At 66.4% G+C, this 57,671-nt stretch carries 42 protein-coding genes and 4 pseudogenes (2 of these 46 cut by a window edge); 25 read left to right on the top strand and 21 right to left on the bottom strand.

The genetic code is table 11. From position 1 onward, the window contains the following. Positions 1-143, top strand: the end of a protein-coding gene (locus BN1701_RS35330) for a hypothetical protein (protein ID WP_054047177.1). Its footprint begins 1,990 nt before the window's first position; the window shows 143 of its 2,133 coding nt (coding positions 1,991-2,133); its start codon lies beyond the left edge, outside the window; it ends in the stop codon at positions 141-143. Positions 144-616: 473 nt separating this feature from the next. After that, on the top strand, positions 617-1,138 hold the full coding sequence (locus BN1701_RS08665) for a hypothetical protein (protein ID WP_231949542.1): 522 nt from the start codon (positions 617-619) through the stop codon (positions 1,136-1,138). Positions 1,139-1,401: 263 nt separating this feature from the next. On the opposite strand, the gene BN1701_RS08660 is transcribed toward BN1701_RS08665, so the two are convergent. The 4 genes from BN1701_RS08660 to BN1701_RS08650 all read right to left on the bottom strand — a co-directional run bounded on the left by BN1701_RS08660 (position 1,402) and on the right by BN1701_RS08650 (position 2,664). Continuing rightward, entirely contained in the window at positions 1,402-1,644 is a 243-nt protein-coding gene (locus BN1701_RS08660) for a hypothetical protein (RefSeq protein ID WP_054047175.1), read from the bottom strand. Positions 1,645-1,692: 48 nt separating this feature from the next. Then, positions 1,693-1,977, bottom strand: coding sequence for a hypothetical protein (locus tag BN1701_RS08655; protein WP_054047173.1), 285 nt, complete (start codon positions 1,975-1,977; stop codon positions 1,693-1,695). A gap of 238 nt (positions 1,978-2,215) precedes the next feature. Beyond that, a complete protein-coding gene (locus tag BN1701_RS35325) occupies positions 2,216-2,389 on the bottom strand; it encodes a hypothetical protein (protein WP_157367835.1) in 174 nt (57 codons plus the stop codon). A gap of 86 nt (positions 2,390-2,475) precedes the next feature. Further along, on the bottom strand, positions 2,476-2,664 hold the full coding sequence (locus BN1701_RS08650) for a hypothetical protein (protein WP_054047171.1): 189 nt from the start codon (positions 2,662-2,664) through the stop codon (positions 2,476-2,478). 382 nt (positions 2,665-3,046) lie between these two features. Between BN1701_RS08650 and BN1701_RS08645 the strand changes: the two genes are divergently transcribed. The 3 genes from BN1701_RS08645 (at position 3,047) to istB (ending at position 8,926) form a co-directional block, all read left to right on the top strand. After that, a complete protein-coding gene (locus BN1701_RS08645; protein WP_054047169.1) occupies positions 3,047-5,923 on the top strand; it encodes a tetratricopeptide repeat protein in 2,877 nt (958 codons plus the stop codon). An 814-nt stretch (positions 5,924-6,737) separates the two neighbouring features. Continuing rightward, complete coding sequence (gene istA / locus BN1701_RS08640; RefSeq protein WP_054047166.1) at positions 6,738-8,093, top strand: IS21 family transposase; 1,356 nt, start codon at positions 6,738-6,740, stop codon at positions 8,091-8,093. A 44-nt stretch (positions 8,094-8,137) separates the two neighbouring features. Continuing rightward, positions 8,138-8,926, top strand: coding sequence for an IS21-like element helper ATPase IstB (gene istB / locus BN1701_RS08635; protein ID WP_054047164.1), 789 nt, complete (start codon positions 8,138-8,140; stop codon positions 8,924-8,926). 420 nt (positions 8,927-9,346) lie between these two features. Here the strand turns inward: istB and BN1701_RS08630 are convergent, their stop codons facing one another. Next, positions 9,347-10,375 carry a toll/interleukin-1 receptor domain-containing protein gene (locus tag BN1701_RS08630; protein ID WP_172803214.1) on the bottom strand — a complete coding sequence of 343 codons (1,029 nt, stop codon included), beginning with the start codon at positions 10,373-10,375 and terminating at the stop codon, positions 9,347-9,349. Between the two features lie 230 nt (positions 10,376-10,605). Here BN1701_RS08630 and BN1701_RS08625 point away from each other — a divergent pair, with 230 nt between their 5' ends. Next, positions 10,606-11,853, top strand: a complete 1,248-nt coding sequence (locus tag BN1701_RS08625; protein WP_172803213.1) for a CHAT domain-containing protein — start codon at positions 10,606-10,608, stop codon at positions 11,851-11,853. A gap of 254 nt (positions 11,854-12,107) precedes the next feature. Here BN1701_RS08625 and BN1701_RS37180 read toward each other — a convergent pair. From BN1701_RS37180 to BN1701_RS35320, 3 genes and pseudogenes are all read right to left on the bottom strand, one after another. Then, positions 12,108-12,325: pseudogene (locus BN1701_RS37180) on the bottom strand (transposase family protein); the annotation flags it as partial. A gap of 288 nt (positions 12,326-12,613) precedes the next feature. Next, positions 12,614-13,072, bottom strand: a complete 459-nt coding sequence (locus BN1701_RS08615) for a hypothetical protein (RefSeq protein ID WP_157367833.1) — start codon at positions 13,070-13,072, stop codon at positions 12,614-12,616. Between the two features lie 11 nt (positions 13,073-13,083). Next, positions 13,084-13,782, bottom strand: a complete 699-nt coding sequence (locus tag BN1701_RS35320; RefSeq protein ID WP_157367832.1) for a hypothetical protein — start codon at positions 13,780-13,782, stop codon at positions 13,084-13,086. Between the two features lie 266 nt (positions 13,783-14,048). Here BN1701_RS35320 and BN1701_RS08600 point away from each other — a divergent pair, with 266 nt between their 5' ends. After that, on the top strand, positions 14,049-15,779 hold the full coding sequence (locus BN1701_RS08600; protein WP_054047150.1) for a hypothetical protein: 1,731 nt from the start codon (positions 14,049-14,051) through the stop codon (positions 15,777-15,779). 277 nt (positions 15,780-16,056) lie between these two features. Here the strand turns inward: BN1701_RS08600 and BN1701_RS08595 are convergent, their stop codons facing one another. The 4 genes from BN1701_RS08595 to BN1701_RS08580 form a co-directional block, all read right to left on the bottom strand. Beyond that, positions 16,057-16,272 (bottom strand): hypothetical protein, encoded by a 216-nt coding sequence (locus BN1701_RS08595; RefSeq protein ID WP_157367831.1) that lies wholly within the window; start codon positions 16,270-16,272, stop codon positions 16,057-16,059. A 314-nt stretch (positions 16,273-16,586) separates the two neighbouring features. After that, positions 16,587-16,904: a hypothetical protein gene (locus BN1701_RS08590; RefSeq protein ID WP_157367830.1), complete on the bottom strand. Its 318-nt coding sequence runs from the start codon at positions 16,902-16,904 to the stop codon at positions 16,587-16,589. Positions 16,905-16,921: 17 nt separating this feature from the next. Beyond that, on the bottom strand, positions 16,922-18,379 hold the full coding sequence (locus BN1701_RS08585; protein ID WP_172803211.1) for an NF041680 family putative transposase: 1,458 nt from the start codon (positions 18,377-18,379) through the stop codon (positions 16,922-16,924). 143 nt (positions 18,380-18,522) lie between these two features. Further along, positions 18,523-19,617, bottom strand: coding sequence for an IS630 family transposase (locus BN1701_RS08580; RefSeq protein ID WP_054047142.1), 1,095 nt, complete (start codon positions 19,615-19,617; stop codon positions 18,523-18,525). Between the two features lie 432 nt (positions 19,618-20,049). Here BN1701_RS08580 and BN1701_RS08575 point away from each other — a divergent pair, with 432 nt between their 5' ends. The 7 genes from BN1701_RS08575 to BN1701_RS08545 all read left to right on the top strand — a co-directional run bounded on the left by BN1701_RS08575 (position 20,050) and on the right by BN1701_RS08545 (position 31,877). Continuing rightward, entirely contained in the window at positions 20,050-20,946 is an 897-nt protein-coding gene (locus BN1701_RS08575) for a hypothetical protein (RefSeq protein ID WP_054047140.1), read from the top strand. Beyond that, the gene (locus BN1701_RS08570) at positions 20,943-23,246 is read left to right on the top strand and encodes a caspase family protein (RefSeq protein ID WP_054047138.1); all 2,304 of its coding nucleotides are present in this window, start codon (positions 20,943-20,945) and stop codon (positions 23,244-23,246) included. Before BN1701_RS08575 ends, BN1701_RS08570 begins: the two co-directional genes overlap by 4 nt. 1 nt (position 23,247) lies before the next feature. Beyond that, positions 23,248-26,586 carry a CHAT domain-containing protein gene (locus BN1701_RS08565; RefSeq protein ID WP_157367829.1) on the top strand — a complete coding sequence of 1,113 codons (3,339 nt, stop codon included), beginning with the start codon at positions 23,248-23,250 and terminating at the stop codon, positions 26,584-26,586. A 697-nt stretch (positions 26,587-27,283) separates the two neighbouring features. Continuing rightward, the gene (locus tag BN1701_RS08560; protein WP_231949541.1) at positions 27,284-28,258 is read left to right on the top strand and encodes a CHAT domain-containing protein; all 975 of its coding nucleotides are present in this window, start codon (positions 27,284-27,286) and stop codon (positions 28,256-28,258) included. A 9-nt stretch (positions 28,259-28,267) separates the two neighbouring features. Further along, positions 28,268-28,954 (top strand): hypothetical protein, encoded by a 687-nt coding sequence (locus tag BN1701_RS08555; RefSeq protein WP_054047134.1) that lies wholly within the window; start codon positions 28,268-28,270, stop codon positions 28,952-28,954. Next, entirely contained in the window at positions 28,951-29,550 is a 600-nt protein-coding gene (locus tag BN1701_RS08550; RefSeq protein ID WP_054047133.1) for a hypothetical protein, read from the top strand. Before BN1701_RS08555 ends, BN1701_RS08550 begins: the two co-directional genes overlap by 4 nt. Then, positions 29,550-31,877, top strand: coding sequence for a hypothetical protein (locus BN1701_RS08545; protein ID WP_054047131.1), 2,328 nt, complete (start codon positions 29,550-29,552; stop codon positions 31,875-31,877). Before BN1701_RS08550 ends, BN1701_RS08545 begins: the two co-directional genes overlap by 1 nt. A 152-nt stretch (positions 31,878-32,029) precedes the next feature. Here the strand turns inward: BN1701_RS08545 and BN1701_RS08540 are convergent, their stop codons facing one another. Then, positions 32,030-33,091, bottom strand: a complete 1,062-nt coding sequence (locus BN1701_RS08540) for a PIN domain-containing protein (RefSeq protein ID WP_054047129.1) — start codon at positions 33,089-33,091, stop codon at positions 32,030-32,032. Between the two features lie 612 nt (positions 33,092-33,703). On the opposite strand from BN1701_RS08540, the gene BN1701_RS08535 reads away from it, so the two are divergent. Further along, positions 33,704-35,794, top strand: a complete 2,091-nt coding sequence (locus BN1701_RS08535; RefSeq protein WP_054047127.1) for a DUF6185 family protein — start codon at positions 33,704-33,706, stop codon at positions 35,792-35,794. A 473-nt stretch (positions 35,795-36,267) separates the two neighbouring features. Here BN1701_RS08535 and BN1701_RS08530 read toward each other — a convergent pair whose 3' ends face one another. The 3 genes from BN1701_RS08530 to BN1701_RS35315 all read right to left on the bottom strand — a co-directional run bounded on the left by BN1701_RS08530 (position 36,268) and on the right by BN1701_RS35315 (position 39,489). After that, positions 36,268-36,996, bottom strand: coding sequence for a hypothetical protein (locus BN1701_RS08530; protein WP_054047125.1), 729 nt, complete (start codon positions 36,994-36,996; stop codon positions 36,268-36,270). Next, complete coding sequence (locus tag BN1701_RS08525; protein ID WP_054047122.1) at positions 36,993-38,744, bottom strand: Hsp70 family protein; 1,752 nt, start codon at positions 38,742-38,744, stop codon at positions 36,993-36,995. Before BN1701_RS08525 ends, BN1701_RS08530 begins: the two co-directional genes overlap by 4 nt. A gap of 325 nt (positions 38,745-39,069) precedes the next feature. Then, positions 39,070-39,489 carry a hypothetical protein gene (locus BN1701_RS35315; protein ID WP_157367828.1) on the bottom strand — a complete coding sequence of 140 codons (420 nt, stop codon included), beginning with the start codon at positions 39,487-39,489 and terminating at the stop codon, positions 39,070-39,072. Positions 39,490-40,681: 1,192 nt separating this feature from the next. Here BN1701_RS35315 and BN1701_RS08520 point away from each other — a divergent pair. Then, positions 40,682-43,072, top strand: coding sequence for an ATP-binding protein (locus BN1701_RS08520; RefSeq protein ID WP_054047121.1), 2,391 nt, complete (start codon positions 40,682-40,684; stop codon positions 43,070-43,072). A 548-nt stretch (positions 43,073-43,620) separates the two neighbouring features. Here BN1701_RS08520 and BN1701_RS38105 read toward each other — a convergent pair. Together BN1701_RS38105 and BN1701_RS34065 are read right to left on the bottom strand one after the other, a co-directional pair. Next, complete coding sequence (locus BN1701_RS38105; protein WP_082859731.1) at positions 43,621-43,962, bottom strand: DUF2332 family protein; 342 nt, start codon at positions 43,960-43,962, stop codon at positions 43,621-43,623. A gap of 1,637 nt (positions 43,963-45,599) precedes the next feature. Further along, a complete protein-coding gene (locus BN1701_RS34065; protein ID WP_172803209.1) occupies positions 45,600-46,925 on the bottom strand; it encodes a helix-turn-helix domain-containing protein in 1,326 nt (441 codons plus the stop codon). Between the two features lie 1,202 nt (positions 46,926-48,127). Between BN1701_RS34065 and BN1701_RS08515 the strand changes: the two genes are divergently transcribed. Then, entirely contained in the window at positions 48,128-48,616 is a 489-nt protein-coding gene (locus BN1701_RS08515) for a response regulator transcription factor (RefSeq protein ID WP_054047119.1), read from the top strand. On the opposite strand, the gene BN1701_RS08510 is transcribed toward BN1701_RS08515, so the two are convergent. Then, positions 48,553-49,716 carry a hypothetical protein gene (locus BN1701_RS08510; protein ID WP_054047117.1) on the bottom strand — a complete coding sequence of 388 codons (1,164 nt, stop codon included), beginning with the start codon at positions 49,714-49,716 and terminating at the stop codon, positions 48,553-48,555. The two genes, BN1701_RS08515 and BN1701_RS08510, sit on opposite strands and share 64 nt — an antisense overlap. A 283-nt stretch (positions 49,717-49,999) precedes the next feature. Between BN1701_RS08510 and BN1701_RS08505 the strand changes: the two genes are divergently transcribed. The 6 genes and pseudogenes from BN1701_RS08505 to BN1701_RS37800 form a co-directional block, all read left to right on the top strand. Next, complete coding sequence (locus BN1701_RS08505; protein ID WP_054047116.1) at positions 50,000-50,296, top strand: hypothetical protein; 297 nt, start codon at positions 50,000-50,002, stop codon at positions 50,294-50,296. 270 nt (positions 50,297-50,566) lie between these two features. Continuing rightward, the gene (locus BN1701_RS08500; protein WP_157367827.1) at positions 50,567-50,722 is read left to right on the top strand and encodes a hypothetical protein; all 156 of its coding nucleotides are present in this window, start codon (positions 50,567-50,569) and stop codon (positions 50,720-50,722) included. A 436-nt stretch (positions 50,723-51,158) separates the two neighbouring features. Further along, a complete protein-coding gene (locus BN1701_RS08495) occupies positions 51,159-52,094 on the top strand; it encodes a hypothetical protein (RefSeq protein ID WP_157367826.1) in 936 nt (311 codons plus the stop codon). 275 nt (positions 52,095-52,369) lie between these two features. Continuing rightward, positions 52,370-52,906, top strand: coding sequence for a hypothetical protein (locus BN1701_RS08490; protein WP_157367825.1), 537 nt, complete (start codon positions 52,370-52,372; stop codon positions 52,904-52,906). Further along, a pseudogene (locus tag BN1701_RS34060) lies at positions 52,902-53,658 on the top strand (HAD family hydrolase); the annotation flags it as partial. The gene BN1701_RS08490 and the pseudogene BN1701_RS34060, both read left to right, overlap by 5 nt. Positions 53,659-53,694: 36 nt before the next feature. Beyond that, positions 53,695-53,793, top strand: a pseudogene (locus BN1701_RS37800) (cation transporter); the annotation flags it as partial. Between the two features lie 132 nt (positions 53,794-53,925). On the opposite strand, the pseudogene BN1701_RS37970 reads toward BN1701_RS37800, so the two are convergent. Further along, positions 53,926-54,713 (bottom strand): annotated as a pseudogene (locus BN1701_RS37970) (GntR family transcriptional regulator). A 114-nt stretch (positions 54,714-54,827) separates the two neighbouring features. Here BN1701_RS37970 and BN1701_RS08475 point away from each other — a divergent pair. Continuing rightward, positions 54,828-56,312, top strand: coding sequence for a HEPN domain-containing protein (locus BN1701_RS08475; protein ID WP_054047106.1), 1,485 nt, complete (start codon positions 54,828-54,830; stop codon positions 56,310-56,312). Positions 56,313-56,534: 222 nt separating this feature from the next. On the opposite strand, the gene trxB is transcribed toward BN1701_RS08475, so the two are convergent. Further along, the gene (gene trxB / locus BN1701_RS08470) at positions 56,535-57,464 is read right to left on the bottom strand and encodes a thioredoxin-disulfide reductase (protein WP_054047104.1); all 930 of its coding nucleotides are present in this window, start codon (positions 57,462-57,464) and stop codon (positions 56,535-56,537) included. Positions 57,465-57,466: 2 nt separating this feature from the next. On the opposite strand from trxB, the gene BN1701_RS08465 reads away from it, so the two are divergent. Then, positions 57,467-57,671, top strand: the 5' portion of a protein-coding gene (locus BN1701_RS08465; protein WP_255364677.1) for a DUF6232 family protein. It continues 188 nt past the right edge of the window; only the first 205 of its 393 coding nucleotides appear in the window; the start codon lies at positions 57,467-57,469; the stop codon falls past the right edge of the window.

Here is a 57,671-nt window from a genome sequence, read left to right as displayed (position 1 = left end):
AAGCGCTCACGCTGCTGGAACACGGGCGCGCCGTACTCTGGGCGCAGCTCGCAGCGGCCCGGATCGACCTTTCCGAGCTCGCAGCAACCGAACCGGACCTAGCAGCTCGCATGGACTCCATCCGCGCCGAGCTTGACCAATGAGGTAAAGACAGGGGTCAATGTCGTAGTCGGTGTTTCGGCGGTTGTGCATCGCGATCCGGCTGATCTTGGCCAGCTTCCGGCCCTCGTCTATAGACATGGGCCGGACGAACACATCGGGTCCACGACCCACCAACACCACCTCCTGCGTCGGCATGCGGGACCAGCCTGACCGGCCACCAGCAAGATCAACAATCAGGTCGACCTACCGAGACGAGCCGATAGAGCGACAGCCCCTGATGGCGAGAAAGAGGGTTCTGGTGAGCGCCGTCGTCCCCGCGTCGTCATGGACGCAACCTGGCCGAACGTGACCGTGTTCGCCTGTCTTCCCGACCGGCGCGTGCTGTTTGGCCAGCGTAATCGCTTCTCTCTGTGCAGGCATGGGCCATTCCCAGATCCCCCTGGCCGCTGAGTCCTTCGCGTCATCCACCATGCGGTATGTGCGGATGTTGGGACTGCTAAGGCAAGCTGAGCAGGTGCCTGCAGCAGTCATCACCGCTAGTGCGAGCGTCATCGTCGCTGTACTCGCGTTCATCCTTAATCAACTCGCGCAAGCGAGGCAGGAGCGTCGCGAGGCGCGGCTGGTCAGGATCAACAGTCAACTGCGAGAGTTGTACGGGCCGTTGAACGCTCTCGTCGAGGTGAACGAGCGCATCTGGGAAGCGTTGCGTTCGTCGCGGTTGCCCGGCAAGGAACACAGAGGCCCCATAGGTAGTACGGACGACTGGCGACGTTGGCGGGACCGAGCGCTGAATCGGCTCAACCATCAGATGCGCGACATCATCGTTGAGCACGCCGACCTCTTGATCGAACTGGATCTACCCCAGCCCATGCGCGATTTCTGCGCCCACGTCGCCTCTCTCGAAATCGTTCTCGCCGCGGAAGCCGACCGCCTCTACGAGCGCACCCTCATCAGTCATCCTGGGGAACCATTCGTAAAATACGTCCGAGACTCTTTTCGTCGCCTCAAACAGGATCAACAGCGCCTCCTGCGGTAATCAGGTCCATCTGGATGTCGCATTACGCCCCCGTGTGCGATTCACTGAAGTGAAGGCTTCGACGGCAGCCCCGATTTCCCACATGCTGATGCGAGCTCCGCTAGCCCCGTGTGTCGCACGTGGTGATGAGTGAGATGGTCCCCGGCGCCGGGAATCTATTGATCATGGTGGTTTAGTGGGGTCGACGGCAAGAAGGTCGAGCCGTCTGGTCTGGATCGGGCCGGGCTGCGGATGGTCGAAGGTTGCCTGCTGGTGGCCGGGGATCAGCCGTACCGGCCAGGGCCTGGAAAGTGACCGCCGGTGGGCTTGGCTTTCTGGCTGGGATGCGGCGCGGTCGTGGTGGTTTCGGGGGCGAGGGCTCGGCGGACGGAACACTCGGTGAGGCAGAAGATCAGCAATGCCAGACAGATCACGGTGATCAGGGCTTCGATGCGCCGGTTGTTCTTGAGGAACATCGGCGTCACTGCCAGCGGGCCCTTGAACGCGCTGTAGCGGCGTTCAACCACTTCCTACCTTGTTCCGGACCAGCACGGTCACGGCGTCGGTGGTGGCGGTCAGTTGGTGGGCAGGGCGTACCAGCCGTCGGTGGCCCTTTTGCCTCTAGGGCGGTCTCGTCGAACCACCAGGTCAGGGTTGGTTTGCCGGTGGCCGGGGTCGGTGCCGGTCTTGCTGCGCCGATAGGTGTTCACTCGGCGGTCTCGGGCGGTGGCGGTGACCCGGTCGGTCATGGCCTGCTCGGTCGGGTAGTGCCGAGAGCCCAGGCCGCGAGCCAACCGTTGCAGGTCATCGCGGACGCGGTCGAGCTTTTGGCCCGCGCCGTGACGGCCGCCGTAGCTCATGCACTGCAGTGTACGAACACCCGCCGCAACCACAGTGCGGGTTCGGTCTTCTCCTTGCCCGGCACGGTCAGCGTGTCCTCATGCACCCGCCAGGCGCCAGTGTGATCGGCGGGCTTGCCGTGTCACGTTCCCCGGTGTAGTCCACGGTGGCGGGCCAGGTCGATGTCGAGCCCGGCCAGCTCAGCGGCGTCGACGTAGAGCTTGGACGCCGGGGCGATGAACCGCATCTCGGCTGTGATCATCGCGTGCGGATTGCCATAGGAACCCGTTCGGAGTCGCCGACGAGCAGGAAACGCCTCGACCCGGCCACGTACTTCAACGCGGTCATCGCGCCCACGACCTGGGCCACCTCGCCAGCGTTGCCGTCGTAGGTGCGGTGCCAGAGCGGGATCCCACCGTCCCCGGTCACCACCAGCCCAGCTTGAACCTGCTTCGGATCCGGGCGGCGGTCCTTCGGATGACCGAACTCCGGGTCGCGAACTGGTCATCAGCCTGCTCCTAGGCGCCGTAGAGGGAGATCGAGGTTGTATCCCACAGCAGCCGCGACACATCCACCCCGAACGCGGCGATCGCTTGCGCCCCAACAGATCCGACGATCCTATCGAGCTCCGGCGCGATCGCGTCCAAAGCGCGGGCAATCTGGTCGTCGCCCAACGCGGCCAGCTCGATCCCGAACGCTTCGGGCACCGCCCAGGCCAGCGCTCAGTCCTGGATCGGTACAACAGCGCGAGAATCCGCCGCCCATCGATTGTTCATGTCGGTGCCGTTGCCTCCGTAGCTGGACCGCAGTCGGCAAACCTCGTCCAGTAGTCGACGCCGAAACAACAGAGCCCGCAGAGGATCTCGGTCACGATGCGGTCGCCGCGCATGAGACGAGAGAGGCAAGCTGCTCGCATCGTACCGGTCGACGAGTTCGATCGTCTTGGGTGCATGAGTCAGGCCGGCGTTGGGGCGGTGTGCTGTTGGTCGAGTTGATCGACGTCGCGCAGGCGCACTTGCACACAGGCATCGACGTTATGGTGCACCACAACCGGTGCGGTTTCGGGACACGACCACGCTGAGGAGCGACATGAGCGAAGTCGACGATCTGCTCGGGCTCGTCGAAGCGCGGCTGGCGAAGGCGGCCGGCGGAAACCGAGAAGCGGTGGCCGACGCCGGGGCAGCTGTCATCATCAGCCGCCTAGTCGGACTGCTCGGCCACCAGGAGCCCACTGCCCACAGTGCGGCCGAAGCGGCCTACCTCGTAGGGATGCTGCTGTGGTCGCACGGCATCACCCTGACCGGCGCGGAACAGGAACCAGCCCTACGCGGCGCCAGGATGCTGCTGATCCGCGCCACGTCGCTACCGGGGAGACTGTCCCCCGAAGCAGTCGCCGATATCCGGGCAATCACCGACGGCAAGCCGGAAGACCAGCTCACCCACGGCGTGGAACTGCTCAGGTTGGCAGTGGCAATGAACCACGCCGCACTACTGGACCGTGCGATCGACATGCTGCGAGGGCTCGCGGCCGAGATAGAGCCGACAGGTTCCCGTTACGCGAACGTCGCTAGCAACCTCTCGACCGCGTTGCGGTTGCGATACCAAGCCACGACCCGCCCGGCCGACCTCGACGAGGCGGTCACGATGGCTGAGTCGGTCGTGCGCATCCGGCCGGACGAACCCAACCTGCTCTCGACTCTGGCAGCGTGCCTGGCGATGAGAGCCGACCGCTCCGGTTCGGCCGACGACCGAGACGCGGGAATCCGGCTGCTGCGGACCGCGCTCGCCACGACGAGACCTGATGATCCCGACCACGGAGTGCACCTAGCCAACCTGGCCACTGCGCTGCGAGTACGGGCGGACACGCGATCATCCCGCGCCGACCTGGAGGAAGCCGTTGAACTCGGCAAGCAGGCGCTCACCGCCTCCCGCGGGCCTGAGATGGCTGCCCGGTTGGCCACGTTGGGATCAGCGCTGGCCCTCAGGCACCGGTGGACCGGCCACCAGGCAGATATCGACGAGGCACTTGAGTTCCACCGGCAGTCGGTGCACCTCAGCCCTGCGGGCGGCGCAGAGCGGGCTGCCCGGCTCTCCGACCTCGGCCTCACCGCCCGCGAGCGGTTCCACTCCACCGGGCTGGCCGCCGACCTCGACGAAGCGGTGACCAGTCTTCTGGAGGCCTGTGAGCGAGGCCCCGTCCAGGACCCCCGATTCGCCTCCTGGGCGTCCAACCTGGGTGCTGTGCTGATGGACCGCTTTCAGTACCGCCGGAACGGCCCCGACCTCGAACTCGCCCTGACGACGTGCGCCGCCGCAGCCGACGCCACACCCGTCAACTCAGGAGACCGCGCACGCCGACTGTCTAACCTCGGCATGGCCTATCGCACGCGCTACGAGGAAGCCGGTGCCGAACAGGATCTAGACCTAGCCGTCGCGAGCCACCTGGAAGCGGTCGAGGCCCTGACGCCCAACAACCCCTCGGCCAGCGCAGTGCTCTCCAATGCGGCGAACGCCCTGAGGACGTCATTCGAGGGGCGCTCCCGCTTCGACCACCTCGACATGGCGATCTCACTCGCGCAACGAGCGGTCGCGGCCACCCCGACCGGCCACGCCTCCCTGTCCCTGTACAGGTCGAACCTGGGCTCCCTGCTCCGCGTACGCTTCACGGTCGCGGGCGCGCACACCGATCTAGACGCCTCGATCGACCACCACAGGTCCGCCGTCATTCAAAGCCGCGAGCACGACCCCAAGCGCAACCGGTACCTGTCGAACCTCAGCGGCGCGCTATCGACCCGGTTCGAGCAGACCGGGAGCATGACAGACCTAAACGAGGCGGTGACAACCGGACGCGAAGCGGCCCAAGCCCACAGTCATTCCCCACTCGACCGTCTGCGGTGTCTGTCGGTGCTCGGCGGCGCACTGGCCCTGCGCTTCGAGCGGACCGGCGCACTTGGCGACCTGGACGAGGCGATCCACTCCTCGCAGGCTGCGACGCGCGAGCTGCCCGAAGGCCACGTCGACCGCGGCAGGTACCTGGCGAACGTGGCGACCATGTTGGCCTCTCGGTTCGTCCGCACCGAGGCCGACACCGACCTGGACAACGCTGTGGCGACCGGCCGCGACGCGGTCGCCGCGACCCCAGCCGAGCACCCCGATCTGGCCGGGCGCCTGTCCAACCTCTGCATCGCGCTGCAGCTCCGGTTCCGCCGTCACCACTCGACGACCGACCTGGACGAGGCGGTGAACACCGGCCGCCGAGCGCTGGCCGCCACCGAACCGGGCAGTGTTGCCCGACCGGGTCGCCTCTCGAACCTGGGCCTCGCACTCCTCGACCGGCACAAGCGGTCACGATCCGAGGACGACCTCGATGAGGCACTGCAGCTGTGCCGGGAAGCCGTGGACACAGCCCCACCGGAGCACCCCGACCGCGCGAAGTCGTTGCTGAACCTCGGGAGTGCGGTTGCCGCACGCGGCAACACCCGTGCGACGGCTACAGATGTGCTCGAGGCCGAGCAGCTGTGGCGCGAGGCCGGGGACACCTCTGCGACAGCGAGCTCCGTGCGCGTCATCGCTCACGCGGCGCGAGGACAGTCAGCAGCCGAGCGCGAAGAGTGGACCTCCGCCGCAGCCGCTTACGGTGCCGCAGTCCGATTGTTGCCGGACCTGGTGTGGGCAGGAGCGCTGCGCACTGACAGCGAGGACGCTCTCACCGACTGGAGGGGCCTAGCCTTGGATGCTGGGGCTGCCGCCCTTGCCGCGAAGGACCCCGCAGGTGCGCTGCACGTCCTTGAAGCTGGCAGGGGCATGCTGTGGTCGCGAGTGCTCGAGACGCGCGCCGACTTGGACGCGCTCGACATCGTGGCTCCCGATCTGGTCGCCCGGATGAGAAGAGGTGCTTGGGCGGTTCGACGTTCCCCCGCAGGGCTGACTGGTGGCATCGACCCGTTCCCTGAACGAACCGTCTGAGCGGGAGCGGACGGCAGTACGTAGGGCTGGTGTGCACCCCGGCACGGCAGCTCGACGGTGAAGACCTGTGCGGCATTGCGACGCGAACCGCGGACTCGGCCCGTCAGGCTGGCCTGCCAACGGTGTTGGGCAGAGCGCAGGCGTGTCGCGACTGAGGTGTGAGTACGAGTGGAAGGCAGTGCCATCCCGCACTTCGATCACCGGTGGTTCTCAGCTCGGCTTCCGGTAGGAGCGAGGTGAGTGCGCACCGCGCGTGCCGAACGGGAACGGCCAACGCGGCGCCACCAGCGTTCTTCGAGCCAAGGTTGGACACCACCCAGGGCCGGAACCGGCTCGACAAGTCGCCATGATGGGGAGCTGACCCTCATGAGTTCCCATGATGGGCTCGACGAGCGTGACCAAGGCGGCGACACCATAAAGGCGAGCCCGACAGCATCCGCCCGACGAAGGCCATGCGCCGTCTTCACCCTGCGGTGGCACTGCGCTGCGACGGTGCGCATGCCGAGCGCGGCGAACGGCTGCCTTGCATGACATTTGTCGCAGTGGACGAATCGAACACGTTCGTCGTCAAGCTGCGGTCGTCCGAGTCAGACGCACCGTCACCCGTCTACCTCCTGACAGTCGTCAGAGCACCCCCACGTGCGCTCTGCTGGACAGATACCAGGCGATGATGGCGCTCTCTGAATAGGGCCGGTCCTGCTCTCTGAAATTCCCCAGTTGGTTGTCCGTTCCAGCGTGTCGTTTGCGCTGGTCAGTGGCCCTTCGGGTGACGGTTCGCGGTGTTGGTCGCCGTGGTCCGTGGCTGGAGGGTTGGATGCTCTCGCTGGAGGAAGACGTGGAAGCGCAGGCGCTGCGCGAGCAGGGCTGGTCGATCTCGGCGATCGCGCGACATCTGGGTCGTGATCGCAAGACGATCCGCAGGTATCTTGCCGGGGAGGCCGAGCCGGGTCGACGGCGTCCGGCGGCACCGGATCCGTTCGCGCCGTTCGTGGAGTACTGCCGGGCGCGGCTTGCCGACGACCCGCATCTGTGGGCGGCGACGCTGCTCGACGAGCTGATCGAGTTGGGCTATCGGGGCGGCTATTCGTCGTTCACCCGCGCGCTGCGCCGCCACCGGCTGCGTCCGCACTGCGAGCCCTGCCAGGCCGCCCGTGGCCGGGACGTCGCGATCATCACGCACCCGCCGGGTGAGGCAACGCAGTGGGACTGGTTGGAGTTGCCGGACCCGCCGCCCGGGTGGGGTGTCGGCCGCAGCGCGCACCTGCTGGTCGGTGCGCTGGCGCATTCGGGTCGGTGGCGGGCGGTGTTGGCCGACGCGGAGGACTTCGCGCACCTGGTCGAGGCGATGGACGCGGTGGTGCGCAGGTTGGGTGGGGTGACCCAGGTCTGGCGGTTCGACCGGATGGCCACGGTCTGCTTCCCGTCCTCGGGGCGGATCACCCCGGCGTTCGCGCAGGTCGCCAAGTACTACGGAGTCCGGTCGGTGACGTGTCCGCTGCGGCGAGGCAACCGCAAGGGCGTGGTGGAGAAGGCCAACCACTCCGCCGCGCAGCGCTGGTGGCGCACTCTGGGCGATGAGGTCACTATCGGCCAGGCGCAGGCCGGGATCGACCGGCTGGCCGCGAAGATGGACGACTCCCGCAGGGTCCGTGACGGCGAGCCCACCACCGTCGCCGCCCTGGCCGATGCCGAACATCTGCACCCGGCGCCGCTGGTCGCGTTCCCGGCCGAGTTCGACGTCGCCCGGACAGTGAGCCCGCAGGCGTTGGTGTCCTTCCGCGGCAACGCCTACTCGGTTCCGCCGGGGCTGGGCGGCGCCCAAGTCCAGGTTCGGCACCGGCTCGGCGCCGAGCAGCTGCGCATCGTCACCGCCCGCGGCGCCACCGTCGCAGTCCACCGCCGCGCACCCGACGGCGCCGGTCGCACGGTCCGCGACAACGGGCACGTCATCGCACTGGAGCAGGCCGCGCTCGGCGCGTTCACCACGGCACGCCCGTGCTCCCACAAGACCCGCCGACCGCCCTCGGCGGCGGCGTTGGCCGAAGCAGCCCGGCTGCGCGGCCTCCCGACGACAGGGCCCGCAGCCCACGTCGTGATCGACCTGTCCACCTACGCAGCCACCGCCGCACGGCTGGACAGGGCACCGACCTACGAGTCCGAGGACGACTGAAACCGTTGTCCACCAACCAATCCACCAACCGGTCAGGGCCACAGATGAGTGAAGCCCGCCGCTACCAACAACTCCGCGCGCACTTCTCCTACCTCAAGCTCGACAACGCCGCCGAAGCGCTGCCCCGGGTCCTGGACGCGGCAAGGTCGGAGAACCTGACGATGACCGCGGCCCTGGAACGGCTGCTGGAGATCGAGGTCAACGCCACCGAGGAACGTCGCCTGTCGTCGCGGTTGCGGTTCGCCTGTCTCCCGGATCCCGTGACTCTCAACGACTTCGACTTCGCCGCTCAGCCCGGCGTCGACGAGAAGTTGATCCGGGATCTGGCCACGCTGCGGTTCCTCGACGACGCGTCCAACGTCCTGCTCGTCGGCCCGCCGGGTGTCGGCGAGACCATGCTCGCCACCGCCCTGGCCCGAGGCGCGGCCGAGGCAGGCAACCGCGTCTACTTCACCACCGCGGCCGACCTCGCCGCCCGCTGCCACAAAGCCGCCGTCGAGGGACGCTGGTCCACCTGCATGCGGTTCTTCGCCGGACCGAAGCTGTTGGTGATCGATGAACTCGGCTACCTGCCGCTGCCCGGCGACGGCGCCTCCGCACTGTTCCAAGTGATCAATCAACGCTACCTGAAATCGTCCACGATCCTGACCACGAACGTCGGGATCGCTGACTGGGCAACAGCTTTCGGCGACGCGACCGTCGCCGCGGCCATGCTCGACAGGCTAGTGCACCGCGCCACCGTCGTCGGCATCGATGGACCCTCCTACCGGCTCCGCAACCACCAAACCACCTCCGACAAACTCCGCAGGGCGGTCAACGCGCATGTCTCCTAACCCGACCAGGGCCATCCCCATGACCTGCCCCATCTGCTGGGAACCGTTCACCGCCACCGGGCGCAACGCCAACAACCGCATCTACTGCTCACCCGAGTGCAAACGCACCGCCGCCGCCTGCCGCGAGGTCGACCGCGCAACACACAACCCACCCAACCGCACCCGCAGCCCTCGACATCGGCCCAGCAGTTCCCACAGACAGCAGCCCAGCGCGACTGCCCCCACTGCGGCGGACCCATCACCATCGTCGCCCTGCTCACCACACCCGAAGCAGCACGACCCACCATGCCCACCGCCGCGGCCGACCGAGTGATCCCACTCCGCCGCTAAGCTGCACACCTGGGGAGTTTCAGCGAGCAGCTCTGAGTCATTTCAGAGAGCGCCATCAGCGATGCGCGGCAGGGCACCGGCACGCCGACCTCACCCCGCTGCGCGCCCTCCACCCAGCACCGCGATGAGCGTCCGCGCGCCTTCCGCACTGTAGCTCGTGACAGTGTGATGGGTGACGATCCCGGGAAGGAAGCTCAACGGGATCTCGTCAGCGGACCGGCCCGGCAGGATGACTGGAAGGATCTTCTTGGTCCATGTCTCGCGCTCGCGGTGCAACAGGTCGGCGAGGCGGAGGTACTCGAACTCAGCCGCCTTGTGCTGTCCGGGCGGCAGTTCGTCCTGGCTTGCCGCCAGGTAGGCGGGAGAGGCGATCGGCAGGACGAAGTCGCTGCGCAGGATGCCGGTGACGATCCACTTGTCCCAGTTCCGCTGGGAGTCGAGGCCGTTCTGGTCGTAGTGCACGTCAGCCCCCCAATCGGTCAGGAAGTCGTGGAATTGCCGGACTGCGGCCTTGTGCTCGCGGTTGTCGTGGGCGTAGGAGATGAAGATCCGCGGCGCCCCCCTCTCCCTACGTTCTCGGACCACCGCGAGTGGCTGCTGCTGCGCGCGTGTCGCCGTCGGCAGCGCCACGGTGAACGAGTCGCGGCGCCCCACAGGGCGCAGCTTGAGCTCCGGCGGTGTCTCCAAGTGGTAGGTGCCTGATGCCACGACCGCGAGCGCCTCCACCCCGTGCGGCACGAGCAGGACAAGGCCCGCCGTGTGCGTTCCGCCAGTGAGTGCGCCGACGTGCCGCCACCGCACGAAGTCACCTCCGACGCCGGTACACTCGACCCGGGACAGAAAAACGGGCATGGGGATGGTGTCGGCCGCTGAGCCGGGTCGCCAACGACCTGGCCCGGCCTCGCGCCGCACGAAGTTCAGCTGGCTGGTCAGGGTGTACGCGGCGGCACTGGTGGTCTCCTCCACGCTTCGCGGCAACGCGTCGGCGACGAAGGTGCCCGGCGGGAATTCGAAGCGGACCTCCGCCCACTGGGGGGCGGGGATGTCGTCGGCCACCGCGAAGTCGTAGTTCACCCGTACGAGGTAGGCCGACCACTGCCCCGAGACGTCGTCGGGCACGGGGTCTAGCTTGTGCACCTGCCACCCGCGTAGCTCGACCGCCCCCAACCGGATCCCGTTGGGCGACATGTCCACAGACCGAGTCGACTCCGCGAGGTAGAGAGGGACATCGCCGACGAATTGATCGTGCTGACCCGTGCTCAACTCGACCTCCGATGATCGGCGAGAGCTTTGCGCGCAGTATAGGGTGATCAACAGCCGTTCCCGGACACGAGCAGGTGAGCGCACCGGTGACACCCGAATTGCGAAACCGCCACATCCCCGACGTCGACCGACGCATGGCCCTGGCCGGGGAATGGGACGGGCTGGTCGACGAAGTCCGTCGGCTGCCGGGGTTCGAGGACTTCCTCCAGGCGCCATCGGCCGAATCCCTGCTGAGCGCGGCGGCGCGGGGAACGGTCGTGGTGGTCAACGTGAGTAGTTTGCGGTGCGATGCGCTCATCGTGACTGCTGGGCGAGTTCGGAGTATCGAGCTGCCGAACCTCACTGCGGCCGAGGTCGTCGAGCGGACGGGCGAGTATCTCGAGGTGCTCCGCGACGGTACGGCAGGCAGCACGGACCTCTCCTTCGCAGCGTCGCTCGCCGCCCGCGGCAGGCAGCGCGCCGAACGTGAGCGTGTACTCGGCTCCACCACCGAGTGGCTCTGGGACGCGGTGGCCGAACCGGTACTCGACGCCTTGGGGCCCCTAGCGGACACCAGCGCCTCCGATCTGCCGCCACGTCTCTGGTGGTGCCCGACCGGACTGCTGACCCTGCTGCCCTTGCACGGCGCCGGGCACCACCGCGCGGGCGACGGACGGACGCTACTCGACCGGGCAGTGTCCTCCTACACGCCGACCTTGCGAGTCCTGACCAGGTCGTTGGCGCCGCGCTCGACGAGGGAGCGGGACGAGCGGCTGCTGTTCGTCGGCGCCCCCGAGGTTCCGGACCAGATCGGTCTCACCGACGACGTCGCTGTGGAGCGGGACTACCTCTCGAGCCACATCCCAGGGGGCGTCGTCACGATCGAGGGACCCGCCGCCACCGTCGAGCAGGTGCGCCAGGCGCTGAGCAGGCACGCCCGGGTCCACATCAGCTGCCACGGCAGACAGAACCTGGCGACCCCGTCGTCGGCCGGGTTCCTGCTCACCGACGGAACGCTGGACATCCTGCGGCTGAGCGCGGACCGCCATGACGGCGACTTCGCCTACCTGTCGGCCTGCCGCACCGCATCAGGCAGCACCACACTCCCCGACGAGGTCATCACCCTGGCCGCCGCGCTGAACTACTCCGGGTACCGTCACGTGATCGCCACGCTCTGGTCGGTCGACTCGGCGGTCGCGGCTGAGATGACCACTGCGGTGTACCCGTCGCTCGTCGTCGGCGGCGCGTTCCGCGCGGAACGGTCCGCAGTGGCTCTGCACACCGCGATCAAGGACATGCGGGATGCGGGGCGACCACTGGATGACTGGCTTCCCTTCACCCACACTGGCGCGTGATCACCCCAACTCCCGTGTGATCGCCGCGAAACAGACTGGCCAGTTCGCGCGGCGGAGCGGCCATCACCTCAGCCTCCCGTCCCTGTCGAGCAGCAAAGCCGTGAGTGGCCGAGTGCCCGCGCCAGACTTTCCGGGAGCAAGTGCCTGGCCTGGTCGAGCGCTACCAGCGCCGGACCGTGCGATTGGGTGAGCAGGTCCGGTGGGTCGTGCGTGAGCTGGCCGGCCGGGCCTCCGCTCGGCTGTTGCCTGCGATCAGGGCATCGCATCCGGCGGACCCGCAGCCTCACCAGCACCCGGCGACCATCGACCGGCACATCCGCCGGGACCCGCTCATGAAGGCGTGAACACGGCCGGTCGGCGTGCCGCAGGACGGACACGCCACCGCATCGCCCCTGGTCGATGCCCGCACCACGATCACATCACCAGCGTCCTTGACGCTCTCGATCGACAGCGCTGACAGACCCGAAAACACCACACCGACCAGCTTCGCCGTCTCAGCCACAAACGATCATGGCAAGATCAACATCCGCCCGGCTGGAGACCCCGCACCACCACCGAAAGTGCGCCAGAGCCGTTGATGGACAGTCCCGCCGCAGCTGCGGCGTAGGGCCAGCTTCGCCGCCGCGGCACTATCACGCTGGCGGCAACAGCCCTTGCGGCTGACTCGGCCCCTTGCAGTCGAAGTTACGACGCCCGCTGATCTCAACGGTGAGTTCGCAAGCCAATTGTTGTACCTACTACTAAGTCGCCCGCCGGGTGGTCACAAGTTCGGCGTCGGTTCCTCGGTGTCAAACAGCTCAGGTGCATCAGGAGGCAGGCGACCGAGCAGCTTGAGCTGGAGGTAGCGCGCGAGCATCTCGGCGCCCTCTTGTTCGAAGACCACGGTCTTCGAGGCGAACGGGCGAAAGGAAACGGGGAAAGTAAAGCCTAGGACTCCACTCTCACCTAGCTTGTAGGTGGTCACCCCTGGGAGAGCGTTGGTGGACAGGGGAACGGCCGCCCAAGGGTTGACGAACAAGTGGAGGCCCTCCTCGAAGGTCTCCTCGTCTTCGTCGGGCCGATCACCGACGACATAGGCGAAGAAATCGGGCTCCGTGGCGTCAGGGGCGAAGTTGTAACAGGTGCCGAAACGTGTGAGCGCGGTGCCCACCGCGGCGAGTCCCTGTTCGGTGCCGATGCGGTTGAACTTGGATGCGGTATGCGAGTTGCTGAACAGCACGCCCGCCAGGTTCACCGCTTCGGGCTGCCGGAAGAGGCCGCTTGGCATCGACTTGATGCCCCAGGTGTGTTGTTCGATGGCTTCGGCGGTAACCGTGAGTTCTCCTGCATCGCCGCGGTACGCCACGTTGCGGGTGCCGTAGAGTACGTCGCGAGCAGGCCGTCGGGATGGAGCTGGGCGTGCGGGCCGTGGAATGCCCCGACGGCGACTACGAACGGGACACCGGCAGTGTGTGGCTTCTCCCAGTAAGCGGCGCCCTGCGCGTCGCGATGCTCAAGCTTGCGGCGCAATGCCTTCCCAACCTGGAACACGAACTCCTGGTCAGCCAGATCGAGATCATCGGGTAGCAGCGGGTACGGCGGACCGGGATCGAGAGGTGTGCCTTGCACAGGGTTGGTCGTCGTGACTTCGATGGCTACCGGCGCGTCGCCCCGGACCACGAAGTCCGGCGCTGGATGCGTGCGATCGAGGTCGAGGTCCATTTCCTCGAGGTGGGCGAACAACGCGAGTTCGAACACCCGCGCGGAGAATCCGCCGGTCTGGAACTCCCTGACGAAGCTGCGATCCACGTCGCGTAGATTGGCGAAGATCGCGTTGGCGAGCGCCCTGGCTGCGGTGTGCCCGGCACCCTGTGCCATACGCTGGAACAGCGGGTTCAGCTTGTTCCCCGGGACGACCGGTTCAAACAGATCACGAGTTCTCGGGATCACGGGGCAACTCCCGGTGTAGATGCGTCATCGGGGCAAGGTTCGTCAGGCACCGCGTCGGACGAGTGTTACATAGGTCCGGATCGTTGAAGCAGGCGCCAACGAATAGGTCACCTCTCCTCGGCGGCGTGGACGTGAGCTGGAGACACCGAATCATGCGAGGACCTTGCCAACCGATGTGAACCACCACCTGGTGAGATCCGGCTGACCTGGCAGCAGCCCGGCGGTGCGGCGAGTCACGCGACGTCAGTGCCACTATCGTCCGGCCTATGTTCGATGCCTTCACCAAGAACGAGTTGCTGCTGTCGATACTGCCGATGTTGGCAGGCGAGGACGTCGACCTGGAATCAGTCGAGACGGCCTTCAAGGCAACGAGGGGCGACTTCAGAGCAAAGTTCACGGCCGCAGTGCAGGCACAGTTGGCGCAACTGGCTGCGCCAGAGGTGTTCATTGATATTCCTGAGCATCCGGAACAGCTTCTCAAAGTCAACCTCGAGAAGCTGGTGCGCCCAGTTGTCTCCGGTTTCCTCCGCTCCTCCCCCACCAAGGACGAGTTGCTGAGCGAACTGGGCAGGATTCGCCAGCGTCAGGAACGGCGTCCGGCATGGATACCGCGGACATGTCCGGCAGGCAGGCGGCTGGCTCCGCCCAGCTCTGGCTCTGCCGACAGCCAGGTGCCAGATCGTCCGGTCGCGGTCGCGGCGCTGCCTGAGCTCGGCGAGATAGTTGTCTTGCTTCCTGGCGCCGAAGATGAGCGGCCGGAACTGGGGATGATGTCGGGCGGCATCGGGGAATGGGAATCCGCCCTGTACTCGGTACTGGGGTTCGTCGGAGAGGACCAGGCGCCGCGGACCGTCACCCTTGACTCGGCGGCCAACGAAGCTCTTGTACCCGAGGAAGCACGTTGGTGGCCGACAGAGCCGTCGAACCCTGCCCTGGCCTCGACCGATCCGGGCGTGGCCAGCGAACTGCTGGCCACCAGCGCGACGCTGGGCGGGCTGCCGGTCGCCGACCACACCACTGAGGCCTACGAAGCCGTGATCGACGCTTTGACCTCCGCCGGTGACTGGCGTTATAGCCCGCAGTGGCTGCTCGAGAGCTGGATTCCCGGCGACGATACCAAGGCCCTGACGATCGCACGTGCCGCTGTCGCCGGGTGGGCGGACGAGCAGCGAAGCGGCGTCATCATGTATGTCTACGGAGGAGCCCTCCATAGCATCGACGGCGCAGTGGGCACTCCCGATCCCCTTCATAGTTACCTGCTGGTGTCGACCCGGTCGATGGACCGCGCCGACACGGTCAGCACCGTCCATCGTGTTGTCTGGTCATGCCCAGGTGAGAACTGGTGCCATCGAGGCGGCTGTCCCGATGTTGAGCACCTCGAACTGGCCGCCCTCTTCGCACCCATCACCAATGCCGGTCTCGTGGCGGACCAGGCACTCGAGAACGACGAGGAACACTGGGTTCTCACGTACCAGCAGAGCTACGGCGATGGCGAGGGATCCGACTACGGCGACCGTGTCCTCGACGTGGCGACCTCGATCCTGCGCAGGGCAGGCTGGGTCGACCTGGAGGAATCAACGTGGGAAGGGGGCCTGGAACAAGCGCTCCTGCGTAGAGACAGGCACTGTCTGCTCGTCACGTACGATCCGGTCACCCGACAGCTTCAGCTGACGGACGGCAAAGCCGAGCTCGAGCTGACACTGCAACTGCTGTCCGATGATGGCGTCCTCGTCGTCGACGACGGAGGGACCGAACGCATCGATGTCGATGCTGCTGACGCCGAACGATGGGCGAAAGACCTGGTGGCCGCAGCCGACGATTTCCTCCAGGACCGCATCGACAGCACACCCGACGTGGCCTCCCCCATCCAGATCACAATTCTCGGACTTCATCCACACGGCGACGGCACACTGCGCGCGCCACACGCGGTGCACCTCGCCGACCGGCAGCTCAACACGATTCTCGACACCAGCGGGTTGCTCACGATCGAACGGTGAGGGCTCCAGTGATCGCCTGTGCGGGCCTTGACCACAACGTCAAGGCCCGCACATCAAGGTGTGTCCGTTTCCTAGGGAGTCCGCCAGTTCCTGGGCCGCGAGGGCGGAGGTCAGACCCTCGATCTCGCAGTAACCCGCGGGCACCTCGTGCACGCGCACTCGAGACCCTTCATCCGCGCCGGGTTCGCCTGGCCATGTCGCACAGGTGGCCGACGACGATCAATCCAGTTTTGATGGCTATTGGCCTGCCACACAGGGCACGAAATTCCAGTTTGCGCTACGGGGAGACCGAACGAGAGATGATCACTCGCACTGCCGCGATGAGCTCCTCCGCCACCCGGTGCTCACCGAGTTCCCCGAGACATCGCGTGACCTCGGTCAGCTCGCTCAGGTACGTACCCTGACCGGCAAGCATGAGCCGTACATACAGGACTCCTGCCTCCCGCACCGCCGGGAGTGCGTCCACGCTGCAGGACTCGCTCTTGCGTTTCATGATCGTCAAGCCTGCGTTGTAGAGCGCGCGCCAGGTCCGGAAGAAAGCTGACGTCGGAGCTCGCCACCCGGCAGAGCTCCACCGCTTCCCACGCCGCCGTTTCGGCCTCGTCGTGCCGGGAAGTCGTCGAGCAGGACGCCAGCCTGGTTGCCGAGCGCGCCGATGAGATGCCGAAGCATTTCAGTCGAGCTCGCCTCGGCGTGCCGCCTGCGGAAGATCTGGGTCGCTTCCGCGCAGGCGGTCAGCCGTTCGTCGATCCGCAAGCCCGCCCGGTGTCGCTCGGCGAGCAGTCGCATGCCCGTGGCCGGGTCCGATCACCGGAGTTCGTCGATGGTCGTGCGGGTAATCTCGGTTCGACGCCGTTGGGCCGCTTTCGGGTCGTGCACGGACAGGCCAAGCATCACGCTGTAGTTGACCAACGTCAGTGCCAGCGTCTCAGCGTGTTGTGTCCAGTCCTCGTCAGCGAGCAATCTGCAGAGCTCGCCAACCTCCGCAGACCACGTCGTCGCCGCATCCCACCGGCCGAGCTGTGCGGCCACCTGGGCCGCGGCTTCCAATCCACCCGCGAGAGCCACCTTCTCCTGTGCGGACGGTCCCATCGATCGGCGCAGCCGATCGAGCTCTTCCGACACCGCACCTAGCTTGAGTTTTAACCTGTGCGGCGGGGTCGTGGGTTGCTCGACTTGGCTTTCTTGCCGCGCTTGGGGTTTCGAGAGTTTGCGCTGGTGACGGTGTGCACGTCGTGGCGTGTTGTGGGCTGGCGGTTGGGGACTCCGGCGGGGCGGCCGGGGCCGGGTCGTGAGGGTTTCGGGACACCGGCAGGGCGGGCCAGATGTGGGCGCAGGTTCCGAAACCCGCGCCGGACTCTGGCTGGTGACAGTGTTTGTGCCGCGACGGGTTTCTCCCATGGGCGGCGCAGGTCGGCCGCGAGACCGCGTGCGAGGCGTAGTTGGGTGTAGGCGGCCAGTAGTAGCCAGGTCCATCGGTCGGCCGCCTGCGGGGACCGGAGTTTCGGGGTGGTCCAGCCGAGGGTCTGTTTGAGCATGCGGAAGGTGTGCTCGATGTCGAACCGGCGCAGGAACGCCTGCCAGAGTCGGTCGACCTCATCGGTGGTGAGTCCGGTGCGGGAGTGCCAGAGCCACACGGGTTTGGGGATCGCCCCGGAGGGCAGGCGGGCGACTTCGAGGCGGACCACGGTTCCCTCCAGGATCGGAAGGTTCCCGGTGTGGTCTGCCCAGGCGATGCGGTGGGTCAGCCGGGGATGCAGCCGATCCCAGGCCCGGACGTGCGCGGAACCGTAGAGGCGGGTCTCGGTCCGTGTCGTGACCTCGGGCTCGCCCCAACTGTCAGGGTCACCGAAGGCGAACTCGCCGCCATGGCGGCGGGGCCGGCCCAGGGTGCCAGGCAACTGCGGTGGCGCGGGACGGCGCAGGACCCGGTCCGAACGCATCCGCACCAGCACCGCCACCGGCAGGTCGGCCAGCACGTGGGCCAGACGGGGACCGTCGTAGCCCGCATCGGCCACCAGCAGGATCTCCGGATCCCCCGGCCGCCACTGCCCCGCCGCGATCAGCCGGTCCACCACGCCACGCACCTGCCCGGCGGTGACGGTCGCGGCGTCATCACCGGGCGCCAGCCGGACCGCGTCCAACGGCGCGGTCCACGAGCCACGCCCGGCCTCCAGGGCGACGATCACCGAGTAGGGCCAGCCCGGCACCATGATGTGGGTGTCCTTGCCGCGCCCGTAGGTGTGACACAGCACCCGCTGAGGCGAGGTGTGGGCCTCCGGACGCAGCCAACAGGTGACATCCACCGCCAGCACCAACCGCCCGCCCGCGGCCCGAGGCACCGATACGGATGCCACCGCGCAACGCAGCCGGTCGAGGTCCACCCGGCCCTGCGCCAGCGCCGCGTAACCGCTGCCATGACCTCGGCGATGCTCCGCGACCAGCGACAACTCCGCGACCGAACGCACCGGCCCATCGGCACACAACACCGCGTCGGCCAGCTCGAACAACGCGTCCGCCCGCCGGGTCAGACACCCATGGAACTCCCGCCGGAACCCGCACAGCTCCCCGACGCCCACCCCGCCATCGGCGTGATGCACACTGATCACCGTAGCCCTTGTCTTGATCTTCCTTCTGTCGCAAGAGGAATGATCAACCAAGGGCTACACCCATGATCAACAGGGGTCGCCGACCAGCACCCGAAGGTTAAAACTCAAGCTAGTGTCCCGTGATCCTGCTGTCTTTACTTAGCGTTGTTGTCGACGAGTTTCTTGATGTTGGTCTGGACGAGTCGGACCTTGGCGAGGATCTCCTCGGCGGTGGCGGTCCAGACGAACGGTTTCGGGTTGGTGTTCCAGTGGGCGATGTAGTCACGGATCTGGGCGATGAGGACCTTGACCGAGGTGAACGTGCCGCGCCGGATGGATTGGCGGGTGATGACGCCGAACCAGGTTTCGATCTGGTTGATCCACGATGATCCGATTGGGGTGAAATGGAAACGCACCCGCGGGTTGTCGGCCAGCCAGGCCACGACGTCGGGTGTGGTGTGGGTGGAGAGGTTGTCCAGCACGACGTGGATGTCCTTGCCGGCGTGCGGCTGGACGGCCTTCTTGAGGAACGCGAGGAAGTCCGCGCCGTCGCGGGTGGGTTTGCACTCGCCGAACACCTCGCCGGTGCCCACGTTGAGCGCGGCGAACAGGTTCGTCACCCCGTGCCGCACGTAGTCGTGGGTGCGTTTCTCGGTGGCGGCGAAAGAGATCGGCAACATCGGCTGCGTTCGGTCCAGCGCCTGGATCTGGGTCTTCTCATCGAGGCTGAGCACCACCGCCCCGCCGGGCGGGTCGAGATAGAGCCCGACGATGTCGGCGACCTTCCCCGCGAACTCCGGGTCGCGGCTGAGCTTGAACGTGCCCTGCCGGTGCGGCGCCAACCCGTTGTCCCGCCACAGCTTCGACACATAGTGGTGCGACACCGCGACCGCTTCGGTGCGGGCGATGAACGCCGCCATCTCCCGGCTCGACCAATGCGACAACCCAGTCTCCGCGGGCGGGCTGACCCGACTCGCCGCCAGAATCCGCGCCCGGATCGCCGCAGGAACCTGCTCCCGACCCGCGCCACGCGGCCGGTCGAGCAGGCCCACGACCCCATCGACGGCGAAGCGGTCCAACCACAGATCCACCGTCGGCCGCGAGACCCCCGCCAACTCCGAGATCTCCTTCTTCGACCGCCCCTGCGCACGCCACAACACGATCCGCGCCCGCGTCGCCACCGTGGCCGACACCTCCGGGCTGTTCACCATGGCCCGCAACTCGGACCGCTGATCGACTGTCAACTCCACCCGCCCAGCCAACACCAACACCGGCCAACCCGACGTAAAGTAAACAGGATCACGCGACACTAGCCGATCTCCCGTAATGCTGGCGAGATCGTGTGGAGACTAATCGTCTGCGGGATTCGCCTGGTCGGGTGAATCCTTGTTCGTCGGGTAACAGCGGCTGTCCGGCACCCGACTTGTGTGGTGTCGGGGCCGAGTTTAGTGGGTGGGCATCTTGGCTGTCCCTCGTCAGGTCCGACGAGCGATCATCGCTACGGTGACACTCGCCGTCCCTCGGCGCGGCAGCGACAGTGGTCGTGCTCCATCGCGACACCACCACAGCGGCGTCCACCGTCACGGGTCCGCGTCGCGACGTAATCATCGCGCCAGACAAGGCCATCGAGGTCGCGGTGGACGTACACGTGTGACACTCCGGCCACGCGTGAGCCTGCGGGGATGCAGCCATGGCGGGAGGTCGAGCTGATGGGCACAGACTCGATACTGGTCAGTACCGAGCCGGGACTCGTCGCGCTCCGGGCGTCCGGCGAGGCCGTCGACGACGAAACTGCGCGGGCCCTGTTCGACGACTTCATCGACTCCTCGTCCGTCGCCGGTACGGCGCTCGCCCGCGAGTTGGCCGCGCTCGTGGCGGCCCACGGTGACGACCGCGGCCTCGTCGATGACTTCTGGCAGTACCTATACGAGCTGTTCGAGCCTCGCTGGCACGTGAAGGTGCGCGAGGAGGTCGTGCTCGTCGACGTCGCCGCGTACTACCTGCTCCCCGCTCCGGCGCCCGGCTGCACCGTCTCGCTCACCGTCTCTCACGCCCGGGAGCGGGATGCCAACGCGACGCTCAAGCTCGCCGGCATCGGCGGCGGTGGCACGACGACCCTGAAGCTCACCGACTCCTACGAACGCAAGGCCGCCGGTGTGGCCGAGGTGTTCGCCGTCTCGGTGCCCGTCGTGATCGAGGAGATGGAGGTGCGCTCCGGGCCCGGGAAGGGCACCCGTTACCTCCGCACTGGCGATGCGGGTCCGCCGGGCGTACATGGCGTTGCCTCGCGGTCGTTCACGGCCCCGCCGGTCCCGCCCGGCGTCGCCGAGCTCCGGACGGTCGACCTCACCACGTCGTCGACGGGATCGTTCAGCACGAGCCACGACGCAGCCGCCGGTACCGCCTGGGAGGCGTCGATCGGCCTGGACCTGAAGTCGATCGGCCTCGAAGCCGAGCTTGGCTACAAGGGCAGCTACGAGTCGACGATCAAGCTCGACTACGAACTGAAGGTGGGTCGCCGCTACCGCAGCTTCGCCGTCGCGTCGGTGCCCGTGCCCGTGTGGACGGTCGACCCGTGAGCTCGTCGAGCTGGGCCCTCGTCATGGGGTGCGACCACTACTGGAGCGAGGAGGCGGCGCTGCACGGGGCCGTCCGCGACGCCCTGGCGATGCGCCGGTGGCTCGTCGACCCGAGCGGCGGAGGCGTCCCGCCGTCGAACGTCATCCTGCTGCTCTCGCCCCATCCCGGCGACGAGCAAGTCCTCTCCGAGCTCGTCCACGGGCCGGTGACGAACAGCGCGATCCAGGAAGCGCACCACGACATCGTTGAGCGCAGCGGCGGGGGCGGCGATCGCTTGTACTGCTACTTCGCCGGGCATGGGCTGACGGCGAACAGTAGGCAGCCCGAACCAGCCATCGTGCCCGCGGACTTCACGCCTCGCCTCACCGACAGCGCGGTAGCGATCCGCTCGTCCTGCGACTTCTTCGCCACGACAGGCTTCGCCGAGCAGTTCTTCTTCTACGACGCCTGCCGGAACGTCCCGTACGACGACGACTTCGCCGTCGGCGGCATCGCTCGACCGAGTGCATGGGCGCGCAAGGCCCGGCAGGACCAGTACGTCTGCTACGGCACCGCGCAGAGCTCGAAGGCGAAGGAGAGCGGCGATCCCGGCGACGAGAGCGGAGCCTTCACCGACGCGCTCCTGTCTGCTCTGGCCGGCGCCGGGGCCGCCAAGGTCTGGGATCGCCAGCGCGAGCGATACGCGGTTACCTGGGACTCGATGTTCGAGTTCGTCGAGCGCGCCGTACTCGACCGCCGCCTCGTGGTTGGAGTGAACCTCGACGGTGCCGTCCACCAGCGACCGTTCCAGGCGGGCGAGCACGGGAGCAGGAACCCAGTGCTCGCCGACCTCGGTGGCGTCGGCTTCGACGACGAGCAGCTCACGGTCTCGATCGTTCCCGTCGAAGCGGCCCCGGCGGCCACCGTGACCGTCTTGCTCGACGACGCTGACCACGACCTCGTCCACGGGCCGCCGGCGCACACACCCCACGACGTCGTCCTGCCACCCCGCTCTTACACCGTCCGCGCTCAGGCCGCCGGCTTCCGTCCCCGCCGACGCTCGTGGTACGTCGAGCTCTACGGCCCGACCGCCCTCGAAGTCGTCTTCGACCCCGGAGACCCCGGCCAGATCGGCGCAGCGCCCCCGACTCTGGGGGTGACGCGCGGGATCGAGGACGCCACGTGGGGACACGGTTCGCCCGGTCGGTTGGTCGCCGTCGCCGAGGACGCCACGACGATCGTCGAGGTCCGCGACGAGTTCGGAACGGTACGGGCTTCGTCGCCTGGCGCCGTCGAGCTCCGAGGCACTGGGTGGTTCAAGGTGGCCGGGGTCGTGCCCGGCGACGTGCTCGGCTCCCGCCTGGTGGAGGTCGAGCCGGGTGAGCGCGTCTCCGTCGAGCTTGACACGCAGCAGGAATTTCCACGGCGCTGGACCTCGGGCGCGGTCGCCGCCGCAGTCGCCATCGGCGACCGGCTGGGCGACGACCGAGCCAGCCCGACCCTCGAGGGACTCGACCCCGCCCTCCCGCTCCACGTCGTCGTCGTCGACCCCCGAGCGCTTTCGCCACAGGTCACGGTGCGCATCGGTCCGCACACCGACCCCATCTTCGTTGATCGCCCGCGGCTCGGGAGCCCGCCGTTCCGAGCGGCGTCCTTCGGCGCGGAACCGGGAATGCAGTTGGTGACGCTCGACGGCGCCGGTCCCACACCCCTGACAGTGCCCGTCCACGTCGACGACGGGCCGTCGTCGGTGATCGTCGACATCGGGCCGGACAGCGAGGTGACGATCGTCCAGCTCAGCGGCGCCCTCCTCGCCGGCGCGTCCGGGCAGCGCACCGTCGACGCGCAGCGCTTTGTGGAGGCCCAGCGGTTCGTCGCGGCCGGCCAGCTGCACCACGCCTGGTCGCTGGTCGATCGCGCCGACACCTCCGGGGACCCGCTCCTCGCCGTCCTTGTCGGCTACCTGCGCCTCCACCTCGACCGGAAACCGTCGGTGGCGGGGACCGCGATCAAGGGCGTGGTCGAGACGGGCCTGCCCGACGCCCGGTTGCTCCGGGCCTGGTTCGCCGCGCGCACCGCAGACACCGAAGGGACCGTCGACGAGGCTGCCCGCGACCTGTTGCGCATCGGCCCCCCAGTCTTCTCGATCGGCTTCGACGCCTTCGCTTCCGCCCTGGCCGCCGAGCCCGACCCGGGCGTGCGCCGCCTCGTCGAGCAGCTGAGCCAACTGCGGGTGCCTGCCCAGGCGGTCACGACCTTCGCGGTCGGCGCCAGACGGATCGAGAGGCTCTTCGAACAGCTGCGCGATCGGTTGAGTTGACGTGCCCCGGCACCCAGGCGGTATCCCCAAGGAAGAACTCGCCCGCGCGATGCGGCTGTTCCTCGTTGCCAGCACCTGCGAGGAGCTCCTCGACGCCGTCGAGCGAGAGCCTTCGCTGTCGCATCCCTACGCCCATCTGGTCATCCGCCAGCAGCTCGAGGAGGTCTTGCGAGCCGACCCGGCCAACGCCGAGCGGTACCGCAGCAAGGTCGACGTGCTGTTCGGGGCCGTCCGCCTCCTCCAGCACCGCCTGCTCGTGGCGGCGGCCCGGGAGGTGGCAGGAGACCTTGCCCGCGACGACGGTGCGGCCCTCCCGATCGACCCGCCGCAAGTGATCGCCGACCGCCTCGCCGCCCTCGACGGCGGCGAGCTCCCGCTTGTCCCCTACGGGCCTGATGCGCTTCCGATCTCGTCGCCCGGCGCACGCTGGGCCGGGGTCGTCGTCGAGTGCGCTGCCTGCGCACACCGGTACGTCCGCGTCCACATGTGGTGGGTCGACCTGGTGGTCGACCCCAGCCTGGAGCCCGCCGTCGCCCTCGGCCTCCCGACGCCGGGCTGCCCACGTTGCGCGGTGCTGCTCTTCTGGCCCCAGTACGTGTGGCTCGTGGAAGGACTGCCCGAGGTCGACATCCTCTCGATCTGCTCTACCGTCGTCCGGGCGACGGTCGACATCCACATCCTCCTGCCCCCGCCCGGCACGCCGAGACGCGACCACACCGACCGGCTGTTCGAATCGCAGCTGACGACGGCGCTCCAACAAGCGCCCTTCCCCGCCATCGACGACGGAGGCGACCGCCCCGCGCTCGGCCGGATCGGCGTGGCGTACTCGGCCGACGAGCTGGCTCGCATGTATCAGGCCTGGGTAGTCGAGGCGGGACCCGCGTCAGTGAGCGGCCCCGACGGCTTCATCTCTTTGCTCGGGTCGCGGCTGGCGGCGGGAAGCCTCCCCTTCTACGAGGCGGAGGCCCACGCCCGCGACACCGTGACACGTTTCGGCGGCGACTGGCGCCCCTTCCTGCCCGAACGCTCGATGGCCCACGTCGCGCCGTACCGGTACCTGGCCGCGGCCATGGTGAGTGAAGCGATCGCCCGGCAGTCGGACGCACCGCCCGAGTTGGTGGTCGAGGTGACGGCCCGCGTGTCGAGCGGCTTCCTGTTCGTGCGCGAGCCGGCACTAGCCGCCCAGGCCCTGGCCCGGGCCGAGGACGACCTCCCCCGTATCCCCGAACCGACGCTCGGGATCCGCGTCGTGATGCTGGAAGCCCGCCTCGACCTGCTCCAGGACCGCCGCGACACCACCGGCGCGCTCGTCCTCCACCACGAGCTGGAGGAGCTCCTGGCGGACGTCCCTCGAACCTCCCACGACCTGCGCCTCGCCGCCCTCACCCTCGAGGACCGCAAGCTGCTCCTCACCATGACGAGCGACCTGTCCGGCGCGCTCGCCTCCTACAAAGGACTGGTCGAACGGCTGGAGGCCCTCGTGGCCGACATCGAGGCCGCGACGGCGGCCGACGACGGCCTGCTCCAACAAGCCCGCGTCACCTGGAGCGGCGCCGTCGCGAACCACGCCAGCGCCATCACCGTCGCGGCCCGCTGGGTAGCCGCCTTCGAGCTGCTTCAGCGCCCACTCGACAAGGACGCCGCAGCCAAGCTCCGCACTCTGGACATCGACATCGACGAGGTGCGGCCGACGGTCCACGCCATCCACAGCGCCGTCGACGACCTCGTCGGCGAGCTGGCCTCGGCCCCTCTGTTCGAGCAGGCGCGCCAGCGCCTCGAACAGGCGCTCGCGCTCGCCACCGCTACTGGGGCCATCGAGTTCGCGGCCACCCAGACCCACCAGCTCATGACCCTGAGCCTGCAGGCAGGCGACGACGCTGCAGCCCAGAGGTACGCCGTCGACGCCATCGAGCTCTCCCGCCGCACCGGCGACCACAACACGGTCCGGTCGGCGACGCTCCTGCTCGTGCGGATGCAGCTCTCCTCTGGGGACCCCGAGAGAGCGGTCGAGCGGTTCGAGGAAGTGGCCCTGGAGGTCATCCGCCACCAGGTCGGCCTCGGGTTCCTCGATGACGCGGTCCCCCATGCAACGATCGAGCTCGCCCACCACTCGTACCTCCTCCTGGCCTCGGGCGCCGACCCCGGCCGGGTGGTGATGGCCATCGAGTCGGTCAGGGCGAGCCGGACGGCGAACGCCCTCTCGGGTCGCCTCCCCCACGGCGCGACGGCCGACGACGAGGCCACGAGGTCACGGTCGCTCCGGAGCGCAGCCTTCGCCAGCTGGGTCGACGTCACCTCCCTGGCCCTCGGCTCCATCGCCGACCTCCGCGTCCTCCTGTCCCGAGCCGGACCCCGGTCGGTGTGGCTCTCGCTCCTCGACGTCCCCATGCCCGACCAGGGTTCGATGTTCGGGTCGGTCGCCATCTCGGCGGACGCAGTCTCGATGGGTCCGTGGCTGTCGGGATCGATGCCGGTCGGGTCGGCATGGGACGACGAGATCGCGGCCCACGTGGGCGAGGCGCTCCTCGCGCCGCACCGAGCGCTGCTCGATGACCTCGATGCCTCGAGCACACTGATTGTCTCACTGCCCGAGTCCGTCGCCGGCCTACCGGTCGGCGGGTTGCTGCTCGATGGTCGCCCGCTGTGCTCACTGGCGTCCACGGTCTCGGTGCACGGATTCAGCCTCTACGAGGCAGCGTCGGCCCACTCCTCGCGAACGGTCGCGCGGGCGGTGCTGCTCGGCGGCCCGACCCGGAGCGACCAGCCCGACCTACCTGGTGCTCGGGACGAGGTCGACGCCATCGCGCAGTCGCTCCGCGCCAAAGGCTGCGACGCCATCGTCGCCGCCGCCGAATGCGCCACCGTTGCCGCGCTCGTTGACGGCGCCGTCAACGCCGACGTGCTCCACGTCTCGTGCCACGCGGTGCGCACCCACGAAGGCGACCACGCCCTGCTGCTCGCCGCGGATCCGGCCAGCGGCGACGACGGCTGGCTCACCGACGGTCGCGTCCTGCACGACCTGCGCCTCGCCGAGGGCGCTGTCGTCGACCTCGCCGGGTGCAGGACGGGCGAGGTCGAGGCCACCCTCGGGCCGGTCCTGGGCGGCCTGGTCCCGGCCATGCTGGTGGTCGGCGCCCGGTCGGTGATCGCCTCGCTCTGGCCGATCGAGGACAAGGTCGTCGTGGCCCTTCAACAAGCGATCTACCGGCACCTCCTGGACGGTGCTCCACCGGCGGTCGCGCTGGCACAGGCCCAGGTCGACGCCTGGGCCGGGCGGCTGGGACCAGAGCTCACCAGGAGCGCGCACTGGTCGGCGTTCGTGGTGTACGGGGCGGGGTGATGGCACCCCGATCGAACATTTCGTCCTCCTGATGCTCGAGAACCGCTCGTTCGACCACATGCTCGACTTCCTGACTGACGACCAACGGCGGGATCCACAAAGGACGACTACGCCTTCTCCAACCTCGTCGACCCGGATGCACGTGACCGACGACGGCGATCCTCACCTCGCCATCGACCCGCCCCACTCTTACGTCAAAGTGGTCGAGCAGTTGGGCTGGCGGACGGCCACCCGCCACGAATGGACAACTTCATCCGCGCATACGCCCGCAAGATCGGCGGCGACGATCTCGGGGAAGGCGGTGATCCGCCGCGCCCCGCATCGCCGCCGCCGGGCCGGCCGTCGTCGCACTGGCCACGACGGTGCCCTGGCCGTGGCCGATCGCCACCGGCGCGGTCGTGCTCGGCCTCGCCCTCGTCGCCGTGGGCGAGGCCAGGCGCCGAGGACGGGTTCTGCCCGGTCTGCCGTGGGCGCGGCTCTTCTCAGTGTCCGTCGCCTGTCGTCGCTGCCGTTGCCGCCTCAGCGATGGCTGAGCCTCGTGGGTGCTTCGTCAGCGGGGTGCGGCCAATCCAGGAACACGTCGCAGCGGCGGGGCGTGGTCGGACCTGTCGTCCATTATGTGCATCGCGGATGCGGCTAACGCGAAGATCGCGCGGAGCGACATGTCAGGAAGCCAGGTCGCGAAAGGTGGGTGATGGTGACGCGCACGGTCCTCGTCGAATACGCGTTCCTCGGCCGGGAGTTGGTCGTCTTCGGGGTGCGAGCGGACTGGGAGCGGCCGCGCGTGGCCGTCGTGCCGGTGGATCGCGCGGAGCTGGCGTCGTTCGTGGAGTCGCACTTCGGTTCGGGCGACCAGGTGCGGGACATGGTCGACCTTGGCATGGAGGATGTCTGGCTAGGCCATGCCGCGCTGGTCGCGCCGATCGCGGCTTGGGCCGAGCCGGGTGACGTCGTCTACCTGGTCCCCCACAACCTGCTGCACTACCTGCCGCTGCACGCGCTGCCGGTAGACGGCACGCCGCTCATCGAACGCAACCCGGTCGTCTACAGCCCGAGTACGTCCATCCTCAGCAAGATTCCGTCACGGGTCGGCGGCCGGGAGCGAGCGGCGGTCTTCGGCGACTCACGGGGCGACTTGGCGCACGCCAACGCCGAAGCCAAGGGCCTCGGGGCGTTGCTGGAGACCGATCCTGTGCTGGGGCCCAACGTCACAAGGGCGGCGGTCCTGCAGGGCTTTGCCACCGCGGACATCGTCCACATCGCCGGGCACGGGATGTTCGATGTGGCCGACGCAATGGGTTCGGGTGTTCTCTTGGCCGATGGGGATCTGCTGACCGCTGCCGACGTGTTCGGGCTGCCGCCCGTGCGGGCCTCGCTGGTGACGTTGAGCGGCTGCGAGACCGGGGTCAGCCGCAACCGTCTGGGTGACGAGCTGATCGGGCTGACCCGCGCTTTCCTCTACGCCCGGACCTCGGCGATGCTGGTCAGCCTGTGGACCGTCGCGGACTCCTCGACGGCATACCTGATGGGGCGGTTCTATCAGCACCTGCGCGATGGCGCGGCCTCCACGGCGCACGCGCTCCAGCGGGCCGCGCTCGACACTCGGTCATCGCCCGGGTGGTCCTCTCTCTACCACTGGGCACCGTTTGTGCTGATCGGCGATTGGCGTTAGGAGACGACGTTGGACTGGCATCCCCTGTTCGAAGCGGCGCTGGAGATCGACGAGCGCGACCGCGACCGCGGGTTGGAGGTCGTGGGCGACCGCGACCTGGCGGTGATGGGTCGCGGGAATCGGATTGCCTTGGCCCTGGGGCCGGTCGTCGCCCTGGGACCGTCACCTGACGGGGCGTTGGTCGGCTACGACATCTCCTTGCTGTGCGTCCTGCATCCGCACGCCGGGTGCCACTTCCGGTCGGCGAAGCTGGTGGTCGACCTCACCACGACGCCCGGCGCGACAGTGCACGACATGTCGCCGCGGGAGGTGCGCGGGGCCAGCCCGGTCGAGACGACGACGAAAGTCGGCGGCGGGTTCACCTTCGACATCGTGCCCACCCTGCTGAGCGGCGAAGTGCAGCGGGAACAGACTCTCCGGCAGACCGTGCATGAGCCGATCGTCCTCACGTCGGGCAGGGGGTTCAGCCGCGCCATGTGGGACTTCCGGGCCACCCAGGACGCGGACCTGCGGCCGGACCGGGAGCTGCGGCTGCTGGTGACCACACCGCCTGGTGTCCCGGTGCTCGCGCGGTTCAACCTGCGCGCCCAGGTCGCGCTCGGCCTTTCGGGCGGACTGTTGACTCTCCTGCGTAGGACCAGCGAGATCGAGCAGACCTACCGGCTCGCCGAGCCGATCCCGGCGGTGGGACGGTGAGCGCCCTGCGCCCGTACCTGATCGTGCTCGCCGGTCATGTCGCCGCGATCCCGCTCGTCGGGTTCACCGCGTGCCTGTGGTCGTTGGCGGGCACTCTCATCCTCGCAGCCCTCGACGGGCTGGGCGAGTCGCTCAGCGGCGACTCCGCGGGCCGGGCGCTCGCCGTCGTGATCGCCAGGCTGGCGATAGCCGTGGGCGTCGCGGCGCTGCTGTTCATCCGGTTCGACTGGGTAGCGGGCGCGGTGTTCATCGTGCTGCTGTTCGCGTTCTGGGCCACCAAGGAGAACTTCAGCGAGCAGGCCGATCGGAAGGTGGACGCCGTCCGCGTGGAACTGGTCCGGCTCGCCACCGCCCGCGCGTCCGGGGAGATCACCGCCGACCAGTTCGACGCCCGCGCGGACGTGGCGTTGACGGGCCGATTGCCGCGCTGGGCCTACATCGCTGAACCGGTCGCCACCCGGTTGGCCCGCGCCGACTCGCTGACCTCGGCCCAGCACCGGCTCCTCCTGGCGCAGTTGGCCCGCCACGCCAAGAAGGTCAACCCGGTGGGGGCGGAGACCGCGCTGGAGAAGGCGATCCGGGCGGCAGGGCGCTGATGGCTATCCGTGAGTGGTGGCTCGACCGCAGGACAGAGGGCATCGTCAGGACGCTGGCGAAGAACCCAGACCCTGCCGCCACAGTGGACCGTCTAGCCCCGATGATCGACGACAAGGTCATCGAAGCGCTACTCACGGCCAGCGAGCGCGCCGAATCCCCGCATGACGCGATGACGTGGGCCGATGTCGCGGTGCGCGCCAGCCTGTTGGGCGGCACCGCGGTCGGCCGGGCGGACGCGCTGATGCATCGGGCCGCGACAGTCCTCGGCATGGACGACACGTGGAAGCGCGGGCGGCTGCTGGCGCGAGCCGAGGAAGACGCACTCGGTGCTGTGGAGATCCTGCGGGAACACGGCACGGCCTCCGATCTTGTCGCCTCTCTGTGCCTGCTGGCCCGGGTGCACACCAGACAGGGCGACGGCGTGGCGATGGTCGGTCGGATGGCCCAGTGCTTCCACGCGACCGATGATGACGCGGACTTGCGTACCCGGGTATCCCGGCTGTTCACCGACCTCTACTGGGACCTGTCGAAGTCTGCGGCCCGCGAGTCGGCGGCGATCGTCATCCCCGAGCTGAACACTGTCCTGGCCGCGGCGGACGACCCCGCGCTGCGCGCCGAAGTGTTGGACGCGCTCGGTCGGGCCTACAGCTTCCTCGACGCGGATTACGACAAGGCGGTCGATGCCTGGGAGAGGTCCGCGGACCTGTACCGCCGATTAGGCCGGGCCAGGGACGAGTTCCTGATCCGCGCCCGCGTCCAATGGCACGCCGTCGTCATCGACAACGATCGCTCGATCCGGGAAGGGCTGGCCTGCCTGGCGTGCGCGCCCGCCGAAACCGCTCCGACGGACCTTGCGACAGTCCACCACGTCCTCGCAACCGCCTATCGGTACGAGGAACGCGTGGACGATGCCCTGGCCGCCTACGCCCGCGCCGTCGAGCTGCTTTCCCATGACCCGAAGAACATCGTTCACGACCTCGTGTTCGAGGCGGCCACCCTCATGGCCGAGGACGGCCGGTACAACGACGCCCGCGCCCAGTTCGAGGCGGCGATGGCCGGCCCGGGCGGAGCGCACGTCTGGTGGGCGACGCAGACGGAGCTGGCGGAGTTGCTGTCCACCCAGATCATCGACCTCGGCGCCGCGATCAGGCACGCGGAACACGCACTCACCGACGCGGTCACGCTCAACAGCAGCGACCCGATGTACCGGATCATCTCCCTGCATCGCGTCGCACAGCTACAGCTAAGTGCTGGGAACATCGCCACTGCCCACCAGAGGTTCCAGCTGCTCGTCCCGCTGCTCACCCAGCCAACGCGCGCTATCGAGATCTCGGTGAGCAAGTTGTTCAACCACTCTGTCGTCCCGCTATCGCGGTCAGAGATCCTGTGGCACGCCTCGATCGCCGCCCGCGCCGCTGGCGACAACACCGAAGCCGACGCCTGGGCGGGCAGATCCGCGGAACTGCGCGGCACGGATCCATCACCGATCGCCTTGGACGACGACGTGCTCGACGACCCGGAAACGCTGGCACTGGCCGTCGAGACCCGCGAACTCACGATGGCGATGAGTCTCGCGGCCCACTCCCCCGACGACGCCCTCGCTCGCTTGGCAACGCCGTCCCTGACGATCCTCGCTGGTTCGAACACGCGAGCCAGGGTCGACATGACGACCGGTGTGTGTCTAGAGAAGCTGGGCGACCAAGACGGCGCACTGGCAGCTTTCGAACGTGCTCTGAACGGACACTTGGGGCCCATGCTGGACCAGCTGTGCCACTGGCGGATCGCCACGATCCACCACTCGCGGCAGGAATACGGTCTGGCCTATCCCCATCTGGTCACCTGTGTGCAAATGGCTGACGCGACCCGGACCACCTTCGACGACATCGAAGCCCGGATGGCCTTCATGTCGACGGGCCTCGCCCGCTACGAGCGGTTGATCGAGGTATGTCTGCTCCTCGGGCGGGTGGGCGAGGCATTAGCTGTCGTCCAGCAAGTCAAGTCCCGGGCGCTGCTGGACATGCTGGCCCAGCCACACCACCGGCCCATCGACTTCCGCTTCGAGGCGCGCGCGGCGGCACTGCGCGCGGAGCAGGACCGCTGGCTGGCCGAGTTCGCGGCGGGCACCGGACCGGAGGGACCGGCCGAGGACTACCCGACCTCGCCGCAACACAGGATGCTGGCGGACATCGTGGCGAACACCAAAGACGCCGAGGCATTCGAGCGAGAACGACGAGAGCGGGAACTGTTCGACCGGTTGACCGACGAGGGCACGCCATTGGACTTCGCGGCCATCCGCGGACTGCTGGCCGGGTGGAATATCCCGTAGCCAGCGCGAAAGTCGTTGCCATCAAGGCGATTCACAGGGTCAACCGATCCGAGACCAGACCCGGCGACCCAAACTGCGCCTACTCTGGGAGAGACCAACACACTGCTTCCAACCTGATGAACGGGATCCCTCATGGAATCCATCGGCGTCGTTCAGTCAGTGATGGTTACCACCACCGGTGAGAAGTCCGCTTCGACGACTGCGCCGCAAGCGTCTTGCACGACTAGTGCGGTGACATCTGCGGCTATGCGGAGTCGGAAGTCCGACCTCATCGTTGAGGGATCGAGCCCAGCAGGCGCGTTTCGCGTAAAGAAGTTCGATGACCATGTCCCAGTTAGCGTAGTCAAGATCAACCCCTGTCCTCTGCACTGTCGTGCCTTCCTAACAGCGCCCTTCAGCCGGGGCCTTCCAACACGGACAAACGAGGGGAACGCATCACGTGGGGCAGGTGAGAGCATGCCCAAGGTCTCTCGTGTGACGGCATCTCTAAGCATGCCAACGAAGTCGTCTCGATCGATGATGCCTGTCGCGTCGACCCACTCGGTCGGGTAGCCGATCTCGGCGAGAGCGGACACGACATCGCGCCGGAGAATTAGCTGTGCGTCGCCGATCTCGTTGCGCAAATCTGGGGCAAAGTGCGCGCGGTCCTGAGGATCGGAAAAACCCTTGTCCTCGGACACGAATATCACCGGCAGTTGACGACCCGACGTGGCGGCTCCGAGCTCTCGAGTCTGCTGGTTCGGTGCTGGCGCGAGGTTGTCGCTTTGGCGTGCCGCCCGGAGAGCCGTGAGGTAGATGGTCGCGTCCCGGCCACCCTGACCGTTCGCCTTGCATGGGGGCCGATGATCTGCTTCACGTTCGAAGGCATCCATGGCATCGCGCGGATCGGTTGATAGAACCTCGAAGGCGGCGCGGAGATCACCTTCGAAGAACTCCATCTCCAGGCCAACGGACTTGCGGCCAGCAATCCCGTCCCACGCCGTGGGGACTATCCGGGAAACTGGCCTGACTAGCTTGTCGAGCTCACGGCGGGCATCCTCCAGGGCCTTGCGAGCTTGCTCGAGCTGCGCACGGTGCTGGCGAACCACCTCGCGCAGGACGATGTCCGTGATGGCCAACGTGTGACCGCAGCGCCTAGCGGCCGCACTGAGCAGCGTCAGGGTCGGATTGCCCGGCAGAACTCGGCGAAGCTGATTGGTGTCGAGAAGGATCACGTGAAGAGCGTAGTAGCCCCACGTGCTCCTCTTCAGTGCCCCGACACCGACGCAGCTCGCTCTTTGCCCTGACCAGGACTTGCGCCCTACAGTTGGCCACTGGCAACGACTACCCGCAGTTGCTAACTGCAATTCTGTGTGCAAGCGCCGCACCACCGACCTCGTGCACCTCGCAATCGACGAATCCGGACGCCGACCCGAAGCCGACACCAGCCTCCGGTCGGCACGGTGATCGTCCACGGCTGGTTAGGCTCGCTTTGCTGCGGCGGGCTCGTCGTGTTGAGCCAGGAGGTTGCCAGAGCCCGGTGGTCACTATGTACCTGACCCAGCGCTGGAATCGACGCAACGAAGGTGGCCACCTTAAGACCGCGCTCCTGATCGGCTGGAGGCCCCATCGCGTCGCCGACTACCCTCGCTGATCAACAACGGGAGGCGCGGATGGGCAGATCGGCCGGACGATGGGCGAAGCTGTGGCGACTGGGTGCGCGATGGCTGCTCGTCACGGTAGCTCTGACGGGCTTGTCGGCGGCGGCGTTGAGCGGCGTCGCGACCATCGCAGCCTATGAGCGAACAGCTGTCTCAATCTGTCCGGGGCCAGTACCGCGGGCAGAGGTGGACATCGACGCGTGGTTGGAGTCGGACGCGTTGGACTTCCCGCGGTTGACTGTGCAGACCCGTATCAGAGTGCCACGCGATGTCGCGGCGACGAGCGGCTTGACGTTCACCCCTGAGCACCCCGAGTTCCATCGCACGGCCGCATGCCTGTTGGGCGAGTTCCGAGGCCCGCTCGAGATCCGAGACGAAGACCCGAACGTCGTCGCCGACAGCGAGTGGGTAACGATCGCCGAGCGTTCGCACACCGACATCGTTGACGCGGGATCTGACAGGCCGTGGGTGCTGCCGGCCGGTGGTGCCGTTCTGTACGGCGCTTCGGACAGCCCGTGGATACTTCAGGTGGTTGTTCCGCCGGGCATCCACGACGCGGTGTGGACCGTGTCGGTGCACGGGCCGGACAAGTGGTTGTCGATGCCGCGGCCGTGGGATAGCGCGGTAGCCACAACGTCCGGGGTCAAGTGGACAGGGGTGCGGGCGCTCAACGACAAGGTCGCCGCGTCCGTGCGGGTGGTCCCCGACACGCGCACCGAGGTCGTGGGAACACTTGTTTCGCGGGGACCACGCCCTTACGTGTGGGGTCTGATGTGGTTGTCAGTGCTGGCGTTCGTCACGGTCGCGGTCGTTCTGGTGCGCCGGAGCCGAGGCAGCGAGCCACAGGAATCGCGGCCCGTGCGCAAGTCCGCCACCAGGTCGCGGCGTCGATGGACGTGGCGGTGGCCTTGGTCGACTCCCAAAGCGAAGCCCCAATCCGTCGCCCGCGTCGCGCGTCGGGCGCTGTGGCCGCTTCCGGTCCTTGTCCTGGTCGTCGGCTCACTTGCCGTGTTGAGCGCCGTGCTGCCGGACCCGTTCGACGGCTGGCGACCGCTCGTCCAATGGGTGAACATTGCGTTGGTGTTGTCGACCGCCGGGGCCGCGGTGGTGTGGTGGGTCCCGTTCCGCGCAGTGGCACCATTGGCCGCGACAGCCGGAGCGATCTTCGCGTACCTGATGCCGAAGCCTCACCTCTCCGGGACTCAACTAGCCTTGCTGGTCGCCGCCTGCTTGATCACGACCTTCCTGTTGGTGCTCGCCGTCGGCAACGCGCTCAGACGATTGTTTGCGCCCGACACCCGTCCCACACCACCAATATGGTTGGTCCTGACAGCAGGGGTAGGAGCCGCCGCGCTCGTGCTGGAGCGAGTCGCGATCGCCTGGTTCAACGAGGGCAGGCGCGAGTGGCTCGGCTACACCCCACCGATCCCTCTCCGCGCCCTATACGAGGACTTCTTGTGGGACCTGTACGACAGCGCCATGTGGTCCGTGCTTCTCGTCGCGGCCGCAGCCGTCTACCGCTGCTACGTCCGGTATTGGATCGCACCGCCGCCGGTGGACGCGGTCAGGATCGCGCTGTTGTTGTTCATGGTCGGCCCCGTGTGGTGGGACCTAGAGGTCGCCGGAACCGAGGTTCCTGCGTGGCCGATCAGCGTCGCGGTCGCGTTGGTGGTGGTGTGGCTCCGTCGTGAAGTCGCGCCGGGGTCGGATGCCACGGACCCGGCCCGGATCGTGCGCATGGCGATTGTCCCGGGTCTGTTGGCCGGAGTCGTGCTTTTTGCGGTTCGGTTGGCCACCGAACCGGTGATCGCAATCAACCAGCAGGAGTCCGTGGTCATCGACCTGGTCGATCTTCTGGGGTGGGAGTTGGCGAAGTGGTTCCTCGCCGCAGCAGCGGTCGGGCTGGCGTGGCGGTATCTCCCCGGGAAGCGCGGCATCACCAAGGTGTTCACTCCGGTGGTTGTGTACGCGGCGGCACCGGCGTCCGCGATCGGGGTCCAGCTGCTACTCGGCCTCGGGGTGGACTGGAGGACCACCGCAGACGTCCTGCTGTTTACAACCGTCATGCTGACGCTGGGTTTACGACTGGACCTGACCAACCGCCCGCCGGTCGAGGAACGCGGGCGGCGGTTCACCCTCAGTAACATCGCGTCCGTCGCCACTGCGGCGGTCACTCCTGCACTGGCCGTGCTCGCCATCTGGAACGCTCTCCACGGTGGTGACGTGTCGTTCCCGTCCATCGAGCCAGGCCAGGTCGCACGGAACGCGGACCGCTAGGCAGACTGGTTGATGTTGCGGCTCATTGACCGCCGTCTGTCCTCGTGCGCTGCTGGCCGGTCAAGGGCCCACGCCCGGGAGTTCCAAATGAGAACGCACTCCATCCGCGCGGTTACCGCGCGCTCTACCGCGGAGCCGCAGTTGCCGACGACGAGACCCGCGCGATCCTGGCGACCCACCATGCCGAACAGCGTCGCCGGATACTGAACTGGATGACCCAATGGGCAACCGGGCCATAGAATAGCTGGGGCTTTGGCGCCCGCGGTTGACTCGCGGGCATCGTCGCCATGTGTCTGGGCTGGTTGGCCGGCAGATACTTGATGGTGTCGAATTCCGCGTTCACACACCCATTGCTTGGCCGGTGCCTCGCGCCAACCCGGAAACCGACACAGGGAAACCGCGGTCCAGCCGTCCAGGCGCTGTAGCGAGTACTTCACCCGATCTGGCCGACCTGCTCTGCCCCACTGGTCAGATCATGTCGGCCATGGAAACCGTCGGGCCTTGGTGAACACCTGCTGCTTGACGTACACACGTCGGCCGACCCGGTAGGCAGGGGCCACGGCGAACTCGATCACCGTGGTGGGGTCGCACTGGCCCCATGGCTGTTGACGCTTGGGGTCCAGGACTCGTCCTGGTGCAACGTCGAGGTCCCATTCGACGTCACCTGCGCGCTGGCACAGGACCTTGACTTTGCCGATCAACTCGTGCATGCCCTCCCCCTGGTCGGCGGGGTCCATCCCGAGTCGACGGCACGCGGTGGCTGGGTCCCGGTGGCCGTCGATGAACAGGTCGCGACACAGCGCGTGGATGTGTTGCGCCAGCAGCTGCGGAGTCGGGCGGCCGATGGTGGTCCGTTGGTGTTTGCGCAGCAGGTGCTGTACGTCTTGAGCGATCAGATCGCGGAACTGGTCGGCGAGAACTGTGTGCTCGGCCTGGTCGAGGGTCGCGGCGTCGTGCGTGGTCGCGGACCGTTCGCTGAGTGCTTTGGCCAACCGGGATCTCAAGTGCCGGTTGGCTTCGCCAGCGTGCTCCAGTTCACCGACTAGGCGATCGCACTCGGTCCGCAGGCGCTTCACCTCAGCGGCCAACCATGCCTCGCCGGTGGCGGTGTATTCGGGGGGAACGATCTCGGCGTCGGAGAACATCGCGGCCAGGTGAGGCGTCGGCCACGGGTCGGACGGCGAGTTGTTGTGTCGGGTCACGAGGTGAGAAGGTCGAACGAGTGTTCCCGTTCCTCCCCGGTCGCCTGCAGTACGACTCGGGATTTGACTTCGGTTTCGCCGAACTTCATGTACACGCGGATCCCTCGATCGTTCAGGTGCAGGTGCATGACCGGGGACCGGTCGACCTTGACCCGCCCCAGATATTCACACTCGGGATCGTCGACATAGCGTGGCACTGCTCCGCGGGCGGCGGAGAACCTGACCCTGATGGCTGTCTGGTCGCCGTGGACGGGTTGGCCGTCGATCCATACCTCGCTACCGTTGGGAACCAGGTCTCCCTTCGTCACGAGCACGGCGAACCGGTCCGTGCACCGATCGGTTCCGTCCGCGGTGTCCTTGTCGCGCTTGGATTCGAGGTCCACGCCTTCCTCGAAGTCCATGCACATGGAGATCCCGTAGGTTCGTCGCGAGCGGCGGGCGCGGGTCGCGGGCCTGCACGCGAAGTGGACCGCACCCGCGAGCACGGCGACCTGCGGATCCGGTGGGACGAGGACGACAGCCTCGCCGCCGACGTGGTCGATCAGGCGCTGCCGCAGATAGGGCGAGGCGGCGAACCCGCCCACCAGGAGAACGACGGTGGGGCCGTGATCGAGTTCGGCGTCCGCGGTCAGGGACCGCAACTGCTCGGAGACCAGGGCGCAGATGCGTTCGACCACGGACTCGAACGCTGTCGCGACCTCCGCCGGGGTGATCACGATGGCGTCGTCGACGCCGTCCTGGCCCGCGGCGAGTGCTCGCTTGACTCGGGGAGGGATCTTCTTGGCCAGGGCCATGGTGATCGGCAGGTAGACGGGCCGGTTGTGATCGACCCCGATGTTGAGCTTGGCGCGCTCCCACGCGGCCAGCAGGTCCTCGATGCCTTCCGGGCAGTGCTCCTGCAGTTTCGCGTACAGCGCGAGACCACCGAGCCGGGGCACCAGGACCTGCTCCTCGATGGCCTTGTTCACGTACTTGGCGCCTCGCGCCTCGCCTGACACGCTGCCCATCTCGATCATGGAGCGGTCGGGTTCGATCTGGTAGGAGGTGAGGTCGACGGTTCCGCCCCCGCAGTCGCACACGATGAACCGGCGTCCGGGAACGTTGAACACCTCCCGCGACTGGCCGTCGGCGTCGGTGACCATCACGTTGGTGACTCGAGCGTGCTGTGCCGCGGCCTCGGGCTCGTAGGCGAGGATGAGCCGCCCATCCTCGTGCGGGAATCCGGCTCGCTGCGCACAACGACGCATGATCGCCTTCTGGTGCTCGTTCCAGATCGCGGGCACCGTGATGCACCACCGGGTATCCGTTTCCTCGTAGCCGCTGGCTTGAAGATCGGCGAGGACGTGTCGGAACAGGCAGCCTAGGAACTTCGTGATCAGCTCTTCGGGGTCGTCCTCGCGGTCGTCCAATGCCATCGATCGGTAGCGACCGGGTTCGGCGTCGTCGCGGGCCAGCGACATCTTGAACCCGTGGAAGTACCGCCATCCCTTGTCTCTCCGGTCGGCGCGGTGCTCGACCCACATCTGGTGCGCGCTGTGGCCCCAGGCGATCACCTCCCCGTCCCTGTCGAGCAGCAACGCGGTGAGCGTCTTCACCGACGGCACAGGCTGCTTCGGCCACTGGTCGAACGTGCGGATCTTTCGCAACGTCGGCTCATCATCGACGTTGTGCTCGCACCAGCCATAACCGCTGGCGTGTGTGCCGAAGTCAAACGACGCGTTGACAAGAGGAACGAACTCCGACCGCATTCGCGCGCACCTTCCACCTGGCTGGGGACCCTGGAAACGAGAAGCACCAAGGGTTTAGTGAGTTTCCAGCCCTACTCGCCAGTCATCAGCGGCTCAGTCACCCAGCCGTGGAGGAATCTCACCCGATCGTGCCCAATGGTGGCCATGTCGATCGACGCCGACGGTGTGCCCAGGTGACCATCAAGTGTGCAAGTGGCTGCGATGATCTCTCGAACAGCCTCGAGTCCATACGGGAGTGGATCGTACCGATACGCACTGAATCAGTTGGCCGAGCGACACCCTGGTCTGCAAGTGGCGAGGTGTCACCCGCAGTGCGCGCCCCGCGCTAGTACCGCCAACGGACGTCTGGAAACCAGTTCTTGGATGAGGCAAGGTCCACGAGTGGGGGTCGAGACGCTGCCGTCTTCGGCGTCAGCCTGCGATCTGCCGTGCGCATGAGCAGCGGCGGCCAGGCTTGTGGTGACGCGAGAATCGCGCGCGCCCTGGTGTCGGTCATTCCGGTCAAACGGGTTCGTTCCAGCAAGTTGGTGACGTGATCGCGCGGGTCGAGTTCGAGTTGCGCTGGCTGCCGAATGTCCCGCAACCCGTCGACATGAATCGCTTTGACTGACAAGGTGCTGAGTGCTTCGAGTCCGGCCAGGCCGTCTTTTAGCAAGGCCGCGAGCCCGCGGGTAAGCTCCTTGGCGAGCTGCTGCTGCTGCGTGGATGGTTGGCTGACGTAGTGTAGCAGCGCGGAGGAGCGCACGCCGAAGAAGACTTTCCAAGACGGAGATCGTCGTGGATAGTCAGTCGGCGGTCGCCGTGCCGAAGGAGGCGATCGAGGCCCACGTCCATGGCTCGCACGTAGGCTGGGTCCAACGCGTTCACGACGCGGTCGAGGTCTGCGGCGTTCACGGTCACGGGGGCGTGTTGGGCGATGGTGAGCATTGCGAATGCCCAGGTGCGCGCAGGCAGTCCCGTCGGGTCATCAGGTGTCTGTCTCTGCCACCATTCCGCGTTGGCGCGATGTGCGCGCGATGGCAATCCATGCGGCCTGGTTCGGCCACGCCGCGCCAGCGGAGATGTCCGGGTTTGACGTTGTGTCCTGCGGGGTCCGCTGGTGAACACTGCCTGGCGGAGGACCCAGCTATCGCCCCAGATACGTTGGATCTCGTCCAGCGCGTTCGCAACACGGCCGGACTCCGACCAGTCGTTGGTCGGGGCGAGAGGCCCGTTCAGGGCATGGGTGATGGCGCCAACAAGTTGCGAGTTGCTTGGCCTGACAACGACGCCTGTTCGAGGTGTCGTCGGGCTTGTGCGCGCCCCAGCGTCCTCGGACAGCGTCACCGGAAGGCCTGTGCCGCCGAGCATTCCCTCCTCCCCCATGGCCACTCCGGGACCGGTGAACGCGAGGTCCACCATGCTCCTGGACCGGGTCGTCGCCCAATGTGCTGAACACGCGGTCATCAAGCAGTTGCACCGCGACCGACCGGCTCAGTGGCAGGTCGGCCGTCCCCTTCTGACGCTGCAGAGTGCGCAGGTTGGATGGGATGCCGCGCCGGTGTGTCTTTGCAGTCCTGAGCGGTTGCGCGGGGGGGACGGCCTAGCTTGAGAGAACCTCTCATGCGAGTGTTTGTCAGGACGGGCTGGCAGCAGTTGCCAACCGTGACCTTGCGCCAGCGACTCAGACCCACCTGAGCGGCGGCGCTCGCGGATCGGGCAGCTTGACGTTGGGACGAGGTGGTCAGCCCGTCCCACCAGAAGTGCGCAGTTCAGGGCCGTGCGACCCGTCCACCTACTTGTCCCAACATCTGCACAGCGGGACAGGTCATGCGAGCACCAACGGGTGGTTACCGCTACGCGACAGATCCAGTTGGTGGCGGCACTAGGTATTCCGAACGGCCGGAGCGACGTGGCTTGCTCTATATTTCAGAGACTCATGTAACGGAGGGGCGACCATGCACATCCGCGAGGTCCTTATTCGCTGGTACAAGTCGTTCAACTACGACTATGAACGCAAGGCGAACCCCAGGTCAGAGCGAAAGCCATGGCAAGAGACGACCGATGGATGGCTTCCGCACGTCCGCATCAGCCTCGAAGACGACATCACCGCGGTCGTAGGGGCGAATGAATCTGGCAAATCCCATCTTCTTGACGCCGTCCACATTGTCCTTACAGGCCGAAACCACAGCCAGAACGATTTCTGCCGGTACTCGACCCTGTTCTCGGTGGAGAAGGATCAGCGGCTGTTCCCAGAGGTTGGCGCGGTCTTCGCGCTCACTGAAAGTGACGTCGAGGCGCTTGCTTCTCTGAAGATACCACTGCAGGCGAATGGCGAACTGCTCATGCTTCGCCCCAGCCCAGGCAGCGTCGAGGTCCTCGATGCCTCTGAGGTCCGAGTCGTGCTGGAGGACGATCAGATTAAGGGGCTCGACGGGCTCTTGCCGCACGCCCATCTGCTTAAGACCCAGGTTGACCTGCCAGATTCAGTATCGATCTCCTGGCTCGCGCAGACCGAGTCAGTCCTCGCGAGCAGGAAGCGACGATGCGAACTCTTCCAGTTCCTAGCCGGGCTGAACACACTCGAACTCGTCACGACACAGGCGGCAGGGTTATTCGGGTTGCTCACAGCTGCCCGGGACTTTGAGACGGAACAACAGAAGCTCGGGCGACTGCTTCTTACGAAGGTCGCGCGCATCGACGCCAGTGCGTTCCGCGATCTTCAGAAGGCGATCGCCGACGAGGAAGAGGGCCTGGTCAACGCACTCGTGCAGGAGATGAACCGGTCGATTGGACGGCACCTCAACATCTCGAAGTGGTGGAGTCAGGACGAGGACTTCCAGCTCCGCGTCTCGCCTCGCGAACACGAACTCGTCTTCACAATTCGCGACCGCACTGGCACCGACTACTCCTTCAGCGAGCGAAGCCGCGGGTTAACGTACTTCCTGAGCTACTACGTCCAACTGCGCTCGCACGATCGCCCAGAGGGCGTTCCAGAGGTTCTTCTCATGGACGAGCCTGATGCGTACCTGTCCGCTCTCGGGCAACAAGATCTCCTTCGTGTCATCGAAGACCACGCTCGACCTGAGGACACCAACCGGACAGACCAGGTGGTTTACGTCACTCACTCGCCTTTCCTCATCAACCGAAATGCTGGCCATCGAGTGCGCGTCGTCGATAAGGGCACGCGGCAAGAGGGAACTCGGCAGGTCAAGGACGCGACCCAGAACCACTATGAGCCACTCCGGACATCGCTCGGCGCCTTCATCGCAGAGACCGCCTTCATCGGGGGTGACAACCTGTTCATCGAAGGCATCTCAGATCAAGTCCTCATTGCGGGGATGAACGCACGTCTTCGCCGCAAGGGAACGGCACCAAGCGAGTGCCTCGACCTCAACCAAGTCACCCTCGTCCCAGGGGGCTCCAACGTTCCGTACATGCTCTATCTGGCCCGCGGACGCTCACAGTACAAGCCAGCCTGCGCGGTCCTACTGGACAGCGACAAGGCTGGTAGGACCGCGCAAGCCCAGATCAAGAAGGGCGGCACCCGTGGAAAGCCCACAGTCACAGACGAACTCGTCGTCATGCTCGGTGACTGGGCTGTCACCGCAGGCGCAGTGGCTGTAGACGGTGTCACCATTGAAGAGCCTGAGGATCTCGTTCCGACGAACCTCGCAGGTGTCGCGGCTCGGCGATACGCCATGCACTTCCTGGGCTACAGCGAAAAGGAGACCGCAAAACTCCAGGACGCCCACATTTCTGCAGCCATCAACGTCGACAACACTTCCATGTGGGACGCTATCGCCAGCGCGTTCAAAGCGGCATTCGATACAGAAATCGGTAAAGCGGGCTTCGCAAAGGAACTTCTCGCGTATGCGAAGGAGCATCAGGACGACGAGATACAGCCGGACGGAGTCGAGGTCCTCGAGCGGAACTTCGCGTCACTGATCAAGAAGCTGGCCGAAACCCTCGAGTTGGCGCGCACGAAGGAGAATGACAGCCGGCGCGACCAGCGCGTCCAACGCATTATCGATGAGTTCGCGGACGATCATCCAAACGGAACTCTTCGCGACCGCGCTTCGACCATGCTCAAGCGCATCGACGCTGCCGCCGACGACACAGAAGACGGAGACATGATTCGGGCAGGAACGTCGCGCATACGGCGGGACTTCAAACTCGACACCGATCCGCTGGACAAGGTGCCGGAGTACGACAAGTTCCTGGATCGACTGAACAGTCTTCCGCTCTACGTCCGGCTTCGAGATCAGGGGGCGATCACCCAGGCAGAGGTCGAGCTGGGGCGGGAGGAAGACACGGCCACCGGTCCAGAGGCAACCAAGCCCATGTAGCCGTTCCCACATACACCGACGAGACCTGCCTTGCCCGGAGGCGCCACCGTCCGCGCCCTGCATCATGCTTTCCGTTCGCGCGTCATCGCTGATGCTCGAGACGGCCTTGCTGTCCCGTCCCAAGCAGAGACTGCACGCCAAAGGTTACGTCGACCAAGCTATGACGTGTCCCGGCGCAAGCGTCGAGTGGACAACTCAGGACACGTTGATCCGTGCTGAGTACGATCCGCAACTGCGCGATCACCCTAAGTTGACTAGGCGGTTAGTCGCTCAAAGGTGTCCCAATCGCCGCTGCTGTCGAGCACCCGGCAGTACGCACCTGTCGTGACGAGCAAGGGTGCCGAGTCCAACTACCCGTCCCGTCAGCTAGACGCAGGTCAACGCTCAGAACAGGGTGTCCCGTCCCAGTGTGGGAGGTGTCCCGGTTCGGTCGCTGTGGGACACCCTCAGCACGTCGAATGGCGCAACCGCAGAGTTGTGGTTAATGCGCAACTCGGTCGGACACTCCATTACCCCACGGAATCTCTCCTCCGTGGAGCAATGGGGATTTAGGGCCATGCAGTCTTGTTCGGATGCTTCGCGCGGGCAGGTGTCCGAAGCGGCACCCGCGCAGGTGTAAGCACCCCGCCGTCGTGTGAGGACCGCGCGTAGGTCACCGCGGCACCGTCCGGATCGCGCGGCACGGCGCTTGTCGACCTCAAGCAGGGCATGCCGAGTCCCAGCGGAAATGGGTGCCGTGCGGTGCGGCCAGCGGATCGCCGGACTCCGAACTGCTCGGTCAGCCGCAGTGGCGAGTCGTGCGGATCCCACGACCGCGTTCCGGCATCGACGAAGTACTTGTCGAGCAGCAGATTCAGTCCCGCGCTCGAACCCACTTCGAGCAGCCGCAGCGGAGGCCGGTAGCGAGCGCGACGTGGTTCATCGCCGCAGACAGTGGTGCCGCTCTGCTGACATCGTTTGGTCTACACCCTCGCACGACAGCGCCAACGTCCGTGTCCCACCGCGGTCGCGATCGCTCCCGATAACCTTCTCACTGCCCGTAATCAATGCCCTAAGACGCCGCCAATCTTCTTCTAACCGGCCGGACATTCGCTCCCTCGCTGCAGCATCTGCGCCTGTCCCATGCAAGCTAGTAACAGTTCCCACGTTAATCACAGAAGTTGCAAATGACCGATCATTGTCCCGGCGTAGCTCGAATCCACCTGGGACTATGACTATCTGCTTCAGTCAAGATGAGTGCGATAGGGACTCACCCAATTTGACGGCTTTACTTTCGAGGTACGATTGAGCCATTCTCGCTCCTCGATACTACGTCTCAGGATCCGGAGCGCCGTAGCGGCAAAGCGTTCTCGTTGAGTATCAGAAATTGCCCCATAATCTGTGGTTGTTGCTACCCACAAAGGCGCTACCAGGTTGGCATCAAGATCCTCCGCTAGATGAGCGGACCGGTCGATAACCTCAGCAAGATCGTCGGTTTGAAGCATGACTCCTGCCCACGAAGCTACCAACTCTCGTTGGCTAGCTCGCACCTCAAGCATGACTGAATGTGTCAGAGATACCCACTCCGGCGAACTCGCAAGGTGGCTGATCCGCTCAAGAAAGCCCACAGGAAGGAGAATGTCGATTGATCGGTCGAAAAACTCGCTATAGGCCTCTAGGTGGCGTCTTGTTACAATCGGCGTTGATGACTTTTCGAGGCGGTCAAGGTCAACCGATATAAGGAGCGCCTGTGTAATCGAAAGACATCCGGAGCCCAAAGATCTGAAACCCACCCCAGCGACACGACGCCAAGTTCGCGCATCCCGCCTCCTGATCCACTCCTCGACAACAAACGCTGCGAGGAGAAACAGGATGCTCCCGGACACAATGGCCCCCGCCATCGGATGTCTGGCCCAATAGGCCGATACGCCATTTAGCATTAGGTCGCTGAAGAATAAGACCGTCACCGCTACAGATATTGTTGCGGACCGGATGATCCTCGCGTCACGCCTGATTCGTGTTGCCATGCACCCCATCATACTCATGCAAGTTTGCCACGCTGATCACGCTCGTGACCGTCCAATTGCGCTTGGACTGGCCCGCGCGAGACCGAACGCGAAATGTGTTTGTTGGAACCACGTGAATCATCGGTCCGTGATCCATTTGACGTTCTATCGAGTCCACGCACCTTTGTCGACGACGTCGCAGACCAAGCGCCTTCCCCGCCGATGAGACCAGCTCGTACGCAGGGCGAACACCGGTTGCGCTGCACAAGCCGACACGCTGGTTCAGATCTTGCGCCCGCGCGGTCAAGAACCAGACCTGACCCCAGGAGGGCGACGCGCGCCGTGGCGATGGCTTTCGCGGCGTGGGACCCTCGAATCGGAGCGCACTGCTGACGCACCGCTACGACGAGCCCGTCGGTGACGTCGGCCGCGCGGCGGCCCGACCGCTTGCGTGTACTGCTGGGTTCGATCGCGCCTGGTCCCAGACGGCACGCGCACCGACTCGAACGAACGGTGAACCTCTTCGTCAGGACCAAGGGGAGTCAACAAGAGTTGAATCGACGTGGAGTGGCTGCTTTGAGGTGCCCGTCAAGAAATCTTCCAAAGTCTGAGATGGACGAGTCCGATTCGTGCGCCGAAAGAGCGCGGCGGAGGTCTGCCAGGCGCCGATAGGGTCTTTCACATGAAATGCCCAGTATCGTTTTGATGGCCTTATGTCCGACCGCCAAAGCGGACTCCATGTCTCCCAACTGAAGATGAACTTCAGCAATACACGGAAGATTCATGGCCAGCGACCTGGCCTGCGCCAAACCGTATCCATCCGTTGCAACAAGTAGGCTAGCCAAAGCGGCTCGAGCATGGTCGGGATTTCGCCTTGAGAGGCGGAAAAGAATTTGTCCACGTTGGCCTTCCATCTCCGCTCGATGAATGCTAGCCGACCACGGATTACGTGGTCCTTGTTCTACATCTTCGAATATCTCATACCCCTTCGCGAGTTCCTCGAGGGAACGATTCTCGTCTCCGCTCGTTGCATGGGCCCAGGAAAAATTCGTGTGAACATAGCTGCGCATGATTGGTGTCAGAAAAGCGTCCGACGACTCCATGCCCGCGGCGATCCTCATTAGTTGAACGGCTTCGTCCGACTGTCCCAAGTGTATCGATTGATGATTAAGTGCGATCAGTTGCCTGGCAACGAAATCACTTCGCAAGTGGTGACCTGAGCGTTTCGCGGTCTGCATTGATCCGATCCATAGATTGCGAGCGCTCCTGTTGTCACCTACGTCGTAGTGAATCCACGCCGTTGTTGACGCCAGGTGGGCAATTGCCATGACCAGACGTGTATGCACCTGTTTTTCACAGTCAATGCGTTCAAGCGATCGAACCGCGTGCAGTTGGCCGATCGCGACTTGGCGGGTCACACCCCCGCCATGTTTGAAGCCCCAGGCATTTATGCCAGCTGTAATCTGCTCGATTGCATCGACATCGCCGTGACCTATCCTAGTAGGGCTGTAACCCGATGTCAGATACGCAACTCGGTCCAGCGGATCATATGGTTCACCCATGGTAACGCCCAGCATGATATTCATAATCGTTTCAAAGAACGTTCTTCTGTCGATATGATTCGAATGATCCAAGGCTGCGAACTGTGCTACCGCGTGTAGGCTTTCGAAGCCTAGCATCTCGCCGGGAATTTGTAGGGCCTCCGCAATTCGAGCCACCACGGAAACGTCTCGAATTTTGTGGCTTCCACGTTCGATCGCTGAGATCCTCGACTGCGTCAACCCCAACAAGGTTCCCAGTTGTTCCTGGGAGATGGAATAGTGTTCGCGCACCGCACGGAATACGACCGCGAAGTCGTAGGCCGCCAATGCGCGTTTGATTGCAGGCAGCCTGAACAGGCTAACGATATCGTCTAGTTTGACTGAGCATCGACGACAGCTTATTCGGACGCCAGTCGAAAGCACGGTTCCACAGGAGATGCAATAGCGAGGATCTGCTTGCATTGTCGAGCCTCCGCATCGTGCTCCGTGAGAGAAAGCGCTGTTGATCGTACCAAGTTCTTCACGCCTGGCCAGCCCTAGTAGGGCTAGGTGGCCAATACCTACGCGATCTGGTTTCCATCGATCGTTGAGCGCATCGTGGTGTGAGACGCGGGCGATTCGCCCCATAAATGCGGAGGGCTGCCGGTATGCGAGGTCGCAGGATATCGAAGAAGAAGGCCAAGCGTGTCAATCCGGACGTGATTTTGGCTTGTTTCAGGATTGCGCTGAAAGTGCTGGAACTTCTCCAGAAAGACGGTTGGTTCAACTAACGGGTTTGGTCCACGACTTACCCGTGTCGTGTGCGATACGCATTTGGCTCGTACCCGCTCGTATCTCTTCAAGATTGGCGGGCACGCTTCGAGCGACATGGTCACTCCCGGCGATCCATGCAGAGCCAGAGGTGTCTGTCAGCGACACTCGTGCGCGTACTTGGCCGCGGTTGTGACGGCGTCCTTCGTGGTTTGGAAGGCAAGGACTTCGAGCTGCATGGGGCTCGTCCGTCTGGCGGAGCGAGAGGCCAGCATTCCTAATGAGGCGGAACGCGCCAGTCTCCGATCGGATGGTACGGCTTCTGATTGCCTGTCCCGCCGGGAAACTCGCAGGTCAGGCAGTCCGACCGGATGTCCGGCGCTCATCGTGTGGTGTCCCGGGTTGACCACGCTGGGACGGCCTAATCGACTCACGAATGCAGGCGCACGGTTGTGGTTAATGCGCAATCGGTCCTCGGACACCACTCTCGGTGAGAACTCACCAGTTCGGTCACCTTACACAAATCCCTGTGGACGATCAATTCGTCTGCGGGGATTTTGTGCGTTGGTGGCGGTGCGCCACTGGCCGTCGAGGCTGGCGCCCCCGAGCCGCTGGGCCCGAGCAGACCGACGATGACCACGACCATGCGGCCGCCCATCTGATCGACCGCCGCACCCAGTCCGTTCGCCTCGCTGCCCGAGGAAATCTTTCTTTGCTGTGTAGACAAATCAGCGGCTCACTGCGGGTAAACCGAGTCCTGCTCGCCGAACATGTCCGCGGTGTTCGAACATCCGCACAGCAGGTACCTGGAGCTGATCAGGCAGTCCGTCGGCGGACCCCCGTTCCAGAAGGCGTTCGCTGAGGCCCGCGCGCTGCCCAGCGACCTCGCGATGCACTTCGCGCTGGTGGAGGACACCGACGAGCCCTCGGTCGAGTCGGGCAGACTGGACCTGCTGACCAAGCGCGAGTTTGAGATCGCCCGGCTGGTCGCGGAGGGAACTGACCAACCGGGCGACCGCCGCCAGGCTCACGATCCCCAGGCGCACCGCCGAGGCCACGTCGCGCACACCCTCACCAAGCTCGAGTACACCACCCGCGCTAGATCGCTGTCTGGGTCGCGGGCTCCCGCCGGTCGGCAGCGGCTGACGCGCCACGCGACGGCCCGCCCGCGGGGGGTCCGCAGGCGGGCCACCGGTCTTCGCGGCTACTGCATCCAGGAGCGGGCGCCGACACCTCCATCGGCGCCGGTCCAGAACAGGTCGAGGTGATCGTCGAAACGCGACGCCGCACTTACCGCCCGGGCGTCCGCGCCGGGCACCACGAGGTAGGGCTCGCTCCACTCCTGCCCGCCCCATGACCTGGCGACGACGCCGCCGTCCGGCGCCGCCCAGAACAGGTCGAGGTGATCGCGGTGCCGCGACGCGGCGGCGACGGAGTTCGACGCCGATCCGGGTCCGGCCATCAGGTAGGGGACGCCCCAGCCGGTCGCGGCCGACCAGGAGCGGGCGCCGACGCTGCCGTCCGCGCCTGCCCAGAACAAGTCGAGGTGCCCGTCGAACCGCGACGCCGCGCACACCGCGCGGGCGTCCGCACCAGGCACGACGAGATAGGGCGCGCTCCACTGCCCGGCCCAAGCGATGCCGTAGACACCGCCGTCCGGCGCCGCCCAGAACAGGTCGAGGTGCCCGCGGTGCCGCGACGCGGCCGCCACCGAGCCCGCGACCGAGCCCTCCTCGACCATCGGGTAGCGGTCGCCCCAGCCCGGTCCCCGCACGTCGAAGTAGATGGCGTACTCGCCGACGTCGCCGCCGTCGTCGGTTCCGGTGAGAACAATCTCGTGGGTCCAGGTGATCGACCTGTGGTCGTCGTTGCGGCGCAGCGTGCGACGCCGTTCGCCCGAGGCCACCAGGTCGTCGCGGGTGAGTTGGACAGCCTTGGGGGTGTACGGATCGGCGTCGAGGCCGAGGAGGTCGGTGGCGAGGTCGACCAGCGCTTCGGCGAGTAGGTCGACGAGCGGCTTGGCCAGCACGCCGCCCCCTCCCCCGGCGGCGGCCAACGCCGCGGCGACGACGGAGACCGCCTCGGCAGCGGCGTCCTTGTACTTCTGGATGTCGCCGCTGTCCCATTCCACCAGCGACCCGGCGAGCGCGAGGTCGATGGCCGGTCCGGAGTAGAGCAGTGTTTGCGCGATGGCGATCCGCTCGCCGTCCGGGCCCAGCGACCAGTAGTCGGGTCCGTCGGAGAACTTGTACGAGCTGTGGTGCCGCCCGTCGGCGGTGACCAGGTCGACGGTGCCGAAGACTTCGTCGACGGATTCCTGCTTCTGTCTGCATTCCATGCCGACCCACCAGATCTGCACGTCGTTCATTGGTCCTCCACTCCGACAGTCATGCGGGGATTTCCCGCTGTGTCCGATCGTCTGGCCGTCAGAGGAGGGCGTCACGAGTAGTGGAGTACTCGCTTTCGGGGCCCACGAGGTGCGAAATGCAGTAGGTGAGCACCTAGGTTGTCCGTAGCATCCGGGCGGTGGGGCAGCGCTGGCCGCTGACAGGGCGGATTGCGGAACTCGGATCCATCGACGCGGCGCTTCGTCGCGCCGACGGTCCGCGCGGGCTGGTGCTGGCGGCGCGGCCGGGGTCGGCAAGACCCGCTTGGCGCAGGAAGCGCTCACCCTCGCCCGGAACCGCGGCACGGCCACGCGATGGGCCGCGGCCACCGCCTCCACCCGAGCCCTGCCGCTGGGCGCCTTCTCCGCCCTGCTCGGCCGGGTCGAGGGTGATCAGCGGCAGCTGCTGGCGCAGGCGACCGCCGCGCTGGTCGCCGACAAGCCGGGCGGGGTGTTGGTCGGCGTGGACGACGCGCACCTGCTCGACGCGCTCTCCGCAGCTGGTGCACCAGCTGGTGCTGCGGCGCGCCGCCACGGTGGTGATCACGGTGCGGTCGGGTGAGCCCGCGCCCGACGCGGTGACCGCGCTGTGGAAGGACGGCCACCTCGACCGCCACGAAGTGAGGCCGCTGTCGGAGGCCGACACCGTCGCACTGCTCGAAGCGGTGCTGCGCGGCCAGGTCGCGGACACCACGGCCGGTCAGCTGTGGAGCCTGACCGCAGGCAACGCCCTCTATCTGCGCCTACTCGTCGAGCAGGCGCTCGACAACCGAACCCTGCGCCGCGTTGGTGGGTGTGGCATCTGGCGGCAACTCCGGAGCTGTCGCCGGGCTTGGCCGAGTTGGTCGTCGCGCGAATGGGACCGCTGCCCGCGCCGATCCGCGACGTCGTCGACGTGCTGGCCTTGGCCGAACCGCTGGGCTTGCCCCTGCTCACCAAGCTGACCAGCGCCGAGGCCGTGGAGACGCCGAGTCACGGGGCCTGCTGACCGTGCGCGCCGAAGGCCGTCGGCTGCAGGCCGGGTTGGCGCATCCGCTCTACGGCGAGACCCGCCGCGCCCACGTCGGGATGGTGCGGGCCATCGGCCTATGACCGCCCGCTGAGATCGCCTTCGACCTGGTCAGACGAGGAACCGGAGTGAGCACGGCACGAGCCGGACCGGTGGTCGCGTCAAGGTCGAGGACGCGATCGGCGCCCGCGTGGCACGTGGCGACGGGCGCGGTGACGCCGCCACCCACCAGGGCGGAAGAGGTCTGGCCTCTTCGGCCCTGGCGATGCGGGGTCTAGCAGGAGCTGATCATCCGGTCGTCAACGCCGAAGGTCTGGCTGCCCGACTCATCGACGACAGCTGTCACGGATGGTAGGAATACCCGCGTTCACGTCGACTGGGGGCTAGACCGATGCGAAGACTCGCGGGAGTGCTGGTGTGCGTCCTTCTGCTGTCCGCCTGTACCGAAGTCCAGGCCGGGACCGCCCTGGAGGATCCCGCGGCAGCCGGGGTCCAGAAGCGGATGGGCAGTGCCGATGCCGCGGTCGGCGGGGTGCGCGGGCTCGACTACTGCTCGATCATGCGTCCCGAGGCCGTTGGCAGGGAACTCGTCGCGCCCGTCGCGGCTACCGAGTTCTGTGCGACGCTCAGGCAGTCTGACGGTGGCCATATCTGGCTTACGATCGGACCGATCGAGAGTCGGCCGAAGGTGGCCCACCAAGCGCGGCAGGTGGATCGGGTGCCCTGGCCATTGCGATTGGGGCCCAACGTCGAATATGACGACGGCTGCACCGCGCAACTCGTGTTCCGGAATCTGGATGTCGTTGATGTGACCGCCGCGGCCGCGCCCGACCAGAGCACTCCACCGAATACGTCTGTGCTGTGCGCAGCCGCGCAGGAGGTGGCAGTCCGCGCGGCTCAGGACATCGTGGCGGGAAAGGCCGCTCAGGCGACCGCGCCGGACGGGCTGCTCGGCGCCATCGACCCGTGCTCGCTGCTGTCCCTGGCCGAGGCAGGGCCTGCCCTGCACATCGTCGACCAGTACGAAAAGCTTGCCGCGACCCCTAATCCGGCCGGTCGGCGATGCCAGTGGGGTTCGACGGGAACATTGCGCTGGCATCACGCGGAGATCGCCCTGGGCACCCGGTTCGCACCGGAGGGGCCGCACGAGATGATCGGCGGGCGAGACTCCGTCATCGAGGAACAACCGGGCGGCCACTACAAGTGCGCGTTCGTCCTCACCTACGCAGCGCGTGGTGAGCACCTGGTCGAGACCGCAAGCCTGGCCGTAACCAGCCAGAACAACGCCATCGACGCCTGCGCGAGCGCCCGGCGGCTCGCCGAGGTCGTATGGCCTCGACTGCCTAAGTGACCGGGTGATCGATCCACGCGGCGGGGCACGGTGATCTCCGTGGTCGTCGTGGCCGTGACGGTCGCGGCGACCAGCGGCCGACCTGGGCTTCCAACAGCCCGGACACTGGGTCTACGACGCCGAGGGCAAGACGATCTACCACGGACGTCCTCACAGATCAATGTCAGGTCCCCACGGGGCGCCGCCGAGGCACTCCCCCGATTCCTCGTGGTTCCCAGCCTCTGCCGCGGGTAGTCCGAGGGAAAGGCCGACCCGAGGGGCGCGACATGCTGAACATGGACGATCGTAGACGTCTCGAACAGTCCCCGAACGCTGGTTCCGGCTGGCGCCTGCCTCAGCGCTCAGGATCTCAGGATGCGGAACTGCCGTTCTCCGCCAGATCGCCCAGATCACACCACTGCCTCGTCCGCCTCCGCGAGAAAGGCTGCACCGTTCGCTGGCAACCCATCACCCCAGCCCTCGCCGCCTGCCTCACCGACCACGCGGCCGCCCGCGGCGCCGTCCTGCCCACCGACCAACTACTGCGCTACCGCAACGGCCAACCCATCACCAGCCGCCGCTACGACCACCTCTGGCACCGCATCGGCCAACAACTCCCCTGGGTCGCCACCCAAACCATCTCCACCTACTGGCTCCGCCACACCACCCTCACCTGGGTCGAACGCCACTTCGGCTACGGCATCGCTCGCGCCTGCGCCGGACACACCGACAACACCGGACCCGCCGCCACCACCTACATCAAAGCCAACCTCCAAGAAGTCGCCACCGCCCTCACCGCCATGACCGGACAACCCCACCCACTCGCCGGCTAGCGCCACCTGCCTGTCCGCGTCAGCGCCCGCAAGGTGCCAATCGCCGACACACAGGGGACAGCGCCTGAAGCATGTATCCCGGTGGCCAGCGGTTGCCGACGCCTCAGTCACAGCTGGACAAGACCAGCACGTCACCACCGGCAAGATGAGCCTGCTCGCCGTACACGTCACCGACGGCGCCGACGAAGCCGAGGCGCTGCGACTGGCCGGCGCCCTCGAACACGCCTCCGAGCACCCCATCGCCAAGGCCATCGCCACCGGCGCCCAGAACGCGTCGGTGACCTGCCCGCGGTCGAGGACTTCACGAACCTGGAAGGGCTCGGCGTCCAAGGAGTCGTGGACGGCCACGCGGTGCTGGTGGGGCGCGCCTCGCTGCTGGCCCAGTGGAGTATCCACCTGCCCGAGGACCTGGAGCTGGCCAAGAAGCAGGCCAAGTCCCAGGGCCGCACCACGGTCGCCGTCGCGTGGGACGGTTCGGCTCGCGCGGTGCTGGTGGTCGCCGACACGATCAGGCCCACCTCGGCCGAGGCCATCCAGGGGCTGCGTGACCTGGGTTTGCGGCAGGTGCTGCTCACTGGGGACAACGACACCGCCGCCCGCGGTGGCGATGGTCGGCGACGGGGTCAACGACGCCGCAGCACTCGCCCAGGCCGACCTGGGCCCGGCCATGGGCACCGGCACCAACGTGGCCATCGAGGCATCCGATCACACCCTGGTCCGCGGTGGACGCGATCCGACTCGCCCGGCGCACCCGGCGTCATCACCATCGTCTGAACCGGGAGTCCACTGTGGCCACAACAACGACACACGTCTTCCGGATCGAGGGCATGCGCTGCGGCAGCTGCGCATTGCTCATCGACGACACCCTCGACGACCTCCCCGGCGTGCACTCCGTGCAGACCACGATACGACCACTGGTCCATCCCCGACCCCGCGAGCCTCGACATCGACGGCATCCGCCCCATCCGCGACGACATCGAACACCGCGTCTGGCTCCTGCTCGCCGAACTCGGACTCCTCTAACCCGACACGATCCGCGGACTCCAACTCCGCGACAACCCCGGCTGCGACTCCTGCGCATTCTCGATGCTGAAACTCACCATGTCCGGCCGGTAACGATCGTCGGAGTACTCCACCGGCTCCCCCGCCGAACTCGACGCCCGCCGCCGTTCCCGCAACAACGGCGAACCAACCGGCACTCCCAGCAGTTCACTATCGGTCTCGTCGGCGGCAACCGCATCGATCAGGTGATGGACAAACGTGATATCGACGCCCTGATCACCCAAATACGCGTAGATTGAACCTGAATCACAATCAAATCCGAACAACAACTTTCCTACCGGCTCGACGAACGTCGTCCGCTCCAACATCGCGGCCTGCCCTCAATCGACCGTAGCCTCAACAGCTGCACGACCGGCGCCTGCTCATCGAGCGCCAACACATCCGCCACGTCAAGTGACGCAGGCCGCCGGGCGATCTCCAACGTGCGCTGACCAGGGGTATGCCCCAGCGTGGCCACCCACTTCGAGAACGACAAGAACGTCTCGAACGGCTGATTCAGCGCCCGCCGCCGAACCACCGGCGGCTTCCCCCGACCCCCGCCGATCAACCCCTCGGCCCGCAACGACGCCAATGCCTGCCGAACCGGCCCGCGCGACGCTTCCCACTTCGCACACAATGCCTCGGACGGAACCGGCTGCCCCACCTCAAGCTCACCCGAGACGATCTGCCGACGAACATCCGCGGCGCACACCGCCGATCTTACCGATCCCAAGGGCCACAACCGGTCCGATCGCAACGAAACCATTTACCCAAGTCGATGAACAACAGCCAAACAGCAGACTTCGCCGTCTTCGATGAATCAATTCACAACGTGGGTTCACGGACGTCCACGCGCCAAGAGAGAATCACACGACGAAGCATGATCCTGCGTCGGTGGAACGCAGGGCTGCTCTGGCAGGATGGTCCGGTGGTCGACTACGAACCTCTGCGTACCGCGTGCCGGTCGTTCATCGCGGAGGCCCTTGATGCCCTCCAGGACGAGCACGTGGTCCCCACTCCAAGGTTCCGGCCGTACATCAAGGTCGGTAGCGACTACTTCGGCGACACCGTCAGGGCTGTCTCGCACTACCGACCGCTGGAGGAGGCGCTCGAAGCCTGCTTCCCTGATCGCTTCCAGCACCGAGCCAATCCGTTTCACATCGAGCACGCGACCGCGTACATCTTCAGCCTCCTGGAGGCCGTCGTCGCCAGGTGCGCGACTGACGGCGCCACCGCGGTAGAGGAGTCCATCGACGAACTGATCGACGTGCTTTCGAGCGCCTCCTACGAAGTCGTGAGCGCGCGGCACGTCGCGCATCTGACCACCACCACAGGCAACGAGGCGCAGATCGGCGAGATCACAGTTGTACCCGAGCCCAAAGGATTCGGTGGCCTCACCCGCCGCATCCAACGCGAAATCAGTGGAGCGGCGCGAGCCTGGCCAACCGGTGACCCTCGACCCTATAACCCTCCACACGCACTGCTGATCACACGGGAAACCAGCACCGACCCCGCCCCGTACCAAGTGGTCGAGCGTCTGTCCGATCGGTTCGACCGCTTCCTCCTTATCGCACGTCTGCTCACGGCGGGCACAGCGCGAACGGTGTACGAAGTGAGCGGGATGACGACCCTGGTCTCACGAATCGACCCGTTCATGAACATCGTGGCCAGAGGACAGCGCAGGTCGCTCTTCCGACGCACAGTCCGGTTGACCGGCAACGAAAGCGACGCGTTCACCGCGATCGGAGAACTGATCGACCGCGCCGACGTCAAACGCGACGGCATGGTCGCCACCTCGTTCGACGTCGCACTGGCACGCTTCTCGCAGTCCTATATCGACGACAACCCGTATGAACCTCTCGTCGACCTGGCCACCGCGCTGGAGGCCGTCATGATCGGAACCGAGAAAGACAACGAGGGCCTGACTCTGCGACTGAGAATGCGAGTCGCAACGCTGCTGGCGACCAGCGACGACGCGGCCGAAGACCTCTTCGGCGACGTGAGCCGCCTGTACGGCCTGCGGTCCAGACTCGTCCACGGCGGCCAGATCAAGGACAAGGACCTACGCAAGGAGGTCGGTCGAATTTCCACCGTACCGACGGAAGACGCCACAGACCAACTCGGCGTCGCACTACACCGCGCCGTGGACCGCATGCGCGACCTCGTGCGCCGAGCCATCCTGGCCCGACTGTGTTTGGCGGCCGAAGGCGGGCCGTGGCCGTTCACCGGCGAAACACCCGTCGACGCCATCCTCAGCGACGACACCAAGCGAGTCACCTGGCGAACGTGGTGGCACAACCACCTGGAGAACCTCGGCGTCGGCTACGCCGCAGACCGCGCCGCGGTCGACTTTGCGGATCGCTGACGGGCGACTCAGAACGACGCCCTCGATCAACAGTAACGCCACCACGCCCCGCCGCGACTGCTGCTACACAGCAGGAGGCGCGCATGGCAGTTGACATCGGCGCCGAGATCGACAGCGAACCCGCACCAGCCTTGATCCTGTTGGAAATCGCCTGCGTCTTGTTCCTCGCCACCCATCCGTCGACTTAGGACACAACGGTCTGTCAGACCGATCCAACAGTCTCTACTCGGAGGTATCGCCAGCGTGTTCGGCGAGCCAGCGCGCGGCGTCGATGGCGGCCGCGCAGCCGGAGCCCGCGGCGGTGATCGCCTGACGGTACTCATGGTCGACCAGGTCGCCCGCGGCGAACACGCCGTCGAGGTTGGTGTAGGTGCTCTGGCCCTCGACCAGCACATAGCCCGCGTCATCGACCTCGACCTGGCCCTTGACCAACGCGCTGCGCGGGTCGTGGCCGATCGCGACGAAGAAGCCGGTGACCGGCAGCTCCGAGGACTCGCCGGTCACGGTGTCGCGGATCTTCAGACCGGTGACAGTGGTCTCGCCGAGGACCTCCAGGACCTCGGTGTTGAGCTGCCAGCGGATCTTCTCGTTGGCCTTGGCCCGCTCCAGCATGATCTTCGACGCCCGGAACTCCTCGCGCCGGTGGATGATCGTGACCGACTTGGCGAACCGGGTGAGGAAGGTGGCCTCCTCCATCGCCGAGTCGCCGCCGAGCACGGCGATGTCCTGGTCGCGGAAGAAGAACCCGTCACACGTGGCACAGGCCGACACACCGCGGCCGAGCAGCTCCTGCTCACCGGGCACGTTGAGGTAGCGGGCCGCGGCACCCATCGCCAGCACGACGGCCTTGGCCGCGTAGCGCGTGCCATTGGCCTCGACGTACTTGACCGGGCCGGACAGGTCGACGGACTCGACGTCCTCCGGCCGCAGCTCGGCGCCGAAGCGCTCGGCCTGGGCGCGCATCTGCTCCATCAGGTCCGGACCCATGATGCCGTCGCGGAAGCCGGGGAAGTTCTCCACCTCGGTGGTCGTCATCAGCGCGCCACCGAACTGCGAACCCTCGAAGATCAACGGGTTCAGCTGTGCCCGCGCGGCGTAGACCGCCGCGGTGTACCCGGCAGGCCCGGAACCGACGATGATCAGGTTTCGGATCCATCTCCAGCGTCGGTTCGCGCTGGATCGACCTGCGGCCGCTCAAGATCAGGGCGGTGAAGGTTTTCACCATCCGGACCCTGATCTGGCTGGTCGTTGCAGGAATCGCTGGTGTCGTCGCCTCCATGACTGCCGGGCTGCTCGTCTTTGTGGTGGGCATGGCCTTCCTGATCTGGCGTCTGACCGCGGCGCTGAGGCTGAAGCCGC

It is taken from the genome of Alloactinosynnema sp. L-07, from assembly GCF_900070365.1.
Classification (GTDB): domain Bacteria; phylum Actinomycetota; class Actinomycetes; order Mycobacteriales; family Pseudonocardiaceae; genus Actinokineospora.
Note: the sequence above shows the minus strand (reverse complement) of the source record. Positions and strands in the feature narration are given on the sequence as shown.

Coding starts and splice junctions, on each gene's coding strand:
- BN1701_RS08545 (WP_054047131.1), top strand. CDS start 29,550: ATGGCTATCCGTGAGTGGTGGCTCGACCGCAGGACAGAGGGCATCGTC.
- istB (WP_054047164.1), top strand. CDS start 8,138: ATGAGTGAAGCCCGCCGCTACCAACAACTCCGCGCGCACTTCTCCTAC.
- BN1701_RS08655 (WP_054047173.1), bottom strand. CDS start 1,977: ATGAGCTACGGCGGCCGTCACGGCGCGGGCCAAAAGCTCGACCGCGTC.
- BN1701_RS08595 (WP_157367831.1), bottom strand. CDS start 16,272: ATGAAACGCAAGAGCGAGTCCTGCAGCGTGGACGCACTCCCGGCGGTG.
- BN1701_RS08525 (WP_054047122.1), bottom strand. CDS start 38,744: ATGCGGTCGGAGTTCGTTCCTCTTGTCAACGCGTCGTTTGACTTCGGC.
- BN1701_RS08520 (WP_054047121.1), top strand. CDS start 40,682: ATGCACATCCGCGAGGTCCTTATTCGCTGGTACAAGTCGTTCAACTAC.
- BN1701_RS08575 (WP_054047140.1), top strand. CDS start 20,050: ATGCAGCCATGGCGGGAGGTCGAGCTGATGGGCACAGACTCGATACTG.
- BN1701_RS08510 (WP_054047117.1), bottom strand. CDS start 49,716: ATGAACGACGTGCAGATCTGGTGGGTCGGCATGGAATGCAGACAGAAG.
- istA (WP_054047166.1), top strand. CDS start 6,738: ATGCTCTCGCTGGAGGAAGACGTGGAAGCGCAGGCGCTGCGCGAGCAG.
- BN1701_RS08600 (WP_054047150.1), top strand. CDS start 14,049: ATGTTCGATGCCTTCACCAAGAACGAGTTGCTGCTGTCGATACTGCCG.
- BN1701_RS08645 (WP_054047169.1), top strand. CDS start 3,047: ATGAGCGAAGTCGACGATCTGCTCGGGCTCGTCGAAGCGCGGCTGGCG.
- BN1701_RS08475 (WP_054047106.1), top strand. CDS start 54,828: ATGATCCTGCGTCGGTGGAACGCAGGGCTGCTCTGGCAGGATGGTCCG.
- BN1701_RS08490 (WP_157367825.1), top strand. CDS start 52,370: ATGGACGATCGTAGACGTCTCGAACAGTCCCCGAACGCTGGTTCCGGC.